Origin of the sequence: Bacteroides sp. AF25-5LB, from assembly GCF_003602965.1 — a bacterium.
GTDB lineage: Bacteria > Bacteroidota > Bacteroidia > Bacteroidales > Bacteroidaceae > Bacteroides > Bacteroides uniformis.
Genome location: NZ_QTMC01000002.1, coordinates 346,029 through 403,699 on the forward strand (window position 1 = coordinate 346,029; position 57,671 = coordinate 403,699).

Annotated in this window: 40 protein-coding genes (2 of these 40 cut by a window edge); 13 read left to right on the forward strand and 27 right to left on the reverse strand. The window is 46.1% G+C overall.

Annotated elements, in window-relative coordinates; genetic code table 11:
- Both DWY57_RS03675 and DWY57_RS03680 read right to left on the reverse strand, forming a co-directional pair.
- Window positions 1–638, reverse strand: partial view of an ROK family protein gene (locus DWY57_RS03675; RefSeq protein WP_117588442.1) — the 5' portion only. It extends 466 nt beyond the left edge of the window; the window shows 638 of its 1,104 coding nt (coding positions 1–638); its start codon is at window positions 636–638; its stop codon lies beyond the left edge, outside the window.
- A gap of 33 nt (window positions 639–671) precedes the next feature.
- Entirely contained in the window at window positions 672–2,399 is a 1,728-nt protein-coding gene (locus tag DWY57_RS03680; protein ID WP_009038011.1) for a class I mannose-6-phosphate isomerase, read from the reverse strand.
- 158 nt (window positions 2,400–2,557) lie between these two features.
- Here DWY57_RS03680 and DWY57_RS03685 point away from each other — a divergent pair, with 158 nt between their 5' ends.
- Window positions 2,558–3,286 (forward strand): GntR family transcriptional regulator, encoded by a 729-nt coding sequence (locus tag DWY57_RS03685; RefSeq protein ID WP_009038010.1) that lies wholly within the window; start codon window positions 2,558–2,560, stop codon window positions 3,284–3,286.
- A gap of 36 nt (window positions 3,287–3,322) precedes the next feature.
- Window positions 3,323–4,561, forward strand: a complete 1,239-nt coding sequence (locus DWY57_RS03690; RefSeq protein ID WP_119961360.1) for a GTP-binding protein — start codon at window positions 3,323–3,325, stop codon at window positions 4,559–4,561.
- A 95-nt stretch (window positions 4,562–4,656) separates the two neighbouring features.
- On the opposite strand, the gene DWY57_RS03695 is transcribed toward DWY57_RS03690, so the two are convergent.
- The 5 genes from DWY57_RS03695 to DWY57_RS03715 form a co-directional block, all read right to left on the reverse strand.
- A complete protein-coding gene (locus DWY57_RS03695; protein WP_119961343.1) occupies window positions 4,657–6,861 on the reverse strand; it encodes a beta-N-acetylglucosaminidase in 2,205 nt (734 codons plus the stop codon).
- A gap of 120 nt (window positions 6,862–6,981) precedes the next feature.
- Window positions 6,982–7,560 carry a nicotinate (nicotinamide) nucleotide adenylyltransferase gene (gene nadD, locus DWY57_RS03700; RefSeq protein ID WP_005826971.1) on the reverse strand — a complete coding sequence of 193 codons (579 nt, stop codon included), beginning with the start codon at window positions 7,558–7,560 and terminating at the stop codon, window positions 6,982–6,984.
- Window positions 7,561–7,582: 22 nt separating this feature from the next.
- Window positions 7,583–7,819 carry a hypothetical protein gene (locus DWY57_RS03705; protein ID WP_005826972.1) on the reverse strand — a complete coding sequence of 79 codons (237 nt, stop codon included), beginning with the start codon at window positions 7,817–7,819 and terminating at the stop codon, window positions 7,583–7,585.
- A complete protein-coding gene (gmk, locus tag DWY57_RS03710; protein ID WP_016272958.1) occupies window positions 7,816–8,379 on the reverse strand; it encodes a guanylate kinase in 564 nt (187 codons plus the stop codon). Before gmk ends, DWY57_RS03705 begins: the two co-directional genes overlap by 4 nt.
- Before the next feature lie 36 nt (window positions 8,380–8,415).
- A complete protein-coding gene (locus DWY57_RS03715) occupies window positions 8,416–9,300 on the reverse strand; it encodes a YicC/YloC family endoribonuclease (RefSeq protein ID WP_119961344.1) in 885 nt (294 codons plus the stop codon).
- Window positions 9,301–9,391: 91 nt separating this feature from the next.
- Between DWY57_RS03715 and tsaB the strand changes: the two genes are divergently transcribed.
- From tsaB to rseP, 7 genes are all read left to right on the forward strand, one after another.
- Window positions 9,392–10,084 carry a tRNA (adenosine(37)-N6)-threonylcarbamoyltransferase complex dimerization subunit type 1 TsaB gene (tsaB, locus tag DWY57_RS03720; protein WP_008665164.1) on the forward strand — a complete coding sequence of 231 codons (693 nt, stop codon included), beginning with the start codon at window positions 9,392–9,394 and terminating at the stop codon, window positions 10,082–10,084.
- A gap of 100 nt (window positions 10,085–10,184) precedes the next feature.
- Window positions 10,185–10,805: a DUF4290 domain-containing protein gene (locus DWY57_RS03725; protein WP_005826977.1), complete on the forward strand. Its 621-nt coding sequence runs from the start codon at window positions 10,185–10,187 to the stop codon at window positions 10,803–10,805.
- A gap of 91 nt (window positions 10,806–10,896) precedes the next feature.
- Window positions 10,897–12,204: a UDP-N-acetylglucosamine 1-carboxyvinyltransferase gene (gene murA / locus DWY57_RS03730; RefSeq protein WP_005833020.1), complete on the forward strand. Its 1,308-nt coding sequence runs from the start codon at window positions 10,897–10,899 to the stop codon at window positions 12,202–12,204.
- Window position 12,205: 1 nt separating this feature from the next.
- A complete protein-coding gene (rimM, locus tag DWY57_RS03735) occupies window positions 12,206–12,742 on the forward strand; it encodes a ribosome maturation factor RimM (protein WP_005826980.1) in 537 nt (178 codons plus the stop codon).
- Window positions 12,739–13,596 (forward strand): M23 family metallopeptidase, encoded by an 858-nt coding sequence (locus DWY57_RS03740; protein WP_005826982.1) that lies wholly within the window; start codon window positions 12,739–12,741, stop codon window positions 13,594–13,596. The genes rimM and DWY57_RS03740 overlap by 4 nt, the downstream gene beginning before the upstream one ends.
- Before the next feature lie 36 nt (window positions 13,597–13,632).
- Window positions 13,633–14,778, forward strand: a complete 1,146-nt coding sequence (locus DWY57_RS03745) for a 1-deoxy-D-xylulose-5-phosphate reductoisomerase (protein WP_005826984.1) — start codon at window positions 13,633–13,635, stop codon at window positions 14,776–14,778.
- 112 nt (window positions 14,779–14,890) lie between these two features.
- Entirely contained in the window at window positions 14,891–16,222 is a 1,332-nt protein-coding gene (gene rseP, locus DWY57_RS03750; protein WP_005826988.1) for an RIP metalloprotease RseP, read from the forward strand.
- 132 nt (window positions 16,223–16,354) lie between these two features.
- On the opposite strand, the gene DWY57_RS03755 is transcribed toward rseP, so the two are convergent.
- Window positions 16,355–17,254, reverse strand: coding sequence for a diaminopimelate dehydrogenase (locus DWY57_RS03755; protein ID WP_022401162.1), 900 nt, complete (start codon window positions 17,252–17,254; stop codon window positions 16,355–16,357).
- Window positions 17,255–17,449: 195 nt separating this feature from the next.
- Here DWY57_RS03755 and ruvA point away from each other — a divergent pair, with 195 nt between their 5' ends.
- Window positions 17,450–18,052: a Holliday junction branch migration protein RuvA gene (gene ruvA, locus DWY57_RS03765; protein WP_005833022.1), complete on the forward strand. Its 603-nt coding sequence runs from the start codon at window positions 17,450–17,452 to the stop codon at window positions 18,050–18,052.
- Between the two features lie 23 nt (window positions 18,053–18,075).
- Window positions 18,076–19,068, forward strand: a complete 993-nt coding sequence (locus DWY57_RS03770) for a DUF3843 family protein (RefSeq protein WP_005826997.1) — start codon at window positions 18,076–18,078, stop codon at window positions 19,066–19,068.
- 195 nt (window positions 19,069–19,263) lie between these two features.
- Here the strand turns inward: DWY57_RS03770 and DWY57_RS03775 are convergent, their stop codons facing one another.
- The 8 genes from DWY57_RS03775 to DWY57_RS03810 all read right to left on the reverse strand — a co-directional run bounded on the left by DWY57_RS03775 (window position 19,264) and on the right by DWY57_RS03810 (window position 33,938).
- The gene (locus DWY57_RS03775) at window positions 19,264–20,427 is read right to left on the reverse strand and encodes a Xaa-Pro peptidase family protein (protein ID WP_005827001.1); all 1,164 of its coding nucleotides are present in this window, start codon (window positions 20,425–20,427) and stop codon (window positions 19,264–19,266) included.
- Window positions 20,428–20,564: 137 nt separating this feature from the next.
- Complete coding sequence (gene gdhA / locus DWY57_RS03780; RefSeq protein ID WP_008665157.1) at window positions 20,565–21,902, reverse strand: NADP-specific glutamate dehydrogenase; 1,338 nt, start codon at window positions 21,900–21,902, stop codon at window positions 20,565–20,567.
- A gap of 378 nt (window positions 21,903–22,280) precedes the next feature.
- Window positions 22,281–24,428 carry a glycoside hydrolase family 97 protein gene (locus DWY57_RS03785; RefSeq protein WP_008665155.1) on the reverse strand — a complete coding sequence of 716 codons (2,148 nt, stop codon included), beginning with the start codon at window positions 24,426–24,428 and terminating at the stop codon, window positions 22,281–22,283.
- 3 nt (window positions 24,429–24,431) lie between these two features.
- Window positions 24,432–25,769, reverse strand: coding sequence for an alpha-amylase family glycosyl hydrolase (locus DWY57_RS03790; protein WP_008665154.1), 1,338 nt, complete (start codon window positions 25,767–25,769; stop codon window positions 24,432–24,434).
- 310 nt (window positions 25,770–26,079) lie between these two features.
- Complete coding sequence (locus DWY57_RS03795) at window positions 26,080–27,258, reverse strand: hypothetical protein (protein WP_117703655.1); 1,179 nt, start codon at window positions 27,256–27,258, stop codon at window positions 26,080–26,082.
- A gap of 22 nt (window positions 27,259–27,280) precedes the next feature.
- Window positions 27,281–29,074 carry a RagB/SusD family nutrient uptake outer membrane protein gene (locus tag DWY57_RS03800; protein ID WP_005833034.1) on the reverse strand — a complete coding sequence of 598 codons (1,794 nt, stop codon included), beginning with the start codon at window positions 29,072–29,074 and terminating at the stop codon, window positions 27,281–27,283.
- A 32-nt stretch (window positions 29,075–29,106) separates the two neighbouring features.
- Window positions 29,107–32,067 carry a SusC/RagA family TonB-linked outer membrane protein gene (locus DWY57_RS03805; protein ID WP_005827017.1) on the reverse strand — a complete coding sequence of 987 codons (2,961 nt, stop codon included), beginning with the start codon at window positions 32,065–32,067 and terminating at the stop codon, window positions 29,107–29,109.
- A 206-nt stretch (window positions 32,068–32,273) separates the two neighbouring features.
- Window positions 32,274–33,938, reverse strand: a complete 1,665-nt coding sequence (locus tag DWY57_RS03810; RefSeq protein ID WP_005827019.1) for a DUF6377 domain-containing protein — start codon at window positions 33,936–33,938, stop codon at window positions 32,274–32,276.
- 231 nt (window positions 33,939–34,169) lie between these two features.
- On the opposite strand from DWY57_RS03810, the gene DWY57_RS03815 reads away from it, so the two are divergent.
- Both DWY57_RS03815 and DWY57_RS03820 read left to right on the forward strand, forming a co-directional pair.
- Window positions 34,170–36,635, forward strand: a complete 2,466-nt coding sequence (locus tag DWY57_RS03815; protein ID WP_119961345.1) for a glycoside hydrolase family 9 protein — start codon at window positions 34,170–34,172, stop codon at window positions 36,633–36,635.
- Window positions 36,636–36,677: 42 nt separating this feature from the next.
- Window positions 36,678–37,481 (forward strand): ThuA domain-containing protein, encoded by an 804-nt coding sequence (locus tag DWY57_RS03820; protein ID WP_022401156.1) that lies wholly within the window; start codon window positions 36,678–36,680, stop codon window positions 37,479–37,481.
- A gap of 639 nt (window positions 37,482–38,120) precedes the next feature.
- On the opposite strand, the gene DWY57_RS03835 is transcribed toward DWY57_RS03820, so the two are convergent.
- From DWY57_RS03835 to DWY57_RS03885, 11 genes are all read right to left on the reverse strand, one after another.
- The gene (locus DWY57_RS03835; protein ID WP_229077978.1) at window positions 38,121–39,476 is read right to left on the reverse strand and encodes an IPT/TIG domain-containing protein; all 1,356 of its coding nucleotides are present in this window, start codon (window positions 39,474–39,476) and stop codon (window positions 38,121–38,123) included.
- Window positions 39,477–39,511: 35 nt separating this feature from the next.
- A complete protein-coding gene (locus DWY57_RS03840; RefSeq protein ID WP_117588436.1) occupies window positions 39,512–41,206 on the reverse strand; it encodes a RagB/SusD family nutrient uptake outer membrane protein in 1,695 nt (564 codons plus the stop codon).
- A gap of 14 nt (window positions 41,207–41,220) precedes the next feature.
- Window positions 41,221–43,998, reverse strand: coding sequence for a SusC/RagA family TonB-linked outer membrane protein (locus DWY57_RS03845; protein ID WP_117588435.1), 2,778 nt, complete (start codon window positions 43,996–43,998; stop codon window positions 41,221–41,223).
- Between the two features lie 34 nt (window positions 43,999–44,032).
- Window positions 44,033–46,006 carry a RagB/SusD family nutrient uptake outer membrane protein gene (locus DWY57_RS03850; RefSeq protein ID WP_117588434.1) on the reverse strand — a complete coding sequence of 658 codons (1,974 nt, stop codon included), beginning with the start codon at window positions 46,004–46,006 and terminating at the stop codon, window positions 44,033–44,035.
- Window positions 46,007–46,017: 11 nt separating this feature from the next.
- Complete coding sequence (locus DWY57_RS03855; RefSeq protein WP_178291850.1) at window positions 46,018–49,149, reverse strand: TonB-dependent receptor; 3,132 nt, start codon at window positions 49,147–49,149, stop codon at window positions 46,018–46,020.
- Between the two features lie 303 nt (window positions 49,150–49,452).
- Window positions 49,453–50,532, reverse strand: a complete 1,080-nt coding sequence (locus DWY57_RS03860) for a glycoside hydrolase family 18 protein (protein WP_229077977.1) — start codon at window positions 50,530–50,532, stop codon at window positions 49,453–49,455.
- Window positions 50,533–50,572: 40 nt separating this feature from the next.
- Entirely contained in the window at window positions 50,573–52,888 is a 2,316-nt protein-coding gene (locus DWY57_RS03865; protein ID WP_207805143.1) for a glycoside hydrolase family 3 C-terminal domain-containing protein, read from the reverse strand.
- Between the two features lie 490 nt (window positions 52,889–53,378).
- Complete coding sequence (locus tag DWY57_RS03870; RefSeq protein WP_117588431.1) at window positions 53,379–55,112, reverse strand: glycosyl hydrolase family 18 protein; 1,734 nt, start codon at window positions 55,110–55,112, stop codon at window positions 53,379–53,381.
- 272 nt (window positions 55,113–55,384) lie between these two features.
- On the reverse strand, window positions 55,385–56,644 hold the full coding sequence (locus DWY57_RS03875; RefSeq protein ID WP_117588430.1) for an MFS transporter: 1,260 nt from the start codon (window positions 56,642–56,644) through the stop codon (window positions 55,385–55,387).
- Between the two features lie 53 nt (window positions 56,645–56,697).
- Window positions 56,698–57,429, reverse strand: coding sequence for a glucosamine-6-phosphate deaminase (locus tag DWY57_RS03880; RefSeq protein WP_117703667.1), 732 nt, complete (start codon window positions 57,427–57,429; stop codon window positions 56,698–56,700).
- A gap of 22 nt (window positions 57,430–57,451) precedes the next feature.
- Window positions 57,452–57,671, reverse strand: partial view of an ROK family protein gene (locus DWY57_RS03885; protein ID WP_005833057.1) — the 3' end only. Its footprint extends 722 nt past the window's final position; only the last 220 of its 942 coding nucleotides appear in the window; the start codon falls outside the window, past its right edge; the stop codon is at window positions 57,452–57,454.

Genomic DNA, 57,671 nt, shown 5'->3' on the forward strand with positions numbered 1-57,671 from the left:
TCAACCGCCTCACCGCTCAGTTCTCCGTACACACGGCGTACTGCACGGATACTGACACTTTCTTCGGCTATCAAGTCGGTATATTTTTTATTTCTCATAATCCAGACATCACCACCACAGCCGTTATCACCGGTCAGCAAGCAATTATCAATCACCACTCCTGCTCCAAAACCGGTTCCCAACGTAATGCCTAACAAGTTTTTATAACGTTTAGGATTACCGACAGCCTTAAGTTCCTCATTAATGGAAGGTAATATTCCGGCCAACGCTTCACCGTAAGCAAACAAGTTACCATCGTTATTTATATATACCGGAATACCAAATTCTTCTTCCAGAAAAGCTCCCAAAGCCACACCTCCACGAAAAACCGGAAAGTTCGGTAAATCGCCTATCACACCATTCTTATAGTCTGCTGGACCAGGAAATGCAAAACTGATAGCTACCGGCTCATTTTCCAATTGTCTTTTCACTGCAGAAAAGCCTTTTTTCAAAACAGTCAGACATCCATTCAAATTGTCCGAAACCGCTGGCAAACAAATAGTTTCCACAATATCCTGATTTCCCCGGATAGCTGAAAAAACGAAATTCGTGCCTCCTGCATCCAAGGTCATTACTGTACGTTGGTCATGTCTATACATATTATATCAGATTTAATTAATACCATTTTCCGGTTAAAACCTCACATAAGCCTTGATGGTTCCACACTCTTTTCCCACAGACTTGCCACAAGGAGTTATTGTATATTCACCCACACTTGCCGGAACTATGAAGGTTTCAGCATAATGTACCACAAATGGTTTAAAAGCGCTTGTCGGACTTTCAACAACCACTTCTTCACCTTCCACCAAATTCAGTACATTCACACTATTATTCGTATGATGTGTAACAGATTTGGAAAACCAGTGACGGCGTGTTTCAATGAATTCATTCGGGTGTAATCCAGTACGCTCCTCGCTCCATCCTTCTCCTTCGGCAATCTGAGTGAAATGATTTGCCAGATATTCTTTTACATATTCCGTATTACGTTTCCAGTCTATTACTTCTTTACCTCTTTCCACATTAATGGGGCGCGGTTTGCCATCCAACCCCAAACGTTGCCAATCCCAGAGTTTGAATGTAAACAAATTGGGTGTTGAGCTGATTTCCAATACAAGTGCCTCCGAACCTGAGCAATGCACCGTACCTCCCGGAATCAAATAATGATCATGTTTTTTAGCAGGCAGTTTATTTACATACTTTTCTGTATCGAAAACGATTTCACCTTTCTGAGCCTCACGCAAATCACGAATCATGTCATCTTTATTAATACCATTCTTCAAACCAAGATAGACCGAAGCTCCTTCTTTAGCATCCAGCAGATAATAGCTTTCGTCCTGAGTATAATACATACCAAAGTTTTCACGGATAAACTGTGTGGTAGGATGCACTTGTACACTCAAATTTCCACCACCTACTGTATCTAGGAAATCGAAACGAATCGGGAAATCCTTACCAAAACGCGCTTCTACCGGTTCACCTAAAAGCTCTCTAGATTTCAACAAAACCAAATCTACCGACGGCAATTCAAAACGTACACCGTTCACCTCAAAATAAAGACTATTCTCTTCGGGCACACAATCGAAACACCAACCATAATTTTCTTTTTCAGGATTTAATCCACACACTTCTTTCATCCATTGTCCGCCCCATGGTGCCGGGTCAAAGAAAGGCACTACGCGAAAAGGAGTCTTAATTGTTTCTTCTATTCCTTTAAAGAAAGTCTCCCTATCAATCATTCTCGGATCGTTTGCAATGTGCGTATCCAACCAGAAATCGGCTTTATCAAACAAGCCTTCCTTATACTTATCAAGAACTCTCCAATCATTAAAATACCCTCTCTTATATTGTAAAGACACAGCATCTTCACGATTATCCACTCCCAAAGCCTTTACTTCGTGAGCACGAAAACGCTGTTGTATCTCCCAACGGGCCATATCAACATACACCAGCGTTGCTTCTGCCTGAGCTATCATAGCAGCACCCGAACCGACCACAATCACTCTATCATTTGCCGCTACCTGCTTCCGGGCTACCTCCAGCTTACCTGCATCAAAGTAGTCTTTCAGAGATAGGTTCGTCACATAACCAAAAAGAACATCCTTTGTCATAAAACGCTCTGTCATTTCCTTAATCTCATTCTCCGGCTTCATCAAGTCACGTGTATTAATAAGTAAGGTAGGTGACAGCGATTTCAATTCATTTATAACTTCATCTTCACGCACTCCTGCATAGAGTTCAACAGCTAGTACCTTTCTACTCTTAAAACACTCCATCAGTAAGGTATGAATATCATTCCATCCCCGAAGAATCGTTCCCGAAATCTTTGTAGAAGGGAACTTGTCGTAATTTACTTTTCTCATAATTATATATACTTGATTTTATTATATGTATGAACATATTAGTATTTTGTGCAAATATATACTCTTTAAAAATAAAATAAAAGAATCTTCTCATATTTTTTTGATAAAAAAAGAATTATCTTTGCAATATTAAAAAAAATAACAGAAAAAGTATAACCATGAAATTAGACCCAAACTCAGAAAAACCTCTTCACATTCAAGCAGAAGAAGTGCTGAGAAAACTTATAGAATCAGAGGAATACAAAAATGGGAAACTTCTTCCCAATGAAGTTTTATTGTCTGAACAATTAAACATATCGAGAAATACACTTCGCCAAGCAATCAACAAACTGGTATTCGAGGGATTATTGGTCAGAAAAAAAGGGCATGGTACAAAGGTTGTAAAAAAAGGTATTATAGGAGGAGTAAAGAACTGGTTGAGCTTCTCACAAGAAATGAAAATGCTAGGTATCGAAATTAAAAACTTCGAATTGCATGTCAGTTTTAAGAAAGCATCCGAAGAAATATGTACCTTTTTCAATATAGACCCTGAAAAGGGAACAAAATGTATGGTATTGGAAAGAGTACGCGGTAATAAAGAATATCCTTTTGTCTCCTTCATCTCTTATTTCAATCCGAGTATACCACTGACCGGTGATGAGGACTTCACCCAACCTCTTTATGGAATACTTGAAAATAAATATGACATCATCGTAAAAACCAGTAAAGAGGAAGTATCCGCACGGTTGGCCGGAGAATATATCGCAGAAAAACTGGATATCAAATCCAGCGACCCTATATTAATAAGGAAAAGATTTGTTTATGATATCAATGGAACTCCCATTGAATACAATATAGGATACTATCGTGCAGACAGCTTTACCTACACCATAGAGGCAGAAAGATAAATATACAAGAAAGTTTAATCTATAACAGAAATGACTATGAATACAACAGAAATCCCCGTACTGCTGTTGACCGGTTATCTGGGTAGTGGCAAAACGACGTTGGTAAATCACATCCTTTCTAATAAACGTGGCATTAAGTTTGCTGTTATCGTCAATGACATAGGCGAAGTGAACATTGATGCAGACCTTATACAGAAAGGTGGCGTGGTGGGAAAGAAAGACGACAGCCTGGTAGCTCTGCAGAATGGCTGTATCTGCTGTACGCTGAAGACAGACTTGATAGAGCAGATGTTCGAAATCATGAAGATGCAACGCTTCGACTACATCGTGATTGAAGCGAGTGGCATCTGTGAACCGGAGCCTATTGCCCAAACACTCTGCTCCATTCCTCATATGGGAGGAGCGTATACTAAATACGGTATTTGCCGCTTAGACTGCATTACCACCGTGGTGGACGCCTTACGTCTGCAAAGTGAATTTTCTTGCGGAGATGATTTGACACGCAAAGGCATTGATGAGGAAGATATAGAAAACCTCATCATTCAGCAGATTGAGTTCTGCAATATTATCCTGCTGAACAAAGCAGCAGAAGTACAGCCCGAAGAATTAAAACGTATCAAGCAGATTATCCGCACCTTGCAACCCGGTGCCGAAATTATAGAGTGCAACTATGCAGATGTAGACCTGGATAAGATTATCCATACCCACCTCTTTAACTTTGAGCGTGCCGCAACTTCTGCCGGATGGATTCGTGGCATAGAGCAACAAGTAAGCGAAGAGGAGGAAAAAGAGGCGCATTACCATCATGAAGAGGGTCATCATCACCATCACGAAGATGAACATCATCATGAAAGCGAACATCATCACGAGAAATGTCATCACCACCATCACGAAGGAGGTGAAGTAGAAGAATACGGTATTGGCACATTTGTCTACTACCGCCGTCCTGCATTCGACATTCATAAGTTCGACCACTATGTCGCTACCAAATGGCCCCGCAGCGTTATCCGCGCCAAGGGTGTCTGCTACTTCAGCCACAACCGCGACATGTCCTTCCTCTTTGAACAAGCAGGTATACAGAAGAAAATAACTGAAGCCGGACAATGGTATGCCACCGCCCCCGAAGAAGACATGATAGAACTGATGCGCCAAGAACCGGGATTGCTAAGAGACTGGGACGAGCAATACGGCGACCGCATGCTGAAGATAGTATTCATCGGACAAAATATGGATAAAGAGCAAATCATCCGCGACTTGGACAAATGCCTTGAATAACTTCCTAAAAAAGTGCTCCCCGTCATTCCGATCTTAAGAACAACGGGGAGCATCGTCCCAGGCGCGTAACTCTATTTTAAGAATCAGGAACCATATCAATTCTCCGTAAAACGGAACATTTTGAAATACACCTTCTGCCCTGTGTCGGATACATTCACCAGCCTCATCTTCGCAACGCTCAAATCTTTGAGAGATGCCTTCACCTGCGTTCTGTATCCCGGCTTCAAATCCACCGCCTGCCAGTTTGTGCCATCCGAAGTTACTTCCAGTTTAAACTTCGAATCAGCAACCTCCGCATCTCCCAAATCGATAAGCACCGAACTCAACTGGCGGGCATAATCCATCGAAATGGTCAGCACACCGCCTGCCTGCCAGTTGATGACTTCATTGGACGGAATAATTGTATTCACCTTTCCCTTCTGCTGAATAGGAAGCGAAGCCAACTGATTCACGTCGCTCTTCAACGTGTAGGGAGAATAAACAGCCTTTGTATCAAGCCCGGCATGGAACGCTGCATTATAGCCCGTTGTCGCCGCTTCGAACAAAGCATTGAAAGTAGGCATCAGATGCAGGCTGCCGCTCTTTATGCCCGCTTTATATTGGGCATCCGTCTCACCCATCAGCACCAGCAGGGCGCGGGCGTGTTCGTAGCTACCTATAAATGCATCCTTCTGCTGGCGCAGGCGTATCATGTTCAGCACCTCCGCACCATACTCTCCCACTTGTTTGAACTGAATGAGCCAAGGCCTTATTTCAGTTATCAACGGACGATTCTCATTTCCCGACGCAAGCAATCCATCAGCGGCAACGATTATCTTCCGGCATTCCTCAGCTACCTGCCGATAGGCATCTTCATCTATCTCGTTTTTCTCTTGATAGGCTTTCAACAAGGCAGAGAGAGCAGGCTGAATGGCAACGGACTCTTCACGACGGAAGCGATGTCCATTCTGTCCCGGGTCGGAATTATGAGCAGCGAAGATTTCCAAATATTCGGCATGAAGTGGCATAAGGTCTCTGACTGCATGTTTCCAAGAAGTTTCACTATCATAATTCTCCATATTCCAAGTATAATCAGCTACACTGTACAGAGAGATTTTGGAAGCCTCGGCATGTTCCATCGGATTGGAAACAAAAGCAGACATATCATCTTTTACATCAAGCCCGTTTCCATAAACCGGCCCTAGCAGCAAATGGTCTTGTACATAATCCGAAACGGGGAAATTCCACCAAATGTACGCCTTACGTTTCAGCAGCGGATTGACGAAGTCCAGCGTAGACTTATCTATAGTAGCAACTACCATATCACCGGTCCACATCACCTTGATACCCTCGTTCAACTTATCACCAAGCGTAGTGAGATAGCCTCCCTCCACATCGGTCCATGACTTGTTGTACTCTGTGGGACACAATATCAATGGTGCAACATCCCGCTTGACTTTTACAAAATGGTCGTCAATATAGTTCAACAGTTCAGCCTGCTTGTCCGCCTTTGTCCCCTCACCCGAAATATCATCAAAGAAAACGGCAAAACCACGCACACCCAACTGGTACATGCTTTCGAACTTCTGCAACAATAACGAGCGGTCTTCTTCATTCCAGCGAATATCCTGACCCGGATGAATGGCCCAATAGAAAATAACATTGTTCTCCTTCGCCCTATTCACCAATACTTTCAACTCTTCTCCTTCTCGAGCAGGATAAGGCTTGCGCCAGTTGGGAGTCCGGTGATAAGGATCGTCTTTTGGTCCATAGATATAGACATTCATTTTGTTCCGACCATAAAAATCAAGCTGGCGTATACGCGCCTCCTGACTCCAGGGAGCACCGTAAAAACCTTCTACCACACCCCGATAGGGAACATCAGGATAGTCCGTCACTTCAACCAAAGGCAGCTTGTCTAAAGCAAGCAACTGCGCAAGAGTCTGTACACCATAGTACGCTCCCCGTTCGTCAGCACCGGCTATGACGATGCAGTCTTTTTCTATTTTCAGGAAATAACCTTCGGATTTGCGTGGAATCCGATGTTGGTATTTCTTAATAATCTTATCTCCTTTCACTCCTATATATACACGGAAAGAAGCGCCAAGCACCTCTTCCGGCATCAATGAACGGAGTAAAGGCAACGCAGGTCCGTCCTGCACGGAATTGCCGGAAAGGATCTGGTATTGTCGGGGAATATCAACAGAATCTTTTTGCGTAATATATTCTTGGGGAGTAGGTTGCAAATGAAACTCTTGCGCACAAAGCGTCGCTGTCGTCAGCATACCGAATGCTCCCAGTAACAGTAGTTCTTTTCTCATAAGCGGATTATTAAATTAAGGAATATCTATGTATTAAGAAAACTCTTCCATGCATTCAAGGTTGATACGTTCAAAAATAAGAAATAAATATGAAAACACGTACAAATACAGACATTTATTTCAGTTTAAAGATTCATTCTGCATCCGTTTGAGTTCATCGCACACAGCCGGATGCAGGAAGTAGCGTACGTCTTTTCCCTCCTCTATGGCCCGACGGATAAAAGTGGAGCTGATTTCGAATACCGGAGAAGAAACTGTCCGCACATTCTGCGGTAAAAAGGTGGCCTCTACCGGATAGCCGGGACGGGGATAAACCAGAAGATGATTTTCGGCAATAATGCGTTCCGACTCGTACCAACGGTGGAACAGCCTCCAGTTGTCCGAACCAATGACAAGATGGAAAGTGTGTTGGGGATAAGTCCGTTTCAGTGCGTCCAACGTATGAACAGTATAAGAAGGCCGAGGCAGATGGAATTCAAAATCGGAAGCGCGAAACTTGGGATAACCCTCAGTGGCTAGCTGCACCAGCTTCAAACGTAACTTGTCATCCATCAGTTCGTTTTCTTCCTTCAGCGGATTGTGGGGGGTGACCATAAACCACACTTCGTCCAGGTCCCCGTATTCGCAAAGATAGTTGGCGAGGGCCAAATGTCCGATGTGTATCGGGTTGAACGAGCCGCTGAAGATTCCTATATTCATTTATTCTTATTCATATACAACCTTACAAAGGACGTCTTTGCAACGCACGCCAGGCAGCCCAAGCATTGAAAATCGTCACTACAGAGATAAGAAACATTGAAATACTGGAACGAGGCTCGCCATGATGTATATACAATACACCCACAACAAGGGAGCAGACGAACAGAACGCTATTAATAATTAGCAATGCCTTGTTCAGCTTCGGGCTATTCTTCCTCCTCGGTGCCAACTGGTTGTACACTCCTCCACGTTGTTTCATTCGTTCAAGAATTGAGAGATTACTTTCAATGCTTCCGCTTTGGCTGTCTCCAGGTCATCGTTCACAATCACGGTATCGAACTTCGGTGCAAAGCCCAGTTCGTATTCGGCTTTCGCCACGCGGTTCTCTATCACTTCGGGAGCATCTGTTCCGCGCCCCACCAAGCGTTTGCGCAATTCCTCCACTGAAGGTGGCTGAATGAAAACAGACAAAGCACGCTCACCATAGAATTTCTTGATATTGCAACCACCCACTACATCCACATCGAACACTACATTCTGTCCGGCAGCCAATTGCTTTTCCACCTGCTCCTTCAGTGTTCCGTAAAAACGGTCCTGATATACCTCTTCATACTCCAGGAATTCATCATTGGCTATGCGACGACGGAACTCGTCAGGAGTCAGAAAGAAATACTCCACTCCATCTTTCTCCGTTCCGCGGGGCGGGCGGCTGGTCGCTGAGATGGAGAATGCCAAGTTCAGATTTTGAGTCAGCAGATAGTTGATAATCGTTGACTTGCCAGAGCCCGAAGGGGCTGAAAATATGATAAGTTTTGCCATCGAATTATTTACGATTTGACGATTTACTATTTGATACTACATGACGTTCAATACTTGTTCCTTGATTTGCTCCAATTCATCTTTCATCTGAACGACAATCTTCTGCATCTCCGCATGATTGGACTTACTGCCCAAGGTATTGATTTCGCGTCCCATCTCCTGGGCGATGAACCCTAACTTCTTGCCTTGTCCGGTTCCGGTTTCCAGCGTATTGATAAAATATTTCAGATGATTGCCAAGACGCTGTTTCTCTTCGTTCACATCCAGCTTTTCGATGTAGTAGATGAGTTCCTGCTCCAGGCGGTTCTTGTCATAATCCACACTCAACGTCTTTTCCAGAGCATCGGTAATACGTTCCTTCACTTTGGCTACACGCTCTTTCTCATAGGGAGCGATAGTCTCCAACAGATGGGAGATGTTGGAGATCTTCTCACGGAACTTCTTTTCAAGGGCAGCTCCTTCCTGCTTACGGAAGTCCACCAGCGCACCAACAGCCTTTTCCACAGCCGAATAAACCACAGCCCATTCCTCCTCACTCAGTTCCTGCGTTTCATTCTTGGTCATCACATCCGGCATGCGGAGCAACGTGGCAAACCAGTCCGTCGCATCCGGTACAGGTATTCCAAGATTTTCGGATATGGCACGAATCTGCTTGTAGTATCCCTCCACCAATGTCTGATTGATGGGAGTGGCACTTTCCGCACTCTCTTTCTTTTCTATCCAAAGGCTGAAATCCACCTTTCCGCGTTCCAGTTTCCGTGATATTTCATTACGGATTTCCATCTCTTTCTCACGATAAAGCGGAGCAATACGAGCAGACAAGTCCATTGCCTTACTATTGAGCGACTTTATTTCAACGTTGATTTTCTTATCAGGCAGTTCGACGGTTGCTTTGCCGTAGCCTGTCATAGATTGTATCATAATGTTATAGTTTTGCGCAAAATTACACGATTATTTTAATTAGTGAAAATAATCACGTAAATTTGCCACAATAAAATCAAGAATAAAAGTTATGTCATGTATCTTGCATATTGAAACGTCCACTTCTGCCTGCTCCGTAGCCGTGAGCGAGGACGGACAGAACGTTTTCAAGAAAGAGGACCTGAATGGCCCTTCACACGCCGTTTCATTGGGAGTCTTTGTGGACGAGGCGCTATCCTTTGCCGATAGCCATGCCATGCCGTTGGATGCAGTCGCCGTGAGCTGCGGCCCTGGTTCGTATACCGGGTTGCGTATCGGCGTGTCGATGGCAAAAGGTGTCTGCTATGGACGTAACCTGCCACTTATCGGGCTGGAAACCCTGAAAGTTCAGTGTGTACCGGTATTGCTCTACCACGATGAGTTGCCCGACGACGCATTACTCTGCCCGATGATTGACGCCCGCCGCATGGAAGTCTATGCTGCCATCTACGACCGTGCCTTGAAATCGGTGCGCGACATTGCAGCCGATATTGTGGACGAAAACTCCTACCTGGAATTTTTAGAGCAACATCCCGTCTATTTCTTCGGTGACGGTGCAGCCAAATGCAAAGAGAAAATCACGCATCCCAATGCACACTTCATCGACGGCATCCGCCCGCTTGCCGGCATGATGTTTCCGTTGGCAGAGAAGGCAATAGCCGAACAAGATTTCAAGGATGTGGCCTATTTCGAACCCTTCTATTTGAAGGAATTCGTAGCCGGCACGCCAAAGAAACTTATTTAGGGTTTAGCGATTAGGGATGAATACCATGCGGTATCACTACGTAGCCCATTAATCACTAATCACTAACCACTAATCATTGAACATTAATCACTAATTAAAGATGCAATATAACACTCAACAAAAACGGATGCCCCTACCCGAATATGGTCGCAGCATCCAGAATATGGTAGACCACGCGCTGACAATCGAAGACCGTGCAGAACGCCAGCGTTGCGCAAACACAATCATCAACATCATGGGAAACATGTTTCCCCATCTGCGCGATGTGCCCGACTTCAAACATAAGCTATGGGACCACCTTGCCATCATGGCCAACTTCCAATTGGATATAGATTATCCGTACGAAATTATCCGCAAGGACAATCTGAATACCAAGCCGGAGAGCATCCCCTACCCCAGTACCAAAATCCGCTACCGCCACTATGGCCGTACACTGGAAGTACTGATAAAGAAAGCCATCGAATTTCCGGAAGGAGAAGAGAAGCAGAACTTGATAGCGCTCATTTGTAACCACATGAAGAAAGACTACATGGCATGGAACAAAGATACCGTCGATGACCGTAAGATTTCAGATGACCTCACCGAACTCTCTGACGGAAAACTGCAAATGACAGACAGTATCGTCCGTCTCATGGCCGAACGTATTGACCAGAACTACCGTCCGAAAGTGAACAACCAGAATAACCGGAACAACAACCGGAACAATAAACGGAAATACTAAAATTGAATGATTAGTGGTTAGTGATTAATGCCATGCGGCATCACCATGCAGACCACTAATCACTAATCACCAACCCCTAATCACTAATTTCATGGCATCATTTGTAATCGAAGGAGGACACAGACTTTCCGGTGACATTTACCCCCAAGGAGCAAAAAACGAGGTGTTGCAAATTATCTGCGCCACATTGCTCACTGCCGAAGAGGTGACTGTGCACAATATCCCGGACATACTGGACGTCAACAACCTTATCCAATTGATGCGGGATATGGGAGTCAGCGTATCTAAAAAAGGCATTGACACTTACAGCTTTCAAGCTGCCAACATTGATTTCGCCTATCTGGAAAGTGACGCGTTCCTGAAAAAATGTTCCAGCCTGCGCGGTTCCGTCATGCTGGTGGGGCCGATGGTGGCACGTTTCGGCAAGGCCATGATTTCCAAGCCGGGCGGAGACAAGATAGGACGCCGCCGTCTGGATACACACTTCATCGGTATCCAGAATTTAGGAGCCGACTTTGTCTATAATGAGGAGCGTGGCATCTACGAAATCTCAGCCAAACAACTGCATGGCAGTTATATGCTACTCGACGAGGCATCTGTAACGGGAACAGCCAATATCGTAATGGCAGCCGTCCTTGCCAAAGGCAAGACCACCATCTACAACGCCGCCTGCGAACCCTACGTGCAGCAACTTTGCAGAATGCTGAACCGGATGGGAGCTAAGATAGAAGGCATCGCCTCCAACCTCCTGACTATCGAAGGAGTAGACGAGCTGCACGGAACCGAGCATACCATCCTCCCCGACATGATTGAAGTGGGCAGTTTCATTGGCATGGCAGCCATGACCCGTAGCGAACTGACCATCAAGAATGTCTCCTACGAGAACTTGGGAATTATCCCCGACAGTTTCCGTCGACTCGGCATCAAGATGGAGCAGTGGGAAGACGACATTTACGTGCCCGCACAAGAGACGTACCAGATAGAGTCCTTTATCGACGGCTCCATCATGACCATTGCCGACGCACCCTGGCCCGGACTGACACCAGACTTGCTCAGTGTGCTGCTGGTGGTTGCCACCCAGGCAAAAGGCAGTGTACTCATTCATCAGAAAATGTTCGAAAGCCGTTTGTTCTTTGTGGACAAGCTGATAGATATGGGAGCGCAAATTATCCTCTGCGACCCGCACCGCGCCGTTGTCATCGGTCACGACCACGGCTTTAAACTACGTGGCGGCAACATGACCTCGCCCGATATCCGTGCGGGCATCGCCCTGCTGATAGCTGCCATGAGTGCGGACGGCATCAGCCGCATCCACAACATAGAGCAGATAGACCGTGGGTATCAGAACATCGAAGGGCGACTGAATGCGCTCGGAGCAAGAATAACAAGAATAGAATAAGATGATAAAGAGAGAAGAAGTATATAAGATAGGTATATTCAACAAGCCCCACGGCATTCACGGAGAACTATCGTTCACTTTTACGGATGACATCTTCGACCGGGTGGAAGCCGAATACCTAATCTGCCTGCTGGATGGTATACTGGTGCCTTTCTTCTTGGAAGAATACCGTTTCCGCTCCGACACCACCGCCCTTGTCAAACTGGAAGGCGTGGACACAGCAGAACGCGCCCGCATGTTCACTAATATTGAGGTCTACTTCCCCGTAAAACATGCAGAAGAGGCAGGACCAGGTGAACTGAGTTGGGACTTCTTCGTCGGTTTTCGTATGGAGGAAGTACATCACGGCACGCTGGGAGAAGTGACGGACGTGGACACATCGACCATCAACACACTGTTTGTGGTAGATTATCAGGGAGAAGAACTGCTGGTGCCGGCACAAGAAGAGTTTATCATAGACATTGACCAGAAGCACAAGGTCATCACCGTAGACCTGCCGGAAGGTTTGATAGCTTTGGACGAAACAGAAGAGGTATGAAAAAGAAACGAAGAAAAGCATTTTGGAGTAACATCAAGTTCAAGTACAGACTGACGATTACGAACGAGAATACCCTTGAGGATATCATCACGTTGCGCGTATCCAAGCTGAACGGGCTGTCCGTATTGCTCTCCGTGCTGTTCGTATTGTTTCTCATCGCCTCCCTGATCGTAGCCTTCACCCCGCTGCGCAACTACCTGCCGGGATATATGAACAGTGAAATCCGTGCCCAGGTAGTGGAGAATGCCTTGCGCGTAGATTCCCTCCAGCAACTGGTGAACAGACAGAACCTCTATATCATGAATATCCAGGACATCTTCCAGGGCAAGATAAAGGCAGATACCATACATTCCATCGACTCGTTGACCCACCTGCGCGAAGATTCGCTCATGGAACGTACACAACGGGAAGCCGAATTCCGCAAACAGTACGAGGAGACAGAAAAGTACAACCTGACGAGCATCACCGCTCGCCCCGAAATAGACGGACTGATTTTCTACCGCCCCACACGCGGCATGATTTCATCTCCCTTCAATGCCGAAACAAAACACTTCGGCACGGACATTGCCGCCAATCCGGGCGAAAGCGTATTGGCCACCTTAGACGGTACCGTCATACTGAGTACCTACACTGCCGAGACGGGTTATCTGATAGAAATACAGCACAACCAGGACTTCGTGTCAGTCTACAAGCATTGCGGCTCTCTGCTGAAACGGGAAGGCGATGCGGTGAAAGGGGGTGAAGCCATCGCACTGGTAGGAAACACCGGCGAGCTGTCCACCGGTCCCCACCTTCACTTCGAGCTGTGGCATAAGGGCAGGGCCGTAAATCCCGAGCTTTACATCGTATTTTAGTCTCCAAATAGTAAATTGTAAATAGCATAATAGTAAATGAAACAGATTGCCATACTCGGTTCTACCGGTTCCATCGGTACACAAGCGTTGCAGGTCATCGAAGAACATCCCGACCAGTACGAAGCATACGTATTGACCGCCAATAACCGCGTAGAGGAACTCATAGCCCAGGCACGCAGATTCAAGCCTGAGGCAGTGGTAATAGCCAACGAATCGAAATACACGCAACTGAAAGAAGCGCTTGCCGACCTACCTATCAAGGTATATGCCGGCGCAGATGCCCTCTGCCAGATTGTGACCGAAAATCCCATTGATATGGTATTGACCGCCATGGTGGGATATGCAGGGCTGAAGCCCACCATGAATGCCATCCGAGCCCGTAAGCCGATAGCCCTTGCCAACAAAGAGACGCTGGTGGTGGCGGGAGAGCTCATCAATGACCTGGCACGCTTCAGCGGTGTCCCCATCCTACCCGTCGACTCCGAGCACTCCGCCGTTTTCCAGTGCCTGGCCGGTGAGATAGGCAACCAAATAGAAAAAGTGATACTGACTGCCTCCGGAGGTCCGTTCCGCACCTGCACTATGGAGCAACTAACAACCGTCACCAAAGCGCAAGCACTGAAACACCCCAACTGGGACATGGGCGCCAAAATCACGATAGACTCTGCTTCCATGATGAACAAAGGGTTCGAGGTAATCGAAGCCAAATGGCTGTTCGGTGTACGTCCCGACCAGATAGAAGTCGTGGTACACCCGCAATCCGTCATCCACTCCATGGTACAGTTTGAGGACGGTGCCGTGAAAGCACAACTGGGAATGCCGGACATGCGCCTGCCCATCCAATATGCCTTCTCCTATCCCGACCGGTTGAAAGCCTCTTTCCCGCGCCTGGACTTCAAGCTGTGCACGGAACTGACGTTCGAGCAACCGGACACCACCCGTTTCCGTAACCTCGCCCTGGCCTACGAAGCGCTACATCGTGCAGGCAATATGCCTTGCATTGTCAATGCCGCCAATGAAGTGGTGGTAGCTGCCTTCCTGCAGGACAAAATTTCGTTCCTTGGCATGAGTGAAGTAATAGAAAAGACCATGTCGCGCGTATCCTACTTACAGAAGCCCACCTATGAAGACTATGTGGCTACGGATGCCGAAGCCCGACGGATAGCAGAAGAGCTGATTTGATAGATACACCGGAATGAAAAGAATTATAAAAAACATCTACTCATTTGATACGTTAAATAAGAAAACGTACCTTTGCGAAAATTATAAAAATCGTAAAACAGCAAATAATTAGATGGAAACATTCTTGATTCGTGCCCTGCAACTCATTATGAGCCTCTCGTTGCTCGTTATTGTTCATGAGGGGGGGCACTTCCTTTTTGCGCGTCTGTTCAAGACGCGGGTAGAAAAGTTCTGCTTATTCTTTGACCCTTGGTTCACATTATTCAAGTTCAAGCCCAAACACAGTGACACGGAATATGGTATCGGGTGGCTACCCTTAGGTGGTTATGTAAAAATAGCAGGTATGATAGACGAATCTATGGATACCGAACAGATGAAGCAACCCATGCAGCCATGGGAGTTCCGTGCCAAGCCGGCATGGCAGCGCCTGCTAATTATGGTAGGCGGTGTATTGTTCAACTTCCTGCTCGCATTGTTCATCTATTCCATGATACTTTTTACTTGGGGCGACGAATATATACCAGTACAAAAAGCCCCATTGGGTATGGATTTTAACGAAACAGCCAAAGCCATAGGCTTCCGCGACGGCGATATCCTAATATCTGCCGACGGGGTACCATTCGAACGCTATGACGGCGACCTGCTGACCAGTATTGTCGATGCCCGCCAGGTAAGCGTATTGCGTGACGGGGAAGCTGCTTCAGTCTACATCCCCGAAGACATGATGAACCGCTTGCTGGCAGACAGCGTGCGTTTCGCCAGTTTCCGTTTCCCTTATGTAGTCGACAGCCTGATTGTAGGATACCCTGCCGCTTCCGCCGGTCTGCAAGTAGGTGACAGCATCACCCACTTGGATGGAAAGTCAATAGCCTACTACGACTTCAAAGAAGAGATGCTGAAGCGCAAGAAAGCCAACGCATCCCATGAGGTAACCTTGACATACGTCCGTAACGGTGTGACAGACACCTTGAGCATGATGACCAATGCCGACTATGAAATAGGCGTAGCAGCACGTACGGCAACCGACAAACTGCTGCCCGTTGTCCGCAAGGAATACAGTTTCCTTTCCTCTTTCCCTGCCGGCGTATCTTTGGGGGTAAAGACTCTGAAAGGCTACGTAGGCCAGATGAAATATCTTTTCTCCAAGGAAGGAGCCAAGCAACTCGGAGGTTTCGGAACCATCGGCAGTATTTTCCCCGCCACGTGGGACTGGCACCAGTTCTGGTACATGACGGCATTCCTCTCCATCATCCTTGCCTTTATGAATATTCTGCCCATCCCTGCACTGGACGGTGGACACGTGTTATTCCTCATTTACGAAATCATTGCACGCCGCAAGCCCAGCGACAAGTTTATGGAACGTGCGCAGATGGTGGGCATGTTCCTCTTGTTCGGTTTGCTGATTTGGGCAAACTTCAATGATATACTGAGGTATTTCTTTTAAAGAACAAGACATAAAAAAACGCATCATCCATTCGCAGTAGAACGGATGATGCATTTACATCAAACAGATGATGTGTTCGGGGCAAGCAGACGATGCGTTTGAGCCAAACACATCATCTGTTTTTTCTGTGTCTTATACCAAATGGCCGATCCACTCTTCTCTATCGCCCGGAAGCAGGTCTATTACCGGAACTTCAACCATTGTATAGCAACCCGGCTGCTGACGCATAGCGGCACGCGCCACACATACCAGCACTTGTGCCGTGAGGGCAGGATTGTTGATACGCATGTTGAACTCAAATAGCTGGTTCTGCGTCTTGCCGGACACACCCTTACGGGTCAAGTTTACCCCATGCCCCATATCGAGCAGTGCATCCACACTCGGAACCAATTTTACATGTGTTTCGTCATTCACGAAGTACGGGTCGGCTTTGATGGCTGCAGCCACCTTATCAAATTCGTAACCATCCTTCAACTCAATGTACACCATACGACGGTGAATGCCGGTTCCTGTAGGAATAGTCATGGAAAGAGCGGCTTTCACACCTTCGATGGCCTTTACAGCCACGGTGTGTCCCATGCTCATACCCGGACCAAAATTAGTATAGGTAATGCCTTTCGGAGCAATGGCTTCCAGCATAGTGCGGACAATGGAGTCACTACCCGGATCCCAGCCGGCAGAAATGATGGATACCGTATTATGCTTTTTAGCCTCTGCATCCAGTGTGCGGCGCAAGGCAGTGATACCCGTATGGATATCGAAACTGTCCACAGTATGAATGCCTAAAGCAAGGATCTCCTTTGCATACTCTTCCACTTTGCGGGTAGGCGTACAAAGGATAGCAACATCCACGCCTTTCAGTTCCTTGATATTCTTCACAACGGGATATGCACTCAGTTCCGCAGGACAGTTTTCAGCTCCGGCACGGCGTACTACACCGGCAATTTCGAAATCGGGAGCTGCTTGCAGGGCTTCGAGCACATAATGCCCGATATTACCATAGCCAACGATGGCCGCTCTTACTTTTTTCATTCTTTTTATGAATTTATTTATCAGTTTTCTACTTTATCGGCGCAAAAGTAAGCATTTTAATTTATTATATCGGCAGAACTCCCTGCTGTTTCACACAGTTTTTCTTTTTTTAGTGAGTGAAAGTCCAATAATAATTCATACATTCGCAGATGATATGTACGCAAGGCACATTTGGGGCCAACAAGCAAAAGAATTATGATAGAATACATCAGAGGCGGAATTGCCGAACTAAGTCCGGCAACCGCAATAATAGACTGCAACGGACTGGGATACGGCGTCAATATTTCATTGAATACGTATGCCGCCATCCAGGGCAAGAAAGAATGCAAACTATATATATATGAAGCTATCCGTGAAGACGCCTATGTCCTCTACGGGTTCGCTGACAAGCAGGAACGCGAACTATTCCTGTTGCTCATCTCCGTTTCAGGCATCGGCGGAAATACAGCTCGCATGATTCTCTCGGCACTCTCGCCATCCGAACTGATAAATGTCATCAGCACGGAAAACGCCACTCTACTGAAAACAGTCAAGGGTATCGGGCTGAAAACAGCCCAACGGATAATTGTGGATTTAAAAGACAAAATCAAGACCGGCAGCGTTGTAGCCGGCAACGCAGGGACCATAGGTACACTGGTATCGGCAGCCAACGCACAAGTACAAGAAGAAGCCGTAGCCGCCCTTACCATGCTGGGCTTTGCACAAGCCCCCTCACAAAAAGTAGTGCTTGCCATTTTGAAGGAAGAACCAAGCGCACCGGTGGAACAAGTCATCAAATTGGCATTAAAAAGACTATAATATTTATCTAAAACAAACAAATCATGACAACAATCAACATGCAATATTGGTTGGGGGCCAATGAACGCACCCACGTACTGCCAACGGACAAATGGTACCTCGACTTTGCCACAAGCATCCTGCCCCTCGTCAAGACCTCTCCCTTGTTCAACAAGGAAGACCTGCGTACCCAAATTGACGCAGCCATCTCCCTCGGCATGTACTTTCAAGATGCCATTGCCCAAAGCGGAGGCTGGAAACTTTTCTCCGAAGCCTTTCAAGGAGTATACGGAACTTACCTGCCGTTCTATCCACTGGGTGACGATTATACGCCCGATGAAATAAATCAGGAAGACATTGCATTCGTACTGTGGACATTGAAATCACAATTTAGTATTTTTGACAAGGAATACACCTTGTTCAGTCCTTATGACAAAGACCTGCTTGCATTAAGCCAAAGCGCCTATGAACTGATGGATGCACGTTTCGAAGAAGCTCCCATCAGCGAGGGAGAATCTTCCTTCCTTTGGGTAATGGGACTTGATTTACTGGATATGCCCATTACTCCGCTGCCGGAAGTCACTCCGGAAACCAAACTGAGCAAAGATGCCGCCCGCTGTCTGGAATACAGCCAGGGGAAACCGCTGCTATACTTCACCGATTACAAGGAGCTTTGCACTTTCTTTGTCGATGTCTTGGGATGGGAAAACAAACGGTCCGCATTATTGCCCGACCTGGAATACCAAAAAGAGTTCGTGATTTATGCCAACGCCAAAGGTATGCTCGTAGCCCACAACGTGGCCGCCTATTTCTGTGAAGAACATAACCCGATGTACGATGCCAAACGCGCTGCTGCAGAGGGTTACAAGATGTTCTGCCAACCCGGAGAGTGTCCGTTCGACCTGCTGAAATACGGAATGACCAAAGGAATTCTACCCGATGTGGAACTTCCCTTCTTGAAAGGAAAAGAAACACTGCATCAATATTGGGACTTTATAGCCCGCTACTACTTATGTGAATATTATGAAGGCGAGTAACCATTCCGGCATAAAGCCCAAACGGAGCAACAAGGCCAAGCCAACCGGAAAACGGATTGGTAAATCCAAACCTTCGAAAGCGAATAATCAGCTTAACAGAAGGGTAAAATAATTGAAAATGGATAATGGAAAAATAAACAGTGCAGCGTATTTATTGAAACCGCATGGCAATTTTCCATTATCCATTATCAATTTTCAAAGTTCCACAATCTCTTCCTTACACAACGTCAGTTTCTCCACTCCTTCCGCTGTTACAACCCAAGAGTTTTCGATACCGACGGGACCAATGCCTGGCAAAACAATCTTCGGTTCCAAAGCAAAGACCATGCCCGGTTCCAGCTCCTGCTTCATGCGTGGAGCCAGCACCGGCATTTCATTGATTTCCAGTCCGATGCCATGACCGATAAACTTGGCTTTTTGAGTGGCTCCCATAAAGTTGTCGGCAAAGCCCGCTTTGGTGACAATATCGATAGCGAGATTGTAAAGGTCCTCACAAACAGCACCCGGTTTCGCTTTTTCTACAACAGCCTCTTGTATGTCCAGGCAAACCTGATGGGCAACATATGCCTTTTCCGGCAACTTTCCGATAGAGAATACACGGCTCATGTCTCCCATATAGCCATAGAAGTTACCCCCCATATCGACCATAAAGCTCTGGCCGGGCTGCAACAGTGCACCGTTCACACTGATAGGCAGTGACGGATCAAGTCCCTCGCCTCCCAGAGCAAAATCATAGGGGGCAGGCGCAGTAGCATTATCTCCTGCCAGCAGACTTCCCATAAAAATCTCCATACTTTGTCCGAAGGTACGGAAAATACCCAGACAACCTTCCAAACGCATCAGGCGCTCTATTTCGATGGATAACTGGCGGTCTGTCATTCCTGGTCTATAAACCGAGGGTATTTGTTCGTAAGCTTTAGCATGTGCAATGCCGGAACGGCGGAACATCTCAATCTCTATTTCAGTCTTGACACTTCGGGCCTTCCGGATAAGTGCCGTACCACAAGGAAGCACCTCCGTTTCAGGGAAACACGCAGCCAAACGGTTATATTCCGTAAAAGACAACTCATCCCCCTCCAGCATCAACCTCGCAGGTATGGGCAAACCACATTCCTTTAGTAAGTCAGGCAGTTGTTCCGGTTTACGGATAGGATGAATATGTTCCCCTTCAATATTGTTGGGACGTTTGATGAATAAACGAGCGGGAGCATTCAACGGCAGATACAAGTAACCGCTGACGACACGTCCGTACGTATAGATTAAATTTACATTGCAAGCGATAAGAGCGGCATCAATCTCTTGTTGAGCCATGAGAGAGCGTATTTTATCACGTCTCAGTTTCAATTCAGGTAGTAACATCTCTTTGTCATTTATGGTTTCTCGGATACAAAGATACAACTTTTTTAATTGAGAATAAAAAAGTACTGCCCCATACCTTCACAGGCGTAGGGCAGCACAAACCACAAATACAAATACAACTAAACAAAGTTTCTCTCTTAGATAATTCCCTGACCCATCATGGCATGAGCCACCTTCATGAAGCCGGCGATATTCGCTCCCTTCACGTAGTTGATGTAGCCATCAGGTTCTGTCCCATATTTTACGCATTGAGCATGAATTCCGTGCATGATGGCGTGGAGTTTTTCATCCACTTCGGCTGCACTCCAGCTGAGGTGCATGGCGTTCTGCGACATTTCCAGTCCGCTGGTAGCCACACCACCTGCATTGACAGCCTTACCCGGTGCATACATAATCTTATTTTCAATAAAAAGGTCGATAGCTTCGGGCGTACATCCCATATTGGAGATTTCGCCTACACATGTCACCTTGTTGTCAATGAGGTGTTGTGCATCTTCGCCGTTCAGCTCGTTCTGGGTAGCGCAAGGCAGAGCGATGTCCGCTTTCACTTCCCACGGGCGTTTGCCTGCTACGAAAGTAGAGCCGGGGAATTCGTCGGCATACGGTGCTACGATATCGTTGCCCGATGACCGGAGTTCCAGCATATAATCTATCTTTTCGCCACTGATACCGTTCGGGTCGTAGATGTAACCGTCGGGACCGGAGATGGTAACCACCTTGGCACCCAATTCGGTAGCCTTGGTAGCAGCACCCCAAGCCACATTTCCAAAACCGGAGATAGCCACGGTCTTGCCCTTGATGTCAATGCCTTTTGTTTGTAACATTTGGTTTACGAAATACAAGCCGCCGAATCCTGTTGCTTCGGGACGAATCAGCGAACCGCCAAATTCCAATCCTTTACCGGTAAATGTGCCCGTAAATTCGCGAGTCAACTTCTTATACATACCGAACATATAGCCCACTTCGCGACCGCCTACACCGATATCACCGGCAGGAACATCCATATCCGGACCGAGGTGACGCCACAATTCCAGCATGAAGGCCTGACAGAAACGCATGATTTCAGCATCGCTCTTTCCGCGCGGAGAGAAGTCGGAACCACCCTTACCACCGCCCATAGGCAATGTAGTCAAAGCATTCTTGAAAGTCTGCTCAAATCCCAGGAATTTGAGGATAGAAAGATTTACGGAAGCATGGAAACGAATACCGCCTTTGTACGGGCCAATGGCATTGTTGAACTGCACACGATAGCCGAGGTTCGTCTGAACTTCACCCTTATCATCCACCCACGTTACACGGAAAGTAAAGATACGGTCAGGTTCAACCAGACGTTCTATAATTTTCGCTTTCTCGAACTCAGGATGTTGGTTATAGATATCTTCGATGGAAAGAAGAACTTCCTTTACGGCTTGAAGATACTCAGACTCGCCGGGGTGCTTTGCCTCTAAAGAGGCCATGATACGTTCGATATTCATAATATTACGTTTTAAAGGTTATTACCTTGTTGACTTCACGCTATTCAAACAAAATGTCAATGAATAACACCGCAAATATAAGAAAACTTTTCAAAACAGCTAAATTTTACGGTTATATTTTGATTAAAGAATGATAAAATGTCAAATCCCCGGCATTCTCTATTCATACCTAAATGGTCTATTCTTTTCCTATTCTGTCAACAATTCGCCATAACGGCATAAATATAGAAAAAATTATAATAAAGAAAATAAGAAATGACGAATAATTTACGAAAAAAGACACAATCCTCACGGACTATGCCTTTCCAATTGCTAACTTTAATTCTTAAATGCTTGTATTAAATCCGCAACATAATAATTACTATGTACGGACAAGCTTCATAATTTCTTCAATCCTTTTACCTCTTCTTTTGTTGCTTCTCGAACACTGATAGCCACCCCTCCACTACTTGCCAGAGGTTGACGCAGCACACTCTTTGACGTTACTATGCCACGACGGATGTCATAGCTCTGCGGATTATCTTTCCAGTCTGCATCCCGACCATCTGCATAAACGGTAACAATATATTTCCTTCCTTCGGGTAAGAAAGAGAAAGGAATAGTTGCCGTACGAGGATGTTCGTCGGTAATAGCACCTACATACCACTCTTGTTTTCCTTTGGCTTGACGAGCCACTGTGATATAATCACCCGGTTCGGCTTCCAGATACCAAGAATTGCTCCAATCCACCGCTACATCCTTAATAAATTGAAACGCATCGGGAAAACGGCGATAATTATCCGGCAGGTCTGCTGCCATCTGTAACGGAGAGGGCATCGTTACATATAGAGCCAATTGTTTTACCAATGTAGTACCCGCCTGACCTTTAGGTTTCGAACCATTATAATACGAAAGTTTTGTCTGGAAAATACCAGGAGTGTAATCCATCGGACCACCCTTCAACCGAGTAAACGGCAAGATACAAGTATGATCCGGATCATTGCCCCCCATAGATTCAAACTCACCACCACGGGCAGATTCTTGCGCTACCCAGTTGGGCCAGGTACGGCACAAGCCGGTGGGACGAACAGCCTCGTGACTATCTACCATAATCTTATAATCAGCAGCACGCTTCACCACATGTATATAATGATTGTTCATCCATTGTGAGGAATGATATTCACTACGGGGAATGATTGAGCCCACATATCCGGTCTTTACAGAATTATAGCCATTATCTACCATAAATTGAAAGGCTACATCCAGCTGCCGCTCATAGTCGGCAGCATTAGCAGCCGTCTCATGATGCATGATAATCTTTACTCCCTTTGATTTGGCATAGGCATGTAGTACCGCAACATCAAAGTCCGGATAAGGTTTGTCAAAAAGGAACTGACGATCCTTACGATAGGATGCCCAATCTTCCCAACCTTCATTCCAGCCCTCAACCAATACCGCATCAATACCATTCTCCGCCGCAAAGTCTATGTACTCTTTCACATGTTCAGTATTGGCCGGATGATGTCCATTAGGAGTTAACTTTGAATAGTCGGTTATGCCGGGTTTAGCCTTATAATAGTCGCTATATGCCCATGTACCTCCTCCACCAGTAAACATCTCCCACCAGACACCGATAAATTTCTGTGGCTTAATCCAAGAAGTATCTTCCAGCTTACAAGGTTCATTCAGATTAAGAATCAACTGAGAAGCAAGGATGCTACGTGCATCGTCACTAACCATAATTGTACGCCACGGGGTATGCAACGGTAATTGCAGATATCCTTTCTTTCCTAATTTATCGGGAGTAAGATGAGCAGAAAAGTTAAACTCTTTATCATCCACATTCAGCAACATGGCAGAATAATCTACCAAGGCAGCTTCATGAATATTGATATAAAGTCCTTCGGTAGTCTTTATCATAAGGGGTGTTTGTACTGTGAATGAAGTCGCTTTAGCTTCATATCCTTTTTTACGTAGATTACGTTCCATAGCTTCGCGCACTTCGGAAATGGCCGCAGTAGTATAGGCAAACTCATTCGTATCATAATCACCGGGAATGCAATAGAGTGTATGATTACCGGTCAGATTGAATTCCGTCAGTTCGTCTTTTACCGTCAGATAATTCATGGTTTTCTGCTCCGGCAACTCATAACGGAATCCGAGTCCATCGTCAAACAATCGAAAACGTACAATCATCATACGGTCGTGCTTTGCCGGTTGTGAGAGAGTGACAGTAAGTTCATTGTAATGGTTACGGACTTTTTCATACTCTCCCCATACAGGCATCCAAGTTTCATCAAAAGTAGAATTTGTTGCATCAAGAATCCGGAAGCCATTTGACAAATCCGCTTCTTCCATAAGTATTCCCAAGGCAGAAGGTTCTACAACCGGCTCTCCTTTGTAATATAAGCTATAGACCGGCCCCCCCTCGGAATCAAGCACAACATTGAGTTTCAGATTCCCATTGGGAGATGACAATTCGTGTGCCATCGCCACACAAGCAATTCCCAGAAATACAACTGTTAATAATACATGTTTCATATACATCCGTTATTGTTGATATATAAAATATTGATAAGGTTCCATCGTCATTACTGTAGGCAACTCCACATCCACACCGGCAATCACATCGGTCATGGTCTTGCCAGCATGCTCCATAGGTACTTTCACTTGTACAGACTCATTGGCAGTATTCACCATGACCAACATGCCATGACTGCCTGCTGCCCGATAAAATGAAGCGACATCTCCGGTAGTATAAACTTCCAGTTCACCACCACGTACACTGCTCGTAGCTTTATAGGCTCTGATGATTTCTGCCATCTCTTGCGCAAAGACTTCATTGGACTTCAAGTCTATAACTCCGTAATTGAAAAAGTTAAGTGACCGCGGATAGGCTACTTCCTGCGAACTATAAATAAGAGGTATCCCCTCGAGCATAGTCGTCAATACAAAAGCAGACATGGCACCACGCTCACCGCCATAACATTCTATCGGTGAAGCCTCACTTGCCTGGTCATGATTAGTAGAATAGCGTAACCGTAACGTACCCTTCGGCATTCCCTCCAATTCGGAAGTATTCATAGCATAAAGGTCAGTAAGTGAGCATTTACCGGCATAATAGTCTTTCAGTTTACTATGGAAGTTCCAGCCGTAGAGCAGATTGAAACCATTGTTCATTAAAGACGTTTTTCCGCCTTCGGCAAGCATCAGCAAATTATTGTCAAGTGTACGGAGCTCGGCGATTGCTTTCTTCCAGAAAGCATCTGGTACCCCCTCGGCATAATCACAACGGTATCCATCAATACCAATTTCTGTTACCCAATACTTCATGGCATCAATCATGGCTTGCTGCATGGTTTCGTTGTCAAAATTCAAGTCAGCAACATCCGCCCAAGGCTGTTCTTGAGGTTGTACCACATTGCCATTTGCATCCTGTGTATACCAATCCGGATGCTCAGTCACCCAAGCATTGTCCCACGAAGTATGGTTGGCAACCCAGTCAAGAATCACTTTCATTCCTTTGGCATGGGCAGCATCTACCAGTTCTTTCAAGTCTTTTTTTGTTCCGTAACGTGTATTCAGCTTTTTATAATCCTTTATACAATAAGGTGAATTCACACTTTTCAGTACTCCCGGCTCATTTACAGGCATCAGCCAAAGCACGGTAGTTCCCAGGCTTTGAATACGGTCAAGCTCTGCTTTGATGGCAGAGAACGCATTTTCTTCGGCAAAAATGCGGGGATTTGCCTCATAAATCACCATATCCGAAGCCATGTATTCTTCCTGTGGGACGGGAATCGGTTCCATGTCACTCTGACTATCACTACACCCCATACAAGAATGTAGCATCGTAAAGAGCAGTGTCGCAATTATTACTTTTTTCATATTTCTACTTTTTATCTATACTTATACTCATTGGCGGAACTGATATCTGCAAAAGGAGCATCCAAACTCTCCAGTGATGGGCATTGGCAGAAAAGATACTAAGACTTAATACTAAAAATCCCGGAAGCCAATACTAAAAAACAAAAGAGCTAAGAGATAACTTCTTCCCAAGGCTTGGTTTTTCTATCCCAAGACTTGGGATAGAAAAACCAAGCCTTGGGACATATATCCGCAAGATTGAAAAGAGATATCCTATCCCCAATCTCATTCCACCAATAGGTCATTTAACATCTTCATTACTATACAAAACTCATTTCAAGAAATTATTCTGATTAGAAACAAAAGCCGCTTCAGATTCCGGTTCAGAGTCTCCGTCCGGATTGTTAGGGTCAATCTCCTCACCAGCTATGTCCGTAATACGGAAATAATAATCTCGATCAAGCGTCACTGCTGCGAGGTCAAATTGTGAGCCTCCATTGTTATTATTCATTATCAGATTGTAAGTCAATCCCTTATTTGCTTCACCTGTATCGTAATAATTATACGTGACACCTTTTATCTCAACACTACCGGTTGGTAATATTCCTGGCCAACTGCCAAAGAGTTCCGGTATATCATTTCCCCACGCATATATGGTTGTTTCTGCCCATCCGGACTGGTCTTCAATAAATATGGCATAACCATCATGGATAACCACTGCATCCGGATCTATTTCCGTCCAACCGCTTTCTGTGATTTCCAAATATATGTCACGGTCAAGAGTAAAGTTCTGTGGTCCATCAAATTGTGAACCTACTCCATTATCGTTAAATATCAAATTGTAAACCAATCCCTTATTTGCTTCACCTGTATCGAAGTATTTATAGGTAATTCCTTTTATCTCAACGCTACCAGTAGGTGAAATACCGGGCCAACCTCCAAAAAGTTCCGGCAAATCATTTCCCCACGCATAAAGTGTCAGTGCATCCCAACCTGTATTGTCCATCACGAACACAGCATAACCGTCATGAATCACTTCACTTGGGTCTTCCGGCTCCTCAAAATAAGCATTCCAGCGGGTTACCGTTATATCAGTGCGAGTACCTACCTTAGCCGAAATTTGATGTAAAGCATCCCCATTCTGCAAAGTACGCTCTATACCTTGTGTCTTAGAAACGAAATAAAAGCCATCGGCAAGTGTCTTTCCATTAACAAAATCTTCCGGATAGAGGTATATGCCCCATTTAACATCATTGTTTGCAGCTTTCTCCATCTGCCACTTAAGGTCTCCGGAAGCAGCATCCTGACCTCCATTGAAATCGCCTGCAATATAAATTATTTCATCGGCACCAGTTCCTTGGGGCATAATCACCTCCAGCAAGATAGCATCGCTACGAAGTTCAAATTGCGGCAACTCATGGTCAAACACAATTTCCTCCTTGTCACAACTACTGATGAAAGCTACAAAAAGCAACAAAAGCCATAGCGGATTACATATATATTTTTTCATTGTTACTATTATTATAGGATGATTAATAATTAGGATTCTGTACCAGTCCCGGATTTACCATAAGGGCAGACTGGGGCAAGGGATACCACTCGTATTTGCGGTCACGTTTAGCCGGATAGCTTAAACCGTCGTCCGTGGCACGGCCAAAGAACCACCATTGCCCTTGCGTAAACTTATCGAAACGACGCAAGTCTGTACGACGACGACGCCCCTCTCCCAAGAATTCAAGTCCCCATTCACTCAACATCCAATCCATATCAAAGGATGTAAAACCAGGACCGGGCTGCTCGAGAGCCGATTTATCTGTAAAATAGCGTGTTTTAACTCTATATACCAGTTCTTTAGCACCTTCCGTATCACCTGCACGCATTTTACATTCAGCAAGAGTATAGACCACTTCACTCAAACGGAATTCCACCTCATCGATGTTTTGGAAATCAATGCCTGCACTCTCCGGATAAACCGGATATCTTACCAAACGGACACCTGAATTCGTTTCACCCCAGCGAGGTGACATGACAGTCTCCAGATTACGTCCTAAATTAAGGAATGTACCCACCTGATCCACATAAACCAAATCCTGACCGTCACGGTCGGCATCTGCTTTCAAAGCCGCACCCTTACCATAGTTGGCTTTAATAGCCCCTTTCAAAAAAATGCCTTGATAGTTTCCTGTTGTTTCATTATACACATAGTTCTGCTTACGGATATCTTTATCGTGGAAACGTTCATAAACTGCTCCTAACTTATCACCGTAGTCAGTAAGAAAGCTCTTAGGATTGTCAGTACCACCATACGGCTGTACATTTCCAGAATTATCCCATGAAGGTGCCAAGCATACACAATTCCATCCGCTCTGGCTGTATGTACCTCCAAAGTAATCCCAACAATTGTAAGGCATGAAAGGCATGTTACGCATCCAACCGGTATTGACCTGACCGACTTCCATCGCCAATGCCATTACAACTTCCGGACATTCTACATTGTTTATCGAATAAATATCGCGATAGTCATCGGTAATGCTGTAAGTACCATAATCGCCATTCAGAATTTTTTGGCAAAGAGTGGCACACTCATTATAACTGTTTTGTTTGATAAACACCTCAGAATTCAGCAACAAGCGCATCTTAATCATACGATTGGCAGCTTGGTTCATGCGGTTGCGAGTCTTTCCAGAACCATCTTCTTTCATAAGATCTGTAACTGACTCATCTAATTCCTGACTGATAAAATCGTAGATAATCTTGCACCCCTTATCAAAATCAGTATCTGCAGAACCAGGGATTTCCGCACCCGAAGAAATGTTCAAGGGAAGTGCTCCACCCCAAATCTCAAAGATATTGTAGTATGCCCAAGCACGCAGGGTACGTACTTCGGCAATATAACTATTCAAAGCATCCTCAGTCATGCGTATAGATGCGGGGCTGATTGCCTGCAAATCTGTAATAAGCGTATTGCAAAGCCCAATAGTGGTCCACGCATTCTCCCAAGTTTGGCGAATAATGGTTGATTCTGACGTCCAGGTATGTGAAGACAAAGCAAACTTCAATGCCTCATCCCATCCCCAAAGTCCACCGTTCCAACTGCGCCATGCCACCTGGTCGGCAGAAAACTCCTGCAAATACCAGAAGTATTCCAAATAACTATATGCAGCTTTCGAATAGATGGCTGCCACTGCCCCCTGAACACTCGTCTCATCTTGATAATAAATTCCGGCATCCACACGATCGAACACTTCCTCGTCCAAATTAGTACAAGAGAAAAGTGAACATGACATAATCATCGCCAATAACCAACGACATTTTATATATTTCATATCTTTCATATTTTTAATAATTTGTTTCTCATTTATTTGAAGCGAAGAGTCACACCTAAACTCAATTGAGTTGCTGTAGGATAAGCACTATTACTATCTACTCCCGGCTGGATACCATTCACGTCTATAATTGAAGGGTCATTACCAGAATATCCGGTCAAGGTAAACAGATTCTTGGCAGACAGATATATGCGCATATTATCCAGTAACTTACGGTTCTTAGGAGTAAAATTATATCCCAAGGTTACATTTTCCAGTTTTATGAAGCTACCATCCTCCAGGAAATAGGAAGATATTACTCCACCACCGGTACGGATATTCTTATCTTCCAGATACGCAGAGCGAAGAACATTATCTGTACCACATCCCTGAAGCCCCATACCATATTTACGCATATTGAATACATCAAAACCGAATGTACCGCGGAAGAATACACTCAAATCAAAATTTCTCCAAGTCAGGTTGTTACTCCAAGACAAGAAGTGCTTGGGAGCACCATTGCCAATATAACGTTTATACTTGGCATCAGCCTGAGAAATCGGTATTTGCTCATCTTTATCATTCAAAATAAGCATATTGCCATTTTCGTCAACACCTGCATATTCATAACCGTAGAACTGCCCTATCTCTCCCCCTTCCTGCACACGGAAGAAATATTCGCTGGAACCAGTACCCGGTTTTAAGTAAAGGTCGAGATAAGATGCCTTGTAAATATCGTTAGAAAGTTTGGTCAACTTAGTCTTCCCATAAGAATAATTGATTCCGCTCGTCCACTTCACTGCTGTTTTAGTAAGGATATCACCATCCAAAGATACTTCTATACCGGTATTTTTCGTTGTTCCAACGTTAACCAAAATAGTGGAATAGACAAAAGGCGGTTGAGGTGCCGTGTACGTATAAAGCAAGTCTTTAGAACTACGGTCAAAATACTCCACTGAACCACGTAAACGATTCCATAGAACAAAATCAACACCCAGATTAATCGCAACGCTCTTTTCCCAAGCCAAATCCGGATTAGCATTACTAGAGGGAGCATAGCCCGTTACCCAACGCCCGTCAAAGAGATAACTACCATTGGTATTGTAAGTAGAAAGTGATTTATAAGCATCAAAATCCGAACGACCGGTAATTCCGAAAGAAACACGCGGTTTCAAACTGGTCAACACTTTCCGGGTATTCTTCATAAAGCCCATCTCCATCATTTCCCAAGCCAAAGAAGCTGCTGGGAAGTACCCCCACTTTTGGTTAGCACCAAATTTGGAAGAGCCTTCATAGCGCAACGAAGCCGATGCAAAAAGCATATCCTTCCAATTATAGTTCAACCGACCAAAGAAGCCAATAAGTGTCGATTCAGAGCGACCGCTATATAAACTTGCCAAACCATCCTTCAGATAAGAGCCACTGCCCAAATCCCAATATTTCGTATTATCAAAAGAGAAGTCGTTGTTACTACCACCAATCTGTTCCCAGATAGACTTCTCATAAGTATAGCCCACTACAGCCTTAATATTGTGGTCGCCCAAGTTCAGTGCATAATTTCCCAACCACTCCAATCGATTGGTGTACCATTTCTGATACTTCATTTCCGCACGTCCTTTATAACCATTCCAATAGGACTCCGAACCGGCAGACGAAGCATAATATTGTTGCTTCATGTCATTGTAATGCAATGAGTAACTTAATGTTGTATTCAACAAATGCTTTTCTGTCTGCAAAATATTCAGTTTAGCCTCAGCCGTACCCAACAAATACATACGCTGGCCGTTGTTATCTCTCAAAGCAAGCTCCGCAACCGGATTGGTTGCACCCGTAGGAGAAGTAGGCTGATAATACGAACCGTCTGCATTATATACCGGCATTGTAGGATTCATTGTGAGTGCCCTATCGAAGAAACCATCATTTCCCCAGGTTTCATTTACACGACGTGCACTCAACGAACCGTTGAATTGTAAGCGATTCTCCAGTACACGCTGTTCCATAGAAAAACGACCTCCAAATTCTTCACGACCACTCACGATGTCAAGTCCATTGGCACTTTTGTAATTGAAGGAAGCACCATAGAAACCATTCTTTGTGCTACCATCAATAGATATATATTGGTTTGTGTCGTATGCTACATCACGAGTAATCAGTCCATACCAGTCAGTGTCGGCTCCATAGTCTGTACCTCGTCTCGAACGACGGAATTCATCAGCCGACAGAATATCCGGAGAGGGCTTGGCTACATTAAAAGCGATGTAACTGTCATATGTGACTACCGTTTTTCCAGCTTCACCCGAGCCACGTTTCGTTGTAACTAAAATCACACCATTAGCACCTCGCGTTCCGTAAATAGCAGCTGAACCCGCATCTTTCAATACCGTAATAGATTCAATATCCTGTGCAGCGATGTTACGGATATCGCCACCTGCCACACCATCTATGACAATCAAAGGACTATTACTTGCAGAAACAGATGTTGCACCACGTACTTGTAATGAAGAACTGGAGTTAGGATTGGCAGCTGCCTGCGTATTGACATTCAAGCCCGCGACTTTTCCCGATACCATTTCCATCGGGTTATTCATAGCCCCCAAATTAAAATTTTTCTTATCCACTTGTACAATGGAACTGGAAACTTCTTTTTTACTCAATGAACCGTAACCCACTACTACAACTTCTTCCAACACCTGCTGGTCATCATGCAAGACAACATCAATCTTGTTTCTACCGGATACGTTCAGTTCCTGCGTTTGGTAACCTACATAAGAAAAAATAAGTATTGCATCAGGATTGACATTCAATAACACATAGTTACCGTCAATGTCAGTTATCACCCCCGAAGTTGTACCCTTTACCAATACACTTGCACCGATAAGACCTTCACCCGTTGCATCGGTCACCTTTCCTTGTACCTGAAGTTGTTGCGCAACAGCAACACCAGTCATCATAAGAAAACCCAGTAAAAGGATCATGCGCTTTTTAAGGCATCTCTTTAGACTTTTCTTTTTCATCTTATTAGAAATTAGTTAAACAATAAATAGATTGATGCAAATGTATTATCAAAACAAACGCACGATTTGGGCTGAGATAAAAATCTAAAGTCCTGCAACAGGCAATCAACTATAATACAACGCATTACAAAAATGCTATTGCTACTAATTTCTAAATCATTTCTAAACTTTTTAAGGCAGAAGAAAGCCTCAAAAGGAGGATAAAATCAAAAAGAAGTTATTTTCATCACTCGTTCTTCAAAGTCCTCTTTACAAAGAGACTTGTTTTTTAGCTTGGAACGATAAGTATAGATGGTAGTTATGGAATAACGCAAAAATTCTGCAATACGCGCACTGTCTGTAATACCTAAACGAATCAGTGCAAATATGCGCAGTTCGGTAACAAGCAATTCTTCATTTTTAGGATGCAATTGTTCTTCAACTGGCAACAAACGATTAAATTCTTCTACAAAGTTAGGGAATATCTTAAGAAAAGATACATCGAAATTGTGATAGAACTCTTTCAACTCTTGATTTATGAAACGGTCGGACTTCAATGTACGATATAACTCCTCAAGTTTACCGGCAGCAGCCTGCTTGTTCAATATGCGGCGATATTCTTCCATCTTACTTATATAAGAGGAACTTAAACTGAGGAAACGTCCCAAATACTCTTCCTTAATATGATTGGCTTCCGTAAGAGTCTGATTAGTATGCAATAATCGTTCATTAGCCTCATGTTGAGACTTGTTCAGCTTCTTCAATTCACTATTCAATATACTCAATTGGGAATTGGCAGCAACAACTTTTTTACGGGCATAAGACAATTTTTTCATTTGCCATAGCACACACAGTACTGTCAATAGAAGGAAAACAGAAAGGATACATATGCCTGTAATAAACATTCTCTGCCGCTGTTGCTGTATTTCCTTTTCTTGCTGATAAGCACGATCTATGAGCGGAAGCATCTTGGAATTCTGCGAACTACGCAACCGAGTAGTATAATAATTAGCATCTTCCATACTAATCTTGATATAGTGATTAGCACGTTCCAAATCGCCCATTCCATAAAGTAATTCCGCTAATGCGCACAAAGAATAATTTTCTTTCACCACTGCCCTAATGTCAGCAATGGCACTGCTAATACGTGCTTCCATTTCTTTCTGCTTGTTCCCCACGACATGATAAGCAAAAGCCAGAATTGAAGTAGCTACTGCATACTCACGCGTATTGGATTTCAACCGAGGTAAAAAATTCTTCAATAAACATATAGCCTCCTGACTTTTTCCCTGGTCAATGAGCTGAGGTGCATGCACGACTACATATCTATAAGTATCTTCCGGTACTAGGCTGATTATAGAATCCCTATACAAATTTGCTATCCGAAGATAATTGTTCACGTAGTTCCGATCAGTGGCGTACTCTGCCTGATAGAGATATAGGTTTTCAAAACATACATAATAGTCCACTATATTTTCACCCTCCAACGTGTTACGAGGAAGCGATTTCAGCAATTCCATTGCTTCAACAAAAAGGCCCGAAGTATTTAGAATATGTACTTTATTTAATATAGAACTATTTATCCATTGCCTATTATTTAGCCGTGTGGCAATAAGAATATTTTCATTTATATAATGTAATGCAGAATCACTAATATAAGAATTATATTCGGCAAAAAGACGATTTTGTATCAGATAACGCTCCATGTCAGTAAGCCTCCCTTGCTTCAACTCATCCTTTATCAAAGAAATATACCGTTCTTTTTCTTCCTCGTATTGTCTACGCATCACGATAGTCTTATCCAGAACAGACAAAAGGCTATCTATTGCAGATGCATACATACCAAGCGAACATGGCAACAGCATTATTATTAAAATCAAGATACGCATCATAGGTTAACATTGTGACATAACTTCGCAAAGTTACAATTTTCTTCTGTTATGAAAATACGATTTTAGTATTTTCTTTGGCATTATAAGTCGTACATCATAGGGATTATACATCTACCGAAATTCATATTTCCTCTACTTCGGATAGCTTTTAAAGCTTTTATGGCAGTTTTCAAACCTCCTTCTGCCTAATAATGGCTAACATTGCAACCGAAACCAAAGGTTGACATCAACATGAGAAAGACATTATTATTTTTATACCTTTTATCTCTCGGCAGTATTGCCGCATACGGTCAGACACGTCTGACCCAAGACCCCAAACTGGAACGACAACTCCACGAAAGCGGACTGATACATCAACCCCTCCCCCTGGATATTGAAAACTCTTTCGAAACCAACGGATGGAAAAAGGAGGTCTTGCAAAGCGCTCCTCTCACCCGCTCGGCAGGTACAGAGGGATGGAGTCATTCCGGCGCAGGAAGCATGTCCTTCAGTACGGAAAAGACCGTTTCCGGCAAAGGCAGCATCAAACTGCAATTCCCCACATTCACCGGGAAAAGGGCGACCGGCTCTCCTTCCGACCCAGACTATGCCACCTACGGAAACAGCAGTGTTACCTATCATCTGGACGGCGCCAATCTGGAGAAGTACAACCGCATCGTATTCTCCATCTATCCCGATTGCGACGGCGCGCGCATCGTCAACATGAACCTCACGTTTCGCAATGCAGATACTCCTGCCAAGAAAGGATATAATCAGCCTTCGGGTTCACACCTCATTAACTTTATTAATAAGGAGTGGAACCAATGCTTCCTCGAAATAGACGAGTATCAGCGCGACAAGGTGATATCCATCACCTTCAGCACAGCCCTCAAAGGCAAAGACCGGACTACAGGAGATTCAGCTATCTACTACCTGGACAATCTACAACTGCAAACGGTGAAAGCCCCTGAGAAAGTCAGCGGATGGATACCTGCCGATGGAAAAATCTCCTACTCGACAACCGGCTATGCCGTCAACCACCCCAAAACCGCCCTCATCAACACAAACCTCACCATAGACGCCGGAAAGCGCTTCCAACTGCTTACCCCAACCGGAGAAATAGCTTACGAAGGAGACATCCGAAAAGAGAAAACCACTCTCGGAGAATTTGGCCTTATTGATTTCACCTCCTTCAATAATCCCGGAGAGTATCAGCTGAAGGTCGGAACATCGCTAACTCCCACCTTCCGGATTAGAGAAAGACTTTGGGAAGATTCACAATGGAAAGTGCTGAACTTCATCTTCTGCCAGCGCTGTGGACATCCGGTTCCCGGCAAGCATTCCACCTGCCACGTAGACCTCATGTCCCGACATGACGGACGCAGCATCTCCTACTCCGGCGGATGGCACGATGCAGGAGACTTGTCCCAGCAAACCTTGCAGACGGGAGACGTGACCTTTGCTCTGCTCGAAGCCTATAATAAACAAAGAAATATCAACCCAGCCCTCGCCGCCCGCCTGCGTGAAGAGGCGGAATGGGGAGTAGAGTTCATCCTAAAGAACCGCTACGGCGATGGTTACCGCGCCAGCAGCATGGGATTGCTTATCTGGCAAGACGGTGTGTTCAATACATTGGACGACATATCTTCCGTACGTGTACAGAACATGGCATTTGACAACTTTCTCTATGCCGGATACGAAGCTTACGCCTCCATGACGCTGGACAACGACCCGATGCTGCAGGAATACCTATTGCGCGTGGCCGAAGAAGATTTCGCTTTTGCTATGGAGAAGTTCAAAAAAGATGGCTTCGACCAGTTCGTCCAGCCTTACGAACACAGTTACAACACTTCGAAAAGTCAGTATATGGCTACCATCTCCTGGTCGGCAAGCCAATTATACAAGCTGACCGGAAAACCTTCTTATGCGGACATCGCCGCCGAATACATCCGCTACACCCTCGACTGCCAGCGCACGGAACCGCTGAAAGACAAAGACGGGACACGCGGATTCTTCTACCGGGACAAATCCCGCAAATCCATCGTACATTACATACACCAGTCGCGCGAGCAGGTCTATATGCAGGCTATGGTGATGCTTTGCGAAACCCAGAAGGAGCACCCCGATTACCCTAAATGGGTGAATTCCATACAACTATATGGAGACTATCTGAAAGGAATGATGAAGTATACCCATCCCTACGGTATGATTCCAAGCGGTGTTTACCATGCAGAGGAATATAAGGATACCACCAACTTCTACGCCCTCCATCTGTTTCCCCCTGCCAATGCCAAGGAACTGTACACGGAACAGATTAAACGAGGAGTACAACTGGACAAAGAGCACTACATGAAACGTTTCCCCGTGTGGTTCAACATTTTCAACGGCAATACCGCCATCCATCTTTCCAACGGAAAGTCCGCCGCCATCTGCGGAAACTTCCTGAAGGACAAGGAACTGCTCAACATCGGTCTGGAACAGTTGTACTGGACCGTAGGCAAGAATCCTTTCGGACAATCCTTGATTTATGGAGAAGGACACAACTATCCGCAACTGAATACCTTCTCTTCGGGAGAAATGACAGGAGAGATGCCCGTTGGTATCCGTACCCTGGGTAACGACGATGTCCCCTATTGGCCGCAAACCAACAATGCCTGTTATAAAGAGGTATGGATTACCTCGGCAGGCAAATGGCTGTCTCTGATTGCGGAATATTAGATAATGGAGAATTAATAACTTATAAATTATAAATTACAAATTATGAAACATCTGTTTATTTTATTGTTTACGGCTTGCACCCTGCTGACGTACGCACAAGTCCCCGAAGGTTATCCGGCAAACTATGCCAAAGCTCCTCGCTTCAAGGCCTTGATTTATTACACGCAACATGCGGAAGAAGCACACGTACAATTTGCAGAACAAGCAACCACTTTCTTCAAGAAGCTCAATTACGGTGACGGCTTTGTTCTGGATATTACTACCGATTTTTCAAAATACCCATACGAGAAACTGAAAGAATACAATGTCATTATCATGCTTAACACATCCCCCAACACCAAGGCCGAACGCGATGCTTTTGAGCAATACATGGAAAACGGAGGCGGTTGGGTAGGTTTCCACGCAGCTGCCTACAACGACAAAAACACGCATTGGCCCTGGTTCGTTAAGTTTCTTGGTGGTGGGGTGTTCTATTGCAACAACTGGCCTCCCCAGCCGGTATTGGTCGAAGTCGACAACGAAGAACATCCCGTTACCAAGAATCTGCCTGCATCATTCGTGGCTCCCGCCAGCGAATGGTACCAATGGACTCCCAGCCCCCGCCAGAACAAGGACGTAGAGGTACTCTTGTCCCTATCTCCCAAGAACTATCCACTGGGTATCAAGGATGTAGTGAATTTTGGCGACTTCCCCATCGTATGGTCCAACAAGAATTACAGAATGATTTACCTGAATATGGGGCATGGTGACGAAGAGTTTATCGACGGTACACAGAACCTGCTATTGGTTAATGCTTTCCGCTGGGTAGTGAGCAAAGACAAGAACGGTGACCCGTTCCTCAAATGAGATGTTCCCTATATAACAGCAATCAGAAAAAGGAAATAGGGTATCACTCCTCAAATCTGCTCCAGAATACAGCACCTTTATGCCGAAACAGACACTTTTCGTACGAAAAGTGTCTGTTTCGGCCGTTTTATGCAGATACCCTTGCTGACACCCGACAAGCTGGAATGATAGTTTTTCACTGTATAAACCAAGAGTTTCAAGCCTTGAAACTAATAGTTTTACTTGCAAAAACTGTCCGTATTTGGCTTCAAAACCAAAAGTTTCATACCGAAAACTAAGACTATAGCTATTTTCATAGCCCACAAAACAAATATGCAACGCAATATTTTATAAAAGTGGGAAAGTGTGGCGGATGGTTGTAATGCTTTCTATCTATCACGGGTATCTGTCACGCTTTAATCGGCTTATGGTCAAAAGGATACCCCCCTTTGTGTGACAGCATGACAGATGTTTGCAGAAATAAACTTTATAGAAGAGAGCGCAACCGAAACACGACAACCTCGGATGGGTTATACTAAACCACATAAAAAGAGGAAATGCGGCAAGCATAAGTTACCAAAAAGTCTGCCGAAGAACTTTAGCTCTCCGGCAGACTTAAAATGTTTACAGATATCAGGCTCTGACTCCTTTGTATAGAGTTTAATCTGTCTTAATCTGAATCTTGGTAATTGTTATGTCACCGCCAATGATGAGAGCGGTTTCGGATTCGCCATTCATCGTTGCCGCCATACCTTCCGAGATTTCAAATTCCAGAAAGTCCTCACCAGCGGCAAGAACAATGTTGTTACCGCTTTCGCCGCCATCGCGGATGAAAGGAGCACCCCACCAACCATCACACAGACAGAAAGTCTGAGGAGCATCATGGTGAGTGAACGTGAACTTAATAGTTTGGCCGGCTTCTGGCGTTATTGCCGAGAGGTCAAGCTCAGATGCCGGGAGATACCACCACCAGCCAGTAGTGTATTCGCCCTCCCAAAGTGTAGGATACTCGCGGAACAACTCAATCTTCTTCAGTGTGTAGTTACCACCACCGACAATGATGCCACCACCAGCTTTCAGAGTTTCTGCCATACCCTGCGATATGGGAAATTCGAGTTCGGTAGTACCTGCAGCAACCCACACGGTGTTATTGCCTTCGCCGTCAACATCGGGTGCCCCCCAATTGCCATCACATACGCATACGCTGGCACCATCGGGATTATCAAAGGTAAGACGAATCATAAGACCTTCCTGAATCTGAAAACCTTCAAGACTCAGCTGGTCTGATGTCAGATACTGCCAGTTGGCCCAATCGTAGATATAGACATCGCCTTTCCAGATTGGAGTGTATCCTTCACCTCCGGTTTCTTCGCTGCCACCTACAATCTCGTCAGACAACGTAACCTCTGGCAAAGTATATTTTTTGCCGCTGCAGTCTTCGAGGACAACTTGGGCAAGTCCGGCTTTTATACCCATTGGCGAATAGATGTAGAGAGAACCGGTAGCTTTACGCTTAAAGTTGCTTGCATCTACAACAATGTCCTTGCCTTCTTCACCGGGGAAGTAAGCCTTGGTGATAAATTCGAGGTCGTTGCCGTACACCTCCACACATTCGTTGATTTTTATTTCCTTGTCAAGAGGAGCCACACGCAAAGGCTCGGGCTTGCCAATAGTCAGCGTCATGACCGACTCTGCCGATTCACCGTCGGCTTCTATTGTTACTGTTCCCCCCTCTGCAGAAACGCCGGCAGGAGTTATTACAGAGATATAGCCGTTGCCTACTTTGGTAATGTTGTTCACAGAGACATTGCCAGGGAACACAACGGAAGTGGCCTTCTCAAGACCCGTACCAGTGATGGTGACAACCTGTCCTTCCATAACTTTTGTAGGCAGGACGGACTTCACCACAAGCACATCGTTGGCATCCTCCACATCATCATCACTGCACGAGGTCAGTGCCATGTTCGACAGCAATGCGAATCCTGAGACCAGAAGATATATAATATGTTTTTTCATAAATCTTATTCGTTTGAAATTTCGTTGAATCTGTTTTACCAATTGGGGTTCTGCTTCAGATTGCCATTCTTCTGAATTTCAGACTGCGGAATCGGATAGAGGTTGTACTTCTCGTCCCACTGGCGAGTCTTAGTCACCCGATTGAGAATCAAGTTGCCGTTTCCATCCAGTTTGAAGTCTGCCACATCCACATTCTTGAAGAACTCGGCACCCTTCTTCCAGCGACGTACATCCCAGAAGCGCTGCCCTTCGAAAGCAAGCTCTACCATACGCTCACGCATGTAGCGCTCTTCAAAGCCATTGTTTCCTTGGAATTCAGGCATCATGATGTCCGGACGGTTACGAAGCACATTGACAGCCTCGTTGGCCGACATGCCAAAATCGCCCGGTTCGTCAGCATTGCCGTAGTAGTTGTACATGGCCTCCGCATAGTTGAGGTAAACCTCGGCCAGACGCATCACAATCCAGTTGTGGCGTGTTGTAGTCTGGTTGTTGGCTGTGGTGATACAATTGCCGTCCACAAACTTCTTCAAATAGTAGCCCGTGGGAGTTGCGCCGTACTTAGGAGCACCGTTGAAGCCGTTCTGATACGTCTCGATGGCAATCTGCTGAGCGGTGTTGGACGGCCAGAGGTCACCGTTCTTCACTACAGTGAGTGCGAAACGCGGGTCGAGGCCATCGTATGGATTCTCGGCGGTCACATCGACATCTCCAGGATGTTTCTCCTTGAATGTCTTGCCATCGAACTGATATTCGTATGCGTCCACCAGTGCTTGTGTAGGGCAGTTACCGGAGTTACCGTTCTCCACACCCACAGGATAATTGTACTGTTCGAAGGTGTTGCTTGCCTGAGTGCCAAGAACAAAGATAAATTCAGGATTGGTGAATGTATCGTGCCCCCACAGGTTGGCATACTCGCTGAGCTTGTAGCCCCAGCGCTGTGCATTATCGATGATTACCTTGCTGGCAGCAGCGGCCTCTTTCCAAAGCTCCTTGCTATTGTCTGTATTGAACAAAGGTGAAGCCTGATAAAGTAGCACGCGTGCCTTCAGCGCAAGGGCAGCACCACGGGTGGCACGACCGATTTCCTGACCGGGAATGTCATTATACGACACGGGCAGGTATTCAGCCACGGCATCCAATTCATTGATGATGAACCTGAACACATCCTTGGCCGGAGTGCGTTCCACGCTGTTGGCCTGCTCATTGGTGAGGGTTGTGGTCACCAAAGGCACATCACCGTAGGCACGTACCAACTCGAAGTAAAAATAGGCACGAAGGAAACGCAACTCGTAAGGAAATATCTCAAACTGTTGTACCATGGTCTGATAGTCGGGATCATATTCATAATCCGACAGGTCTATCTTGTGGATGCGCTCAAGGTACATGTGTACCTGAGTGATGGCACGGTATGACCTATCCCATGTAATTGAAAAAGGGTTCGAAGGAGTCCAACCACCGTTGAAATACTTGTGAATGGGCGAGAAGGAAAGTGCAAACTCAGACTCGTCTGTGGCACTGGCTATCATGGCGCCATTACCGTAGGAATTATCCTTGAATTCGCTCGGCATTTGTGCGTAGACATCGTAGACAAGAGCCTTGACACCATTGAGGGGACTGTTGTAGGTCCAGTCCTCGTCACGATTCGAAGCTTCGTTGTAATCCAGATCGGCGCAGCCTGCAAAGGCTACTGCAACTATACCTAAAAAAGCATATTTTATCTTGTTCATAAATGTATTTTTAATTAGAAAGTTAATGTGACACCGATGTTGACACCCTTGAACATGGGATATGCCGTCGAAAGTACCTCGGCATCCATAGCGTCGACGTTGTCGAAGGAAAGAAGGTTCTCGCCCTGAACAAACACCTTGGCTGCGCTAAGAGAGAGCTTCGAGAGCACCGTTGCAGGAACTTTATAGTAAACCTCGATGTTACGCATCTTCAAGAAGTGGACAGGTTTGTACCATACGTTGCTTGCCTGGCTGTTGTTGCTGTTGTTCTGAGTTGTCAGACGTGGGTAGAGAGCGTTGTCGCCAGCCACATCCCAGCAGTTGTTGTAGTAGTCCACTGAAAGGTTGCCGTTGTCGGCCATACCACCCCATATGGCTGACGGCAGATACTTCATGTAGTTGCCAGTGCCCTGGAACCATGCGTTCAGACCGAAACCTTTATACTCAACACCGACATTGAAGGCATAGTTGAGTTCAGGGATGCCAGTAGCACCATCGAGACTGGTCACATCGAACTCGTTGATTACCTGGTCACCGTTGAGGTCTTGGTATTTGATGTCACCAGGGCTTACGGTAGAGTATTCCTGACGATAGCTGGCATCGATGTCGGCCTGATTCTTGAAAAAGCCTGCCGACTTGAGTCCCCATGCCTCGTTTACACGGTGGCCTACAGGGTTGCTCAGCGGATAAGTAGGTGTGCCGATATACTTGCTCACCTCATTGCGTGCCCACGACAAGTTGGCGCCCAAGTTGAGATTGAGGTCGGAAGTGATCTTCTTCGCATACTTGGCGCTTAACTCAAGACCGTAACTCTTGACTTCGCCAACATCGTTGTATGACGACTGTATACCCACCACCGATGAATTCTCATAGTTTGCAGAGAGCATGATGTGGCTGCGAAGCTGGTAGAAAGCATCCACAGAGATGTCAAGAGCATTTGCCAGACGAAGGTCGGTGCCCAAGTTGAAGCTCGTAGATGTCTCCTGCGAGAAATCGGTGGTCGGGAAGGAGCCAAGCGATGCGCCCCATGTAGCGCCATAGTTGTTGCCGATAACCACATAACCGTGCGTAACATCCCATGTAGGAAGCCACATGCCATAGGTAGGCATATAATCGGTATGCTGGATGCCGGCCGATGCGCGCAACTTACCGTAGTTGAGCAGACCCTCGTTGTTGTCAGCGTAAATCCAGCCGAGCGACAATGTGGGTGAGAATGCCCACTTGGAGGGATAGGTACGGCTGGAGCCGTTACCCGCAAGCACAAGGTCGGCAACGTAGCGGTTCTGAAAATCGTAGTGGAAGACTCCCATGATGTTCTGACGATAGTAGGTGTTTCCACGTCCGTCAGTGCTCGAACCACTGTTATCATAAAGAACGGCAGCATTGAAGTGGTCGTTGTCGAAGAACGAACGTTTGTAGTTGAAACCCAGGGTAGCTTTTGCTTTCCACCACTGGCCGGCATTCCAGTTACTGAAGGTGAGGTTGGTCTCCTTGTTGCCGAATGTGTTCAGGGCTACGTTGTTCTTGTCACCAATGGCACCGGTGTAACGCTCATAGCCATACTGGTGTGACTTGTGCGAATTCTCCGCGTAAATCGACGAATTGGCATAACCGGCACTGACAAATACGCTCAGGCCATCGAGCAGGAAGTCGAGCTTTTGCGACAGCTTGGCATCCACCCACAGCTGGCGCTGATGGGTCTTGTAGAAGCCGGACTCCTGAATCTTGGCAATGGGGTTGGCATCACCGTACGCCTCGTTACCACCCCAGATACCTGTTGAGGTCTTGTAGGGGAAAGCACTTGCCGGCAGGTCGTAGACAGCAGCTGTAGCATCGTCAGCATTGAGGTCTGAGGGCCGCTTGCTCTCCTGGAACATACCGAAGAGGTTCACCGACATGAGAGTCGTGTTGGTGAGGCTGAAGTCGAGGTTGGTACGGATATTGGCCTTCGACTGGCGCAGCTGCGCATTGTAGTCTGCCTGCTTGGTATCCTTGAGAGCACCGCGCACATCGGTATAATCGATATGGGTGTAGTATTTCACCTTGTTCGTACCTCCGTACACCGAAACGTATGCATGGTCTTCCTCGGCAGTGTTCTTGAAAGTAAGGTCGCGCCAGTTCACGTTAGGATAGAAGTACGGATCGGAACCGTCCTTGAAGAGGTTAAGCTCCTGCTCGGTGTATGCGGCAGAGAGTCCGTCATTGCGACGGGCACGATTGAAAGCGCTGGCATATCCGTAACCGTCCACCATGTCTGCGAATTCAGGGTCGAACTGGAACTTATGGCTGTAGCCCACCTTGACACGTGTCTTGCCTTCAGCGCCACGCTTTGTCTTCACAAGTATAGCGCCATTGATACCCTCATGGCCAAGAAGTGCCGTGGCGGCAGCATCCTTGAGGACGGTAACGCTCTCCACCTCCTCTACACTGAGGCGGTCGATGGGACGCTCATAGCCATCGACGAGGATGAGAATGCCGGTATCGTTAAGCGTGTGAAAGCCACGAATATTAAACGTGGCACCCTTATTTTCATCGCCTGAGAAGCCGCCTTGCGATAGAGCCGTGAGGCCCGGCAGACGTCCATAGAGGGCCTGGGCAAGGTTAGTTGCCGAAGTCTGCTGCAATTCTTCGCCTGTGATTGTGGTAGCGGAAGCGGTGCTGAGGAAATTGCTTATTTCCACACCGTAACCCAAATCATAGGCATTTGCATTCTTGTCGTTGAGTTTTACCTGCGCATTTGCCGTGAGAGAGGCAACGGCAGTCGCAAGCATCAACATTCTATTTATATTCATATTCTATAAGTCTTATTGATGTTTAAAATCTGGATTACCAACCCGGGTTCTGGTTCAGGCCATAGCCCTTGTTGATTTCATCACGTGAAATAGGCGTGAGATACCATTTGTCAGTCCACTTGCTCGTCTGGTCGTCAGTATCCCACCATACGCGGATATTGTTGGTACAAGGTATCTTCTCATAGATACAGTTCGGCCAAGGTTCACCGGGTTCAAGGCTCGTGTTGCCATTGTAGTCGGCAGGATTCATCTTGTTGCCGTTGGCATCCTTGCGCCATACACGTAGCTGGTGTACCTGTTTCTTGAATATGTCAGACCTCTTGTAGCGGATGAGGTCATACCAGCGGGAGTCTTCATAACCGAACTCGCAAGCACGTTCCTTAAGGAGCTGCTCGATGAAGTTGTCCTTATTGGCAGTTAGGTTGAGCTCCGGATTCATGGCCTCTACCTTGCCAAGACCTACGCGTGCGCGCACCTTATTCATTTCGTCGCAGGCTTTCTGCAGATTGCCTGTCTGTGCGAGTGCTTCAGCGTAGCAAAGGTGAATGTCAGCCATACGCAGATAAGCAAAATTGGTCGGATAGTATGCTGCATAGCCGTTGTCGCGGAGATACTTGAACAGTTTCATGCGGGTAGACCATGGATTGTCGGTAACAGCAGGATTGAAGGTCTGGTCGACATTACCGCCTTGCCACATCTCGGTGCTCGAAAGCCCCTGATATTGCTCGACAAGATTGTTGCGATTCACTACCATTGTCTCGTAGAGACGCGGGTCGCGATTGACAAAGATATCTACGTTGTTGGGGTTATCAGTATTGAACACGTCATCGTAAGGGAAGTTACGACCGTCTGCCATACCAAACATTTCCATATATTCGAGGGTGAAGAGAGCCATACCGAACTCATCCATACCTTCTACATTCCAGTCACCATTCCAAGCGTTTGTGCCCAAACCGGCATGCACTTCAATCACCTTCTCGCTGTTACCACGAAACCAATAGGCGGCACGGAAAGCGTTGCAATAGTCTTGTTCACTGTCACCAGTGGGCTGTACAAGGGCGAAATAGTTGCCGTTGGTACTATTGGCCTGGAAGAAATCCTCACAAGCCTTCAGTGCTTTCTGCCAAAGTTCGGACTTGTAACCGCCGGTCCATACCTGGTTGAGGTCCTGATTCTCCTCGTTGCGGGTGAATTCTAGATAAGGTTTGTCACTGTTAAACAGAGGCGAAGCCACGAAGTTCCACAGTCTTACACGCAGACCATAGGCCGAGCCTTTGGTCAGACGTCCGGAATTGGTGGCCTGATCCTGCACAAAGAAAGGAAGACCCGGCTCGTCGATGGCGGCCTGGATAAGCTCATCAATGAACTCTGCTGTCTGGATTACGCTCATGCGCCTACCGTCTACAACATCAGCAGCCAAGTATGAGCGGTCAACTTTCGGAAGGCCTCCGAAGTTGCGGAAAGCATCGAGATAGCGCGATGCCATGATGACATACACCTCGCCACGGAGCTGGCTCTTCTCAGATTCGCTCAGGTCAGGAACACGATCGATGTTCTCGATAAAAATCCAACCCTCACGGATGGTACGCCAGATACCTGCACGGTTATTGCCGTCGCCGTTGGCGATGAAAGGGAACTTGGCGAAACCACCGTTATCCTGGTCGGTCTCGGTGAGGTCACCACCGTAGTACTTTCCGAGATTGTGCCATCCGCAGTACGACTGGCAAATATCGGTCAAAGCATCGGGGTGAGAATACCATACTGCACCTGTATAGGTGAAAGGATTGTGCATGGCACCGTACATGTGCCAGAGGAAACGCTTTGCATTCTCTCCCTTGACAAAGATGGAGTCTACGGTCACGTCGACACCCGGCTGCTTGTCGAGGAAGCCATTTCCGATGTTGATATCATCGACACAGGAGCCCAGCGACCCCATCCCCATCATGATACTTGCTACATATATAATAATAGTAGCAGTTCTTATTTTGAGTTTCTCTATAAGATTCATTGTCTTGAATGTTAGAAGTTTAAGTTGATACCGAAGTTATAAACACGGGTCATAGGATAACGTGTGCTACCATAGCCGGCTTGTGCCTCCGGGTCATTGGCCTTGAAGCTTGTGAAAGTAAGGAGGTTATAGCCATTGGCATAAACACGGATGTTGTTGATGGGCACACCGGGTATGCGGAACGAATAACCAATCTCAAGGTTCTTCAGACGGATATACGATGCATCGACCATCCATGGGTCTGAAAGTGAGCCGTTATGCTCGCGTGCCGATTTCTCAAGAGAGATACGTGGCAGGCTGGCACCGGGGTTATCCTCAGTCCAGGAGTTGTCATAGACCCATTTATTGAGCATGGACTGGTTACCCGTACCGAAGGCCGGAGTATAGAAAGAACTGAGCTGACGGTTGACGTGGGTGGCACCTACCCAAGTCATGGAGAAGTCGAGACCTTTCCAGTTGAGCGTTGCGTTTATGCTACCGGTATACTCAGGAATATCGCTGTAGCCGATAGCATGTACATCGTTGGCATCCACCTTACCATCACCTGTGAGGTCAACGAATACGCTGTCACCAGGACGCAATGTAATCTGCTGGTCCGGCATGTCCACACCGTAAACTTCCTTGTAGCGCTGTTCGGTTTCACCGGGAACATAGAACTCAAAGAAGTCGTAGCCGAAAGGCTGACCTACAGGATGACCGGTACGGTACATGTGCGGGAATTCCTTCTTCACTTCTGCCATTTCCACCACCTTGTTGCGTGCGAAAGCGAATGTAGGAGCTATCGAGTAGTCCACTTTACCTATCTTGTCGGCCCAGCGCAGGGTCATTTCATAGCCATGGTTCTTGACACGGCCAAAGTTGATGGAATTGGGCTTGAGAGCGGAAATACCCGCGATGGTTGTTTCGTTGGAAACGAGGATGTTCTTGCGGTCTTCCCAGAAGAGGTCGACACCGAGACTCAAGCGATCTCCAAAGAAGTGTACATCGGCACCATAGTTCTGCTTGGTGGCTGTTTCCCAAGTAACATCGGGGTTACCGTTGCTGGATTCGCGTGCACCGGGCATGAACACACCGTTGTTGGTACCGAAGTTACCTGTACGGTCGTTGGTCCACCATGCACCACCGTTGTTGGTGTAGAACTGCCATGTACCGGGCAGATAGAGGAAGCGGCCGACACCTTGGTCATTACCTACTTTACCGATAGAACCGCGAAGTTTAAGATAAGAAACCACCTTGCGGATAGGCTCCCAGAATTTTTCAGAGGAGATGATCCAGCCGAGAGAAGCAGAAGGGAAAAAACCAAAGCGTTTACCTTTGGCGAAGTTCTCTGAGCCGTTATAGCCCATATTGAGGTCTATCATATACTTAGTCTGGTAGTCGTAAGTGACACGGCCTACCATACCTACATAACCACGGGGGATAGAATTATAGACACCGCCAGGATAGTAGTTTTTAGATTCATTATAAAGAACGAGCGCACCGAAATTGTGGTCACCGAACTTGCGGGTATAGTTGAGACTCGCCTCTGCATACCAGTTCCTGCCCCCCCATTTCTTCTCTTCATAGCCAAGAGGCCATGAGTCACCCTGACGGACATAAACCACCTTTGGAGCACCGTCTTCCTCGTATTCACCCTTAGCGATGGTGGCCTTGTAGCTGATACCACCGGAAGTAGTACGTGCTTTCTGCTGTGTATAGTCAGAGTTGTAGGAACCCTTGATACGGAAATCAAGCCCTTTGGTGATAAAATCGAGCTTGAGCTTGTACTGAAGGTCGAGGTTTACGACATTCTGGCGTTGAACAGTATAACCGTGCTGGTAGATAAGACCGAGACCATCGGAGCCAACCGCGCCAACAAGGTCAGGGTCGGAAACAATGCGATGTCCCTCACTGTCAAGACCGTAGCCTGACATTGGCGTACCATTGTTGAGAAGACCTTCCACGCCAAAGACACCCGACTGACCGTTATACTCACCATTACCGATAGAGTTACGTCTGCCGATGCGGCCACCGATACCGATGGAAAGCGTGCTCAGCTTAGAGAAATCCACATCGAGGTTGGCGCGGAAGTTGTAACGGCGGTATTTGAAGTTTGCGTCATCGCCTTGGTCGAAGGTTTTGAAAAGGCCGTCCTGATTGAGCATGCCGACGGAAACGAAATAGCGGGCACGTTCAGTACCACCCGACACATTAATATTATATTGTTCCTGCCATGCGTGGTCATTCATCAAGTACTTGAACCAGTTGGTGCTTGGATAAACGGTAGGCATATCCATATCCTTCCAGTGCTGTATAGCTTCCTTCGAGAACTTCCATCCGTCCTCGGCTACTCCTTCCACTTCCTGAGCATGATTGTAAGCCGTTGCATACTCGTAGGAGTTTGCCGGCTCAAGGAATTTGGAAATCTGCTGAAGACCTACTGAAGTGGTCAGTGTGATGGCAGGCTTGCCTACCTCGCCGCGACGTGTTGTAACGAGAATAACGCCGTTGGCACCACGCACGCCGAAGACTGCCGTAGCGGAAGCGTCCTTAAGAATAGAAATGTCCTGCACCTCGTTCGGGTCTATCTGGCTGAACTCACGCTCTACACCATCGACAAGCACAAGAGGTTCGGCGCTGTTGAACGAACCGATACCACGGATGCGGATAACAGGGTCGTCGGCACCGGGAACGCCGGTATACTGCACCGACTGGAGTCCCGGAAGCTTACCCGAAAGGGTATTGCCAAGCGATGCGGCCGGCGATTTGAGAAGTTCCTTACCTCCTACGTTGGAGACAGAACCCGTCAGCGTCACTTTACGCTGCTGGCCATAGCCGATGACAACCACTTCATCAAGCAGTTCATCATCCGATTCCATGACAACATTAAGAGAAGCTGATGTCACCTTTACTTCTTTCGACTTGTAGCCGACATACGAAAACACCAAGGTTGAACCCTTGGGAACTCCCGACAAAACATAGTTGCCACCGCTATCCGTTATCGTGCCTTTCGACTTGTCTTTAGTCTGCACGGTAGCCCCGATAAGTGGCTCGTTCTGCTCGTCAGTAACACAACCTTGCACTTTTAAAAGATTTTGTGCGAAGGACACTCCCGGTAGCAACAAAGCCAACAAAAGGAGATGTAATCTGCATAACTTTCCCATTAGCATTAGAATTAGAATTAGAATTAAATAAAATCATTAGTGTTAGAACTTCTGCAAATGTATTAATGAATCTTTCCAATAGCGGGTAAAAAATAACATTTGAGGTTTAAAATACGACATAACATCGCATAAGTTTAAAAACTATCAAGAAGGTTTAAAATACATCATACCCCCCAGAAAGCATACTGCCTAAAAAAAGAGAGTCCATCTAACTTCTTAGTTGTTAGACAGTCCCGTTTTTCTACCAGAAAGCACCATTCCTATATTAAAGCAATCTACTGATATATATAGCTTATATAGTTGTCAGTTAGATTTAACAAAAAGTTTATTAGCTATAGTCTTATGAAGCGTGTCGTTACTGTCATCGCCGGCATCGTCCCAGAACATGGCTCCAAGAAGTTCGTTTTCGAGAATATAATCACATTTCAAACCTATTGAGCGAGCGTTGTCGTAGCTGAGGACAAAACGTCCATTCTTGTCGGTCACATAAGGGACCTTTGCCTCGTCGTCCCAACAGTTGGTGTACCCCGAGGGCACCTTTACATTCTTAAAATCTGTGGAGTGGTCGTAAATATCGGTTCCATGACCATAAAAAGGCATACCGAGCACAAGCATCGATGCGGGCACTCCCTTGGCACAGTGCGCCTTGACCGCCATGTCACAGTTAAACCATCCGGGGAATTTTGAAGACTGATATAGGGGAGCATTGTGCTTAGGAGGATTCTCCATGTCGTACGCCATGATGTTGACAAAGTCAATATAGGGCATAACGCCTTCAAAATCGATGTAATCGGCAGAGCATACTGTTGCGAGCGTCAGAAGCTTGTTGCTTCCTATAGCCTGACGAATGTCGCGCATCATCAGGTTGTAGTTGCGAGTGTCGTCGGGTGACGAAGAGATACCTGCCATGTTACTCGTAGGAAATTCCCAGTCTATATCAATGCCGTCGAGACCAAACTCATCAATCACGCGCTTACAGTCGGCAGCAAAAGCGAGGCGATTGTCGGCATCTGCTGCCATCTCACTGAAGTTGCCACTGCCCCAACCTCCTATCGACAAGAGCACCTTCAAGTGGGAGGCTTGCTTCTTCAAGGCAACAACCGACCTCAGACGTTCCTCGTTGGAGATTCCGATACCACGGAATGTTCCCTGCACATACCCGAAGGCATAATTGATATGGGTAACATATTCCGGCTTCACCTCGTGATTTGACCATGATGTAACATAACCGACAACTATTTTGTCGGTAGAACCAGGAATGGGATTTGGCTCCTCTATCACTGGCTCGTCCGGAAGAGATGGAAGTTCTTTCAGCTCATCGCCCTTTGAAGAGCATGATATCATCGAAACAATCATGAGCAGTATCATTGAAAAGTTTTTCATAATAAAATAGTATTAGTTTATATATAAAAGAGTTATTCAATTACTCCGGTTCATTAAGAGACATTGTTGGTTTCAATACGTCATTAACTTTTTTAGTAAATTCTTTAGATAACCAATAAGCTCCTATACCACGGATATCTTCAATGGAAGCACCAAATTTTACAATATATTTTCCTTTGGCACTTACCCAACTTTGTATACTTTCGTCAAAAGAAGCCAAATCGTAGTCGGATACATTGAATATCAGTATTTCACTCTCACCAGGTTGCAATAGTTTAGTTTTAGCAAAAGCTTTCAATTCACAAGCTGGTTTTTCCAGTCCACCGGCAGGAGCGGAGACATAGAGTTGAACGCTTTCACGCCCTGCCACTTTACCAATATTCTTTACGCGGATACTAGCTTTGAAACCTTTACCGGTAGCTTTTACAACAGAATTGTCATAAGAAAATTCCGTGTAGCTCAATCCGTAACCAAAAGGATAAGAAACCGGTCTGTTTACAGTATTAAAATAACGGTAACCGATATTGATACCTTCTTTGTGCAGAGTATAGTCTATATTTTCACGTCCGGCACTACCTCTTTGTCCTTTATATCCATTGAGTGGAAAGTTACGTGAAGAAGGATGATCCATGACAGTGATAGGAAAAGTCATGGCCAGCTTTCCTGATGGATTTTCTTTACCCAGCAATACATCTACTACAGAGTTTCCTCCTTCCTGACCAGGCTGCCATGCCAACAGAATAGCATCGGGAAGACTTTTCCATGAAGCAGTTTCAACAACACCACCCACATTGAGCACTACAATCACCTTCTTGTCAAGGGCATGAAAAGCGTTGCAGAGGTCACTTAGCAGATTCTGTTCAACTTCACTCAGATTAAAATCTTTTTCAATCGTGCGGTCATTACCTTCTCCAGCCTGACGACCGATGGTAAGGATAGCCACATCAGCTTCCTTGGCTTGATAAACGATACAATCTTTGCTGACAGGCATTTCCAGTATATCCTTTTCTTCACCATAATAACCTTGAGATTTGCCACGGTCGCAACGGTTCTTGGCACGTTGGTAGTCGAGGTATTTATTATATAGCTCTTCCAGATTTCCTGTGGTTTCAAATTCGGCATTATTAAGGCCTTGTTGCATATTCACAACATAAGGCTTAACGACATTACCCGAACCAGTGCCACCTGCCCAGAAGTTGTAAGAGGTACAACCGAAGAGTGCGACTTTTTTCACGTTTCTCAATGGCAATGCGCCATTATCGTTTTTGAGCAACACCATACCTTCGGCGGCCGATTGGCGAGCAAGGAGAGCGTGAGCTTTCAGATCTGGGTTATCGCTATATTTATATCCTCTGAAATGAGGGGTTTTAACAATGTAGTTCAGCATTCGTTTTACACAAATATCAATGTCTGCCACAGAAAGTTGGTTGGTCTTCACTTTGTCGAGAAGGTCATCCACTTGCTTTTGCTCGCCCGGCTGCAGGTGGTCATTGCCGGCATGTATCTGGGCAGCAGTGTTGCGAAGCCGAATCCAGTCGCTCATTACGATACCGTCGAACCCCCATTCGTCACGTAAAACGGTGGTCAGCAGTTCGTAATTTTCCTGGATATAAGGACCGTTCAGACGATTGTAGGAGGACATGATGGTCCATGGGTGGCTTTCTTTCACAGCTATTTCAAAACCTTTCAGGTAGATCTCGCGCAGCGCGCGTTGGGAAACAATCTCGTTTACTTCCGTACGATTCGTTTCCTGGCTGTTGACGGCAAAATGCTTCGGACAAGCTCCTACACCATTACTTTGGACACCGCGAATATAGGCAGCGGCAATTTTGCCAGTCAATACAGGATCTTCAGAGAAATATTCATAGTTACGACCACAAAGCGGTGAACGGTGTATGTTCATCCCCGGTGCCAACACAACATCTACGCCATATTCCAAAATCTCATTACCTATTGCCTGGCCGATGGTTTCTACCAGCCCTGTGTTCCACGAGCAGGCGAGCAGAGAACCTATGGGAAATCCTGTGGCATAATAATTCTTCTTGCTATCTGGACGCGTCACAACAACAGCACCGGCAGGACCATCGGCAAGTCCGGTGGCAGGAATACCCAACCGGGGAATTACCTGAGTAAATCCGGAAATACTGGAATCCATCACACGAGGAGCCTTATCCAGCTTCTCATATCCTCCAAAAAGATAATCGTTACGCCCCACCAGAAGATTTACTTTTTCTTCCAAAGTCATGGAATCTACAATCTGATCAATATTATCGACTCGCAAAGTCAATGATTGGGCATTTACATGCCCGGTGCAGGAAAACAATAGCGCACCCACAATTAAATTTCTCACTTGCATAGCTTTTATATTAAAGTTTTTTTTGCGCTATAAAAGTAAAGTACAACATGTGGAGCGAGGTTGACAATTAGTCATATAAGGTATATTATTTATCAAAAAAGTCTCTTACCAGCATCATCATACTAATAAATAGCCATTCCCCTATTCCAAATGCCTTTTGAACGGGGCATTCCTCCGACATCGAGGAGCAAGGGGCTCGGCACCGGGGAACACCCCCTTTGGCACCGAGGAGCGGCATGGAGTATCTCTCTAACAAGGAATCAAAGATACCGTACAATGACTGCAAATGGTATTTGAAACGTAAATCGAAGATGAAGAAATAAAACAAAGCTCCCGTATCGTGGCCTGACAACAAGCACGATACGGGAGATACTAAATACCTATTACAAACAATTACCTTAACGATAATCCGTTACCTGAAAAACTATTCTATAAAAAACAACCTGTCCATACTTTGTAAGCCTCTGTCATTTGGAAGCTCGGGCACACGTCATTTACCCAATGTCCACGAAATGGCATTGTGCAACATTGCGGTGAAATCATCCGACTTGAACAGCTTCGGGCTGTGCCCCATCTGGAAATAGACATTACGGGCCTTCACTTTTTCATTGACCCATACCACCGGATGGTCACCCATCTTCACATCCGAAGCAGGGGTATAGGTGAATTCGTCCACATTCGCCAATACACGTACATTGGGGCGCGGACTCTTGTCGTATGTGTACCACTCGTCATCGGGGAGGACGAACGAGGCATCCACATTCTTCATCACAGGGTGCTCCTTGTCTTCCACCACTACCGTGCCGTCGGCAAGCGGAGCAATGTAGTTACGGAAACGGATGCCCCCCATAAAATCGCTGAACCACTGCCACAAAGGATACCCGTCAAACTCTCCAAGCAACGTGGCATGATGGAAGCCTATCCAGCCGCCACGACCTTCATTGATGTAATCCACAAAATTCTGCTCCGCCTCCTTGGGCCATGTATAAGGCGGAAAGTCCAGCTGGATGACAAGATCCGTACCGTCCAGCACACTCTTTTGTGCCAAAAGGCCGGCATTGTTCAGCACTTGAATCTGCAGGTTCTGAACCTTACTTTCATCTACCAGCCATTTCAATGCTGCATCCGAGAAAGGCTTGTGTTGTCCGGCACTCTCAGTGAGTACCAATACCCGGTAGGTCTTATCATAAAAAGGCTTGCGTTCTATCAGGTTCTCATAGACGGTACGGCGCAAGTCACCCTGCTCGTTGTCTCCGTCATAATCCCAATACATACCTCCCAACAGGTTTTGCTTCAGAATATACTGGCACTTGATGGCCAATGAACGCGGATTCTCATAACCGAAAACGAGTGTATCGTTCTTATTCACCAGGTAAGGTACCCGGGCCGTCTCGTCCCAACATTCACGGAATCCTTTGGCATATCCCACCTTGTTGAAGTCTTGAAAATTGGGATATTCCTTTCCACCGCGGCCATAGAAAGGCATCCCCATCACCAGCTTGTCGGCAGGCACACCGGCAGCCAAATGAGCCTTCACAGCCTTGTCACCCGTCATCCGGCCACTGTTGTCCGAAGAGTAGAGAGCAGAATGGTGCTTAGGGGCATTTCCCATATCGTATGACATGATATTCACGAAATCAATATAAGGAAGAATAGCCTGGAAATCAATATATTCACCGGAAGCCACCGTAGCAAGGGTCAACAACTTCTTCGGGCCGATGGCCTTACGGATGTCCCGCATCAGTAATGTAAAGTTCTTCGTGTCGTCAGGAGAAGAAGAAATGCCGGCGGCATTACTCGTAGGATACTCCCAATCGATGTCAATACCATCCAGCCCATACTCTTTCACCACCCGTCGGCAATCTTTGGCAAATGCCTTGCGGTATTTCTCATTCGCGGCCATCTCACTGAAACGTCCGCTGCCCCATCCACCGATGGATAACAGTACATTCAAATCCGGCTTCTGCTTTTTCAATTCCACCATCTGTCTCAAGCGCCCTTCATTGGCAATACCTACACCATCAAAGGTCTCATCGACATGCCCAAAGGCATAATTAATGTGAGTCATGTACTTAGGGTCAGGAATAACGTGACTCCAGGAAGTAACATAAGCCACGACCACTTTACCGTCAAGCGCAGTTTTCAATTCATCTGCAGCCCTCAGATTGCCGCACGACACTAAAACTGCCAATACGGACCAAACAATCAATCTAAAATTTTTCATACTACTATTTATCAATATATTTTCTATATTCGTTGGCGGAATCAATCTCTTTTTCTCTTGTACCGGAAAGGGTCTGAACCGTACCCGGGCCGTGTCTCCTCCGTGTCTCCTCCGTACCTGCTCCACATAAAGGTACCTTTATACGGAGAAAGTACGGAGCAGGTACGGAGCAGATACGGAGCGGACCCTTTTCAGGACTTCCCTCAAACGAAGTCTGAGCAGTGATTCATTCCACCAACAGGTTTTCCATGGTAATTACCGGCAAACAAAAATCAATCAGCTATCTGACGGACCCGTGAACCCATCAATGCATAATACAGCATAAACGCTTCTCCAAAGAGGACAATGAACCATGACCATCTCCAGCCTCCAAGAACATCGGCAAGCACTCCTTGCACCAAGGGCAATATGGCACCGCCCACCACTCCGATCATGAACACACCCGAAGCCACCGAAGTGTATTTTCCCAAATGGGCAACGGACAAGGTAAAGATAGCTCCCCACATGATGGAATGGAACAGACCTACTGCCGTGAGCAGCCACGGATTATTCAGAAGAATGGCCAGTAGGGCGAGTAGTCCTGCCGATACCGTAGTAACCGTCAGCTGCACGCGGGGAGAAATTCTGCTCAGGCTGCTCCCCACCAGGCGGCCCACAAGCATACCACCCCAATAGAGCGTAGCCATCAGTGCCGGAGAAGCATAATCCATCTCGATGGCGTACAGATTGATATTGGCCCCGATACAGACTTCCACTCCTACATAAAAGAAGATAGCCACCACGCCCAATGTCAGATGACGGAAGGACCATACACTTTTTTCCAGCTTTTCTCCCTTCTCTACCCTGGTTCCTTGGATATCGGGCAAAGACAATTTCATCAACAACAATACAATCAAAGAAATAACAGCCATCAATGCCAGGAACGGAACCATCAGCTGGTCAATCTGAATGTCCTCCATAGACAGACCGCCGAACACGACACCGGTCACGAAATAAGGAGCAAGCGTAGTTCCCACAGAATTGGCGGAACCGCCTATAGCCAAACGCTGAATGGACTGGGTACCCTTGACATGGCAAGCCGTCAGATAAGGATTTATAACCACTTGCAGAATGGTGGCCGAAGCCCCTACCACGAAAGAACCCAGTAAGAAAATCAAGAACCCTCCAGGGATAACATTATTTCCTGCATGCCAATTCGCTTCAGGAAAGTGTACTGTGAAATAGGAAGAGGCAAAGAACAAACCAAGTCCCACAATCATCACCAGCAATCCACGCATCAATGTTCCTTTATATCCGTATTTGCTAATCCACGACGAGCCTACCCCTCCACAAACCGGATAAGCAAGGAACCAGGAGAAAGTAATCAAAGTAGCAAAAGTATTTTTCAACCCACCCACTTCCGAAAGAAAAGTTTCTTTCAGAGGACCCTGAAACTGAGTATTGGCAGTCGTAAGGAAACCTACAATAAAGAACAAGAACACCATCGTGATGAAGGGCCCCATATAGTTTATTTGTTTTTCTTGTTGTGTCATAGTATTTTGATTATTAATTCAAATAATTAGTTATCAGCCGCCTGCAAGGCGACTTAGCAGTTAAGCATGCTTGCCGCCGCCTCATCCAGCAGAAATTCACAGTTGGGATGAAGCTGAAGGATGGAAGCAGGAACATCTGTTGTCACAGGCCCTTCAAGCATCCGCTTGACAATATTCGCTTTATTAGTCCCTTTGGCAACCAGTACAATCCGGCGTGCCTGCATAATGTTCTTTATTCCCAAAGTAGCCCCTCCCAACTCTTTATCGGGAGGAGTACCCGTTTCTCTACGGATGCGTTCTTCCAGTTCCACATTCATCCGGGTCACCCATGCTTCACCGCCAAAGGGAGATTCCGGCTGGTTGAATCCCAGGTGTCCGTTCTCACCCAACCCTAAAATCAGCAAATCAATACCGCCACGGTTCGCAATTTCCTGCTGGAAATCCCTGCATGACTGTTCAAAATCACCAGAAATGGTAGGCAGCATCAAAAAATTCTCTTCCTTGATGCCCAATGTATCCATCAACTCCGTTTTCAGCATCGTGTAGCATGCTCCGGCATATTCGCGCGGCACATTCGTTACCTCATCCAATCCGAAGAAAGTAACGGTATCCACCTTAAACGGATATTTAGTATAGATTTCTCCCACCAACCGATGAAGATTGCCGGTAGTACGTCCCGTCGAAAGTCCTATCACACTCTCCGGTTCATTCAACATCTGCCCGATGATGCGCCATGCAGCCGTGCAGTCAAACTCCTTTTCATTCTTTGTTATTGTTATTTTCATATTCTTAATCATTAATTCCTAATCACATATTCATCGCCACCGCGCCGGCCCCCAGAAGCCCGATAAATCCGGGATTCAGTTTCGTAATGACAACCCCGTTGCTGACAAAACGCATGGTCGTAGGATGAAGTTTCTCCAGAATCTTCTCGTGCATATACCCGTCAGCCACAATGCCTCCACCCAACACCACCGTGTCCGGGTCAATCACACGTACCAGATTCATGATAAGATTGGCAAGCGCC

Bases quoted from the DNA above. Each gene is read 5' to 3' on its own strand.
- DWY57_RS03680 (WP_009038011.1), bottom strand. From the start codon at position 2,399: ATGAGAAAAGTAAATTACGACAAGTTCCCTTCTACAAAGATTTCGGGA.
- DWY57_RS03685 (WP_009038010.1), top strand. From the start codon at position 2,558: ATGAAATTAGACCCAAACTCAGAAAAACCTCTTCACATTCAAGCAGAA.
- DWY57_RS03690 (WP_119961360.1), top strand. From the start codon at position 3,323: ATGAATACAACAGAAATCCCCGTACTGCTGTTGACCGGTTATCTGGGT.
- DWY57_RS03695 (WP_119961343.1), bottom strand. From the start codon at position 6,861: ATGAGAAAAGAACTACTGTTACTGGGAGCATTCGGTATGCTGACGACA.
- nadD (WP_005826971.1), bottom strand. From the start codon at position 7,560: ATGAATATAGGAATCTTCAGCGGCTCGTTCAACCCGATACACATCGGA.
- DWY57_RS03705 (WP_005826972.1), bottom strand. From the start codon at position 7,819: ATGAAACAACGTGGAGGAGTGTACAACCAGTTGGCACCGAGGAGGAAG.
- gmk (WP_016272958.1), bottom strand. From the start codon at position 8,379: ATGGCAAAACTTATCATATTTTCAGCCCCTTCGGGCTCTGGCAAGTCA.
- DWY57_RS03715 (WP_119961344.1), bottom strand. From the start codon at position 9,300: ATGATACAATCTATGACAGGCTACGGCAAAGCAACCGTCGAACTGCCT.
- tsaB (WP_008665164.1), top strand. From the start codon at position 9,392: ATGTCATGTATCTTGCATATTGAAACGTCCACTTCTGCCTGCTCCGTA.
- DWY57_RS03725 (WP_005826977.1), top strand. From the start codon at position 10,185: ATGCAATATAACACTCAACAAAAACGGATGCCCCTACCCGAATATGGT.
- murA (WP_005833020.1), top strand. From the start codon at position 10,897: ATGGCATCATTTGTAATCGAAGGAGGACACAGACTTTCCGGTGACATT.
- rimM (WP_005826980.1), top strand. From the start codon at position 12,206: ATGATAAAGAGAGAAGAAGTATATAAGATAGGTATATTCAACAAGCCC.
- DWY57_RS03740 (WP_005826982.1), top strand. From the start codon at position 12,739: ATGAAAAAGAAACGAAGAAAAGCATTTTGGAGTAACATCAAGTTCAAG.
- DWY57_RS03745 (WP_005826984.1), top strand. From the start codon at position 13,633: ATGAAACAGATTGCCATACTCGGTTCTACCGGTTCCATCGGTACACAA.
- rseP (WP_005826988.1), top strand. From the start codon at position 14,891: ATGGAAACATTCTTGATTCGTGCCCTGCAACTCATTATGAGCCTCTCG.
- DWY57_RS03755 (WP_022401162.1), bottom strand. From the start codon at position 17,254: ATGAAAAAAGTAAGAGCGGCCATCGTTGGCTATGGTAATATCGGGCAT.
- ruvA (WP_005833022.1), top strand. From the start codon at position 17,450: ATGATAGAATACATCAGAGGCGGAATTGCCGAACTAAGTCCGGCAACC.
- DWY57_RS03770 (WP_005826997.1), top strand. From the start codon at position 18,076: ATGACAACAATCAACATGCAATATTGGTTGGGGGCCAATGAACGCACC.
- DWY57_RS03775 (WP_005827001.1), bottom strand. From the start codon at position 20,427: ATGTTACTACCTGAATTGAAACTGAGACGTGATAAAATACGCTCTCTC.
- gdhA (WP_008665157.1), bottom strand. From the start codon at position 21,902: ATGAATATCGAACGTATCATGGCCTCTTTAGAGGCAAAGCACCCCGGC.
- DWY57_RS03785 (WP_008665155.1), bottom strand. From the start codon at position 24,428: ATGTATATGAAACATGTATTATTAACAGTTGTATTTCTGGGAATTGCT.
- DWY57_RS03790 (WP_008665154.1), bottom strand. From the start codon at position 25,769: ATGAAAAAAGTAATAATTGCGACACTGCTCTTTACGATGCTACATTCT.
- DWY57_RS03795 (WP_117703655.1), bottom strand. From the start codon at position 27,258: ATGAAAAAATATATATGTAATCCGCTATGGCTTTTGTTGCTTTTTGTA.
- DWY57_RS03800 (WP_005833034.1), bottom strand. From the start codon at position 29,074: ATGAAATATATAAAATGTCGTTGGTTATTGGCGATGATTATGTCATGT.
- DWY57_RS03805 (WP_005827017.1), bottom strand. From the start codon at position 32,067: ATGAAAAAGAAAAGTCTAAAGAGATGCCTTAAAAAGCGCATGATCCTT.
- DWY57_RS03810 (WP_005827019.1), bottom strand. From the start codon at position 33,938: ATGATGCGTATCTTGATTTTAATAATAATGCTGTTGCCATGTTCGCTT.
- DWY57_RS03815 (WP_119961345.1), top strand. From the start codon at position 34,170: ATGAGAAAGACATTATTATTTTTATACCTTTTATCTCTCGGCAGTATT.
- DWY57_RS03820 (WP_022401156.1), top strand. From the start codon at position 36,678: ATGAAACATCTGTTTATTTTATTGTTTACGGCTTGCACCCTGCTGACG.
- DWY57_RS03835 (WP_229077978.1), bottom strand. From the start codon at position 39,476: ATGAAAAAACATATTATATATCTTCTGGTCTCAGGATTCGCATTGCTG.
- DWY57_RS03840 (WP_117588436.1), bottom strand. From the start codon at position 41,206: ATGAACAAGATAAAATATGCTTTTTTAGGTATAGTTGCAGTAGCCTTT.
- DWY57_RS03845 (WP_117588435.1), bottom strand. From the start codon at position 43,998: ATGAATATAAATAGAATGTTGATGCTTGCGACTGCCGTTGCCTCTCTC.
- DWY57_RS03850 (WP_117588434.1), bottom strand. From the start codon at position 46,006: ATGAATCTTATAGAGAAACTCAAAATAAGAACTGCTACTATTATTATA.
- DWY57_RS03855 (WP_178291850.1), bottom strand. From the start codon at position 49,149: ATGGGAAAGTTATGCAGATTACATCTCCTTTTGTTGGCTTTGTTGCTA.
- DWY57_RS03860 (WP_229077977.1), bottom strand. From the start codon at position 50,532: ATGAAAAACTTTTCAATGATACTGCTCATGATTGTTTCGATGATATCA.
- DWY57_RS03865 (WP_207805143.1), bottom strand. From the start codon at position 52,888: ATGCAAGTGAGAAATTTAATTGTGGGTGCGCTATTGTTTTCCTGCACC.
- DWY57_RS03870 (WP_117588431.1), bottom strand. From the start codon at position 55,112: ATGAAAAATTTTAGATTGATTGTTTGGTCCGTATTGGCAGTTTTAGTG.
- DWY57_RS03875 (WP_117588430.1), bottom strand. From the start codon at position 56,644: ATGACACAACAAGAAAAACAAATAAACTATATGGGGCCCTTCATCACG.
- DWY57_RS03880 (WP_117703667.1), bottom strand. From the start codon at position 57,429: ATGAAAATAACAATAACAAAGAATGAAAAGGAGTTTGACTGCACGGCT.